Genomic DNA, 56619 nt, shown 5'->3' with positions numbered 1-56619 from the left:
GCGACGGCGACGGCTCACAGGCGGTTCCTCCCCATCAATCCATGAAGCCCTGGAGCTTCAATTCGATGGAGCGCGGGTTCTCGCCCTCGGCAATCGAGAGGATGCCTTCGAGCAGCATTTCGCGATAACGCGACTGGCGCATGGCAATTGACTTGAGCTTGCTGGCCACCGGCAACAGCACCAGGTTGGCACTGGCCACGCCGTAGATGGTCGCCACAAACGCCACGGCAATACCGCTGCCCAGTTGCGAAGGATCAGCCAGGTTACCCATCACGTGGATCAGGCCCATCACCGCGCCGATGATGCCGATGGTCGGCGCGTAGCCGCCCATGCTTTCAAAGACTTTGGCCGCATTGATGTCACGGCTTTCCTGGGTGTAGAAATCCACCTCCAGGATGCTGCGGATCGCTTCCGGCTCAGCGCCGTCCACCAGCAATTGCAGGCCCTTGCGTGCGTAGCTGTCGGGCTCGGCATCGGCCACGCCTTCCAGGCCCAGCAAACCTTCCTTGCGGGCAGTGAGGCTCCAGTTGACCACGCGGTCGATGCCGCCGGGCAGGTCGACTCGTGGCGGGAAAATGATCCACACCAGGATCTGCATGGCCCGCTTGAACGAGCTCAGCGGCGACTGCAACAGCGCCGCGCCCACGGTGCCACCAATCACGATCAGCGCTGCCGGGCCATTGGCCAGGGCGCCGAGGTGGCCGCCTTCGAGGTAGTTGCCGCCGATGATGGCGACAAACGCCATGGTGATCCCGATCAGGCTCAAGACATCCATCAGAGGCAGGCCTCCACCAGATGCTTGCCGATGTCGTCCAGGCTGTAGACCGCGTCAGCCAGGTCAGCCTTGACGATGGCCATGGGCATGCCATAGATCACGCAGCTGGCTTCGTCCTGGGCCCAGATGGCGCTGCCACCTTGCTTGAGCAGGCGTGCGCCTTCACGGCCATCGGCGCCCATGCCGGTGAGCACCACCGCCAGAACTTTGTCACCGTAGGATTTGGCCGCCGAACCGAAGGTGATATCCACACACGGCTTGTAGTTCAAGCGCTCGTCGCCTGGCAGGATTTTGATCGCACCACGGCCGTCCACCATCATCTGCTTGCCACCCGGCGCCAGCAGCGCCAGGCCAGGACGCAGGATGTCGCCATCCTCGGCTTCCTTGACGGTGATCCGGCACAGCTTGTCCAGGCGCTCGGCGAACGCCTTGGTGAACGCCGCGGGCATGTGCTGCACCAGCACAATCGGCGCCGGGAAGTTGGCCGGCAGCTGGGTCAACACCCGCTGCAAGGCCACCGGGCCACCGGTGGAGGTACCGATGGCAACCAGCTTGTAAGCCTTGCGCTTGGGCGCTGGCGAATGGGTGCTCGGTACAGCGGCGGCACGTACCGGCGCCACCGCAGGCCGAGCCACCGGCGCAGGGGCCGGGCGTGCAAACGATGAGGTCGGTGCAGCCGCTACGGGCGCAGGCGCAGGTGCCGGCGCAGGTGCACTGAACAGGCTGCGACGGTTACTGCGGGAAATGCTGTGCACCTTCTCGCACAGCATCTGCTTGACCTTGTCGGGGTTGCGCGAGATGTCTTCGAAATTCTTCGGCAGAAAGTCCACCGCGCCGGCATCCAGCGCGTCGAGGGTCACCCGTGCGCCTTCGTGAGTCAGCGACGAGAACATCAATACCGGGGTGGGGCAGCGCTGCATGATGTGACGCACGGCGGTAATGCCGTCCATCATTGGCATCTCGTAGTCCATGGTGATCACGTCCGGCTTCAACGCGATGGCCTGATCGATCGCCTCTTTACCGTTGGTGGCCGTGCCGACCACCTGGATCGTTGGATCGGCGGAAAGAATTTCCGAGACGCGGCGGCGGAAGAAACCCGAATCGTCCACCACCAGGACCTTGACTGCCATAAACACTCCGTTAGGTGGGGCGGGCATGACCGCCCTGCCCCACCAGAATCAAATACGCCGTGCGGCGTAACGCTTGAGCATGCTTGGAACATCGAGAATCAACGCGATCCGACCGTCACCGGTAATGGTCGCGCCCGACATGCCCGGGGTGCCCTGCAGCATCTTGCCCAAAGGCTTGATCACCACTTCTTCCTGGCCCACCAGTTGATCGACCACAAAGCCGATGCGCTGGGTGCCCACGGACAGAATCACCACATGGCCTTCACGCTGCTCTTCATGCTTGGCCGACGCCACCAGCCAACGCTTGAGGTAGAACAATGGCAATGCCTTGTCGCGCACGATCACCACTTCCTGGCCGTCCACCACGTTGGTGCGCGACAGGTCGAGGTGGAAAATTTCGTTAACGTTGACCAGCGGAAAAGCGAACGCCTGGTTGCCCAGCATCACCATCAGCGTCGGCATGATCGCCAGGGTCAACGGCACCTTGATGACGATCTTGGAGCCCTGGCCCTTGGTCGAGTAGATGTTGATCGAGCCGTTGAGCTGGCTGATCTTGGTTTTCACCACGTCCATGCCGACGCCACGGCCGGATACGTCGGAAATCTCGGTCTTGGTCGAGAAGCCCGGGGCGAAGATCAGGTTGTAGCACTCGGTGTCGGTCAGGCGGTCGGCGGCGTCCTTGTCCATCACGCCGCGCTTGACCGCGATATTGCGCAAGATGGTCGGGTCCATGCCTTTGCCGTCATCGGTGATCGACAGCAGGATGTGGTCGCCCTCTTGCTCTGCGGCCAGGATCACCTTGCCGTTGCGCGACTTGCCGGCAGCTTCGCGTTCTTCCGGGGTTTCCACGCCGTGGTCGACAGCGTTGCGCACCAAGTGGACCAGCGGGTCGGCGAGGGCCTCGACCAGGTTTTTATCCAGGTCGGTTTCTTCGCCCACCAGTTCCAGGTTGATTTCTTTCTTGAGCTGGCGCGCCAGGTCGCGGACCAGGCGCGGGAAGCGGCCAAAGACTTTCTTGATCGGCTGCATCCGCGTTTTCATCACGGCGGTTTGCAAGTCGGCGGTGACCACATCGAGGTTCGACACGGCCTTTTGCATGGCTTCGTCGCCGCTGTTCAGGCCCAGGCGCACCAGGCGGTTACGCACCAGCACCAGTTCGCCGACCATGTTCATGATGTCGTCCAGGCGTGCGGTATCGACGCGCACGGTGGTTTCGGCTTCACTGGCGGGCTTTTCCGCCGCGGCCGGTGCCGCTGCACGGGCAGGTGCCGGCGCGGGTGCTGGCTTGGCGACTGGCGCAGGCGCTTTGGCAGCCGCCGGTGCGGCAGTGGCGACCGCTGCGGCGGCAGCCGGGGCCACTTCGGTGAACTTGCCTTTACCGTGCAGCTCGTCCAGCAGCGCTTCGAACTCGTGATCGGAGATCAGCCCGTCGTCGGCAGGCCCAGCCTTGGTGGCCGGGGCGGCAGCTGTGGCCGCGACTTCCGGCAGGGCTTCGGCCACAAAGGTGCCTTTGCCATGCAGTTGGTCGAGCAGCGCTTCGAACTCATCGTCAGTAATGTCGGTGCTGGCATTGGCATCCGGCACTTGCGGCGGCGCCACAGGGGCCACGGCATCGGCCGCGAACTGGCCCTTGCCATGCAACTGGTCGAGCAAGGATTCGAATTCTGCGTCGGTAATGTCTTCGCTGGTCGGCGTGGTGACAGGCGCAGGCGGTGCTTCTGCCTCGGCCTTGACCGCATTGAGCGAGTCGAGCAGCTGTTCGAACTCGCTGTCGGTCACGTCCGGCTCGGCTTCTACCACCGGCTCAGGCGCCGCTTGCACAACCGGCGCAGCGGCAGCCGGTTCAGCCAGGCGCGCCAGGGCGGCCAGCAGTTCCGGGGTAGCCGCCGTGATCGGCGCACGTTCACGCACCTGGCTGAACATGCCGTTGACCGCATCCAGTGCTTCGAGAATCACGTCCATCAGTTCCGAATCAACGTGACGCTCACCCTTGCGCAGGATGTCGAACACGTTCTCGGCGATGTGGCAGCACTCCACCAGCTCATGGAGCTGGAGGAAGCCGGCGCCCCCTTTTACAGTGTGAAAACCGCGAAAAATTGCATTGAGCAGGTTCGCATCATCCGGTCGGCTTTCCAGCTCGACCAGTTGCTCGGACAGTTGCTCTAGAATTTCGCCGGCCTCTACAAGGAAATCCTGAAGGATTTCTTCATCGGCGCCGAAGCTCATGGGTGTGCTCCTTAGAAGCCTAAACTGGATAACAGGTCATCTACGTCATCCTGACCTGACATAACGTCTTCACGTTTATCGGCATGAATCTGCGGACCTTCACCCTTGGCGAGATGTTTTTGTGGATCTTTTTCCGAGAGGATCGCTTCGCGGTCGTGTTCGATGCCGGCAAAACGGTCGACCTGGCCGGCCATCAGCACCAATTTGAGCAAGTTGCTTTCCACTTCGGTGACCAACTGGGTCACGCGCTTGATCACCTGGCCGGTGAGGTCCTGGTAATCCTGGGCCAGCAGGATGTCGTTGAGGTTGCTGGCCACCGTGCGGTTCTCTTGCTCGCTGCGCGACAGGAAACCGTCGACCCGACGCGCCAACTCACGAAATTCCTCAGCGCCCACTTCACGACGCATGAAGCGGCCCCAGTCAAGGCTCAGGGCCTGGGCTTCGCTGGCCATGCCGTTGACCAGAGGCGTGGCGTTTTCCACCAGGTCCATGGTGCGGTTGGCAGCGGCCTCGGTCAGCCTGACCACATACGACAGGCGTTCAGTGGCGTCGGTGATCTGGGAAATTTCTTCGGCCTGGGGCATGCGCGGGTCAATCTGGAAATTGACGATCGCACTGTGCAGCTCGCGTGTGAGCTTGCCCACTTCCTGGTACAGGCCGCGGTCACGGGTCTGGTTAAGCTCATGGATCAACTGCACCGCATCGGCGAACTGGCCTTTTTCCAGGCTGTCGACCAACTGGTGAGCATGTTTTTTCAGGGTCGACTCAAAGTCGCCCTGTGACGTTTCGTTATGCTCCATAGCTCCCCCGTGGCGACATCAATGACCGATGCGTTCGAAGATTTTTTCAATCTTCTCTTTCAAGGCCAGCGCCGTGAATGGCTTGACCACGTAACCGTTGACCCCGGCTTGGGCGGCTTCGATGATCTGTTCACGCTTGGCTTCGGCGGTCACCATCAGCACAGGCAGGCTGCGCAACTTTTCATCGGCGCGCACGTGGCGCAGCAGGTCGATACCGGTCATACCCGGCATGTTCCAGTCGGTTACCAGAAAGTCGATGCTGCCACTGTTGAGGATCGGAATCGCCGTAATGCCGTCATCCGCCTCGACCGTGTTGGTGAACCCAAGGTCACGCAACAGGTTTTTAATGATCCGCCGCATCGTTGAGAAGTCATCAACGATGAGGATTTTCATGTTCTTGTCCAATTCGACCTCCAAGCAGTCTTAAACGCGCCCAGCACCTGGACGCGCCATTTCAATCAACAGGCGTTACACAAAAAGGACTGCCCAGGGCACCACGGTACTCACCCGCAAAACCCTGCGGTTTCGCGGTAGCGTCTGCAGTGTCCCCACACTGCCTGTCAGCGCGCGCGCCACTCTCCCAATCGCCCCCGCAAGCGGGCTGCGCACTGGCTATGCAATTGGCTGACACGCGACTCGCTGACCCCCAGGACCTCACCGATTTCCTTGAGGTTCAGCTCTTCGTCGTAGTACAGCGCCAGCACCAGGCGCTCACGCTCCGGCAAGTTGGCAATCGCGTCCGCCAACGCTTTCTGGAAACGTTCATCTTCCAGATCGCGCGACGGTTCAAGATGTGCACTCGCGCCGTCCTCGTGCAGCCCTTCGTGTTCGCCGTCCTGTAAAAGGTCGTCGAAACTGAACAGGCGGCTGCCCAAGGTATCGTTCAAAATCCCGTAGTAATCGTCGAGACTCAATTGGAGTTCGGCCGCAACTTCATGATCTTTAGCGTCACGACCGGTTTTTGCTTCAATTGCACGAATTGCATCACTGACCATGCGGGTATTGCGGTGTACCGAACGCGGCGCCCAATCGCCTTTACGCACCTCGTCGAGCATTGCGCCACGAATACGGATACCCGCATACGTCTCGAAACTCGCACCCTTGCTCGCGTCGTATTTGGTCGACACTTCAAGCAGGCCGATCATGCCAGCCTGGATCAAGTCCTCGACCTGCACGCTCGCCGGCAGGCGCGCCAACAGGTGATAGGCAATGCGCTTGACCAGAGGCGCATAGCGCTCGATCAATTCGCCCTGGCTGTCACGTGCCGACTTTTTGTAAAGGTTGTAGCCGCTGGATGTCATAGCACCGGTCCCGCACTCGTCTGATGCACCAAACGCTCGACGAAAAACTCCAGATGCCCACGCGGATTGGCGGGCAACGGCCAGGTATCGACCTTCTGGGCAATGGCCTTGAACGCCAGTGCGCATTTCGAACGAGGGAACGCTTCGTAGACCGCACGCTGCTTTTGCACGGCCTTGCGCACACACTCGTCATAGGGAACTGCGCCGACGTATTGTAAAGCCACATCGAGGAAGCGATCCGTGACCTTGGTCAACTTGGCGAACAGGTTGCGCCCTTCCTGCGGGCTCTGGGCCATGTTGGCCAGCACGCGAAAGCGGTTCATGCCGTAGTCACGGTTAAGCAGTTTGATCAGCGCATAGGCGTCGGTGATGGAAGTAGGTTCGTCGCACACCACCAGCAGCACCTCCTGCGCGGCGCGCACAAAGCTGACCACCGATTCGCCGATCCCGGCGGCGGTGTCGATCACCAGCACATCGAGGTTGTCGCCGATATCACTGAAGGCCTGGATCAGCCCGGCATGTTGCGCGGGGCTCAGGTGCACCATGCTCTGGGTGCCCGAGGCAGCCGGCACGATACGAATGCCACCGGGCCCCTGGAGCAGCACATCGCGCAGCTCACAGCGGCCCTCGATCACATCGGCAAGGGTATGTTTGGGTGTCAGCCCCAGCAGAACGTCCACGTTCGCCAAGCCCAAATCAGCATCCAGCAGCATGACGCGACGGCCAAGCTCTGCCAGGGCCAGGGACAAATTCACTGACACGTTAGTTTTGCCGACGCCACCTTTGCCGCCGGTCACCGCGATCACCTGTACGGGATGCATGCTGCCCATTTTATTTCTTTACCTTGTCTTGCTTAGACGCAGGCTACATGGCTTGGCCGCTTGAAACGCTTGCAGACCATCGATGTAGGTACATTTCACGGTGTTCATCCTGCCTCAACCGACCCGTTTTGCCGGGTGGTGGTAAAGGTCGGCGAACATATCGGCCATCGCTTCCTCGCTAGGCTCTTCTTGCATTTGCACACTGACGGCACGGCTGACCAACTGATGACGGCGCGGCAGATGCAGATCATCCGGGATCCGCGGCCCGTCGGTCAGGTAGGCGACCGGTAATTCATGACTGATGGCCAGGCTCAACACTTCGCCCAGGCTCGCGGTTTCGTCGAGCTTGGTGAGGATGCAGCCGGCCAGACCGCAGCGTTTGTAACTATGGTACGCGGCGGTAAGAACCTGTTTCTGGCTGGTGGTTGCAAGCACCAGGTAGTTTTTCGACTTGATGCCACGCCCGGCCAGGCTTTCGAGCTGCATACGCAGGGCCGGGTCGCTGGCTTGCAGGCCGGCGGTATCGATCAGCACCACGCGCTTGCGCAGCAACGGGTCGAGGGCATTGGCCAGGGACTGGCCCGGATCGACGTGCGTCACCGGCACATTGAGGATGCGGCCCAGGGTCTTGAGCTGCTCCTGGGCGCCGATGCGGTAGCTGTCCATGCTCACCAGGGCGATATTCTGTGCGCCGTACTTGAGTACGTAGCGTGCGGCCAGCTTGGCCAGGGTGGTGGTCTTGCCCATGCCGGCGGGGCCGACCATGGCAATCACACCGCCCTCTTCCAGGGGTTCGATTTCCGGGGTGGCGATCATGCGCGCCAAGTGCGCCAGCAACATGCGCCAGGCCTGACGCGGCTCTTCGACTTCGGCGGTCAAGGCCAGCAGGTCGCGGGACAAAGGGCCGGACAAGCCGATGCGTTGCAGGCGGCGCCACAGGTTGGCTTGCTGGGGCTTGCTGCCTTGCAGTTGCGTCCAGGCCAACGAGCCCAGCTGCACTTCCAGCAGTTCACGCAGGCCATTGAGTTCAAAGCGCATCGAATCGAACACACGCTGGTCGACAGCAGCAGCCGGGGCGGGCGCGGCTGGACGCGGCGGTTCGACAAATGTCGGCTCTACCAGCGGCTCGGCGGCGGTCAACGGCAGGCCGGCGAACAATTGGCGATTGGTGCTGGCATCGCTGTCGCCACGCATACTCAGTTCAGCCTGGGCCGACACAATGCGCGAGGCGGTCTTGCGCAGCTCGTCTTCGAGTTCCATGTTCGGCACGCGCGGGGCCAGCGCCTGGGGGGTGTAATCCAGGGCAGCCGTCAGCTCGACACCGCCGGCAATCCGACGGTTACCGATAATCGCGGCATCGGCGCCCAGCTCATCACGGACCAGTTTCATGGCCTGACGCATATCGGCGGCGAAAAAACGCTTAACTTGCATAACCCACTACCTCAGCCATTGGGCCCAACTGTCGCGACGATAGTCACTTGCTTATTGTCAGGAATTTCCTGGTAAGCCAACACGTGCAAATTCGGTACAGCCAGGCGTCCAAACCGCGACAACATCGCCCGAACCGGGCCGGCCACCAGCAGGATCACCGGGTTGCCTTGCATTTCCTGGCGCTGTGCGGCGTCGATCAACGAACGCTGCAGCTTTTCAGCCATGCTCGGCTCCAGCAAAACGCCCTCTTCCTGGCCTTGCCCTGCCTTCTGAATACTATTGAGCAATATTTGTTCCAACCTGGGTTCCAGGGTGATCACAGGCAGCTCGGACTCAATGCCTACAATGCTTTGCACGATTGCACGGGACAATCCGACGCGCACCGCCGCCACCAGAGCGGCAGTATCTTGACTCTTGGCGGCATTGTTGGCGATGGCCTCGGCAATGCTGCGAATGTCACGTACCGGCACCTGCTCGGCCAACAGCGCTTGCAGCACCTTGAGCAACTGCGACAGTGTCAGGACACCCGGCACCAGCTCTTCGGCCAGTTTCGGTGAGGATTTGGCCAGCAAGCCCATCAATTGCTGGACTTCCTCATGACCGATCAGCTCGTGGGAGTGCTTGTAGAGAATCTGGTTGAGGTGCGTGGCAACTACGGTGCTGGCATCCACCACGGTGTAACCCAGCGATTGAGCCTGACTGCGCTGGCTGACTTCGATCCACACCGCTTCCAGGCCAAAAGCCGGATCTTTGGCGGTAATGCCGTTGAGCGTGCCGAACACCTGCCCGGGGTTGATCGCCAGCTCGCGATCCGGGTAGATCTCGGCTTCGGCCAGGATCACGCCCATCAGGGTCAGGCGGTAGGCACTGGGGGCCAGGTCGAGGTTGTCGCGGATATGCACGGTGGGCATCAAAAAGCCCAGGTCCTGGGACAGCTTCTTGCGCACGCCCTTGATCCGCGCCAGCAATTGCCCGCCCTGGTTGCGGTCCACCAGCGGGATCAGGCGGTAGCCGACCTCCAGGCCGATCATGTCGATCGGGGTCACATCGTCCCAGCCCAGCTCCTTGGTTTCCTGGGCGCGGGCCGGGGATGGCAGCAGATCCTGCTGGCGGGCAATCTCTTGCTGGGCCTGGACCTTGACCGCGTTCTGCTTTTTCCAGAACAGGTAAGCTGCGCCGCCGGCCAGGGCCGCCATGCTCAGGAACGAGAAGTGGGGCATACCCGGCACGATGCCCATGATCGCCATGATGCCCGCCGCCACGGCCAGGGCCTTGGGCGAGGCGAACATCTGGCGGCTGATCTGCTTGCCCATGTCTTCGGAGCCCGAAGCGCGGGTAACCATGATGGCCGCAGCTGTCGATAACAACAGTGATGGCAATTGCGCCACTAAACCGTCACCGATGGTCAGCAAGGCGTACACCTTGCCCGCATCGCCGAAGGTCATGCCGTGCTGGAAGATACCGACGGCCATGCCGCCGATCAGGTTGATAAACAGAATCAGCAGGCCGGCGATGGCGTCACCGCGCACAAATTTGCTGGCACCGTCCATGGAGCCGTAGAACTCGGCTTCCTGGGCGACTTCCGCCCGGCGTGACTTGGCCTGGTTCTGGTCGATCAGGCCGGCGTTTAGGTCGGCGTCGATGGCCATCTGTTTGCCGGGCATGGCGTCGAGGGTAAACCGCGCGCTCACCTCGGAAATCCGCCCGGCGCCCTTGGTCACCACCACGAAGTTGATGATCATCAGGATCGCGAACACGACGATACCGACCACGTAGTTGCCGCCGATCACCACCTCGCCGAACGCCTGGATCACCTTACCGGCAGCGGCATGGCCGTCCTGGCCGTGAAGCATCACCACCCGCGTGGACGCCACGTTCAGCGCCAGGCGCAGCAGGGTCGCCACCAGCAGAATGGTCGGGAATACCGCGAAATCCAGCGGCCGCAGCGCGTACACGCACACCAGCAGCACGACGACAGACAGGGCAATGTTGAAGGTGAAGAACACATCGAGCAGGAACGGCGGCATCGGCAACATCATCATTGCCAGCATCACCAGCAACAACAACGGCACACCCAGATTGCCCCGCGACAGGTCAGTCAGGGTGCCACGGGCCGTGTTGAGCATTTGAGAGCGATCTACCACCGGTATTCCTCGTGTCCTTGAAGCAAAGTTTTGACGCTGGGAGGCGACTTGGAGGCGGGGTTGCAAGAAGCCTTCCAACTTTGCTTTTGGGCCCGGAGAACCTCACAAACACCCCGGGCCACCGGGTGTAAATCAATCCAAATGTGGGAGGGGGCTTGCTCCCGATTGCTGAGTGTCAGGCACTGATGTTTGGCTGATTCACCGCTATCGGGAGCAAGCCCCCTCCCACATTTGATCTGTGTACAGCCGGGGCTATCGAGGAAATTTCTGACAAGGATTTGGGGTTGCCCCTAGGAAACCGGCTCTCTAGTCTCCGTACACCACTGGTGTTGCGCAGTTGATCGAACTGGCGCAATTACTGGCTGATCGCCTGCACCTTGGCGCCACAATGGCGGGCAAAGCAAGCAGCGGATAATACGGACAAGGGTGGGAGCTGGCTTGCCTGCGATTGCGGTGTGTCAGCCACTGGGATATTGGCTGTGAGTCAGCCATCGCAGGCAAGCCAGCTCCCACCTGTGATTCAGTTTCTAAACTGGCCGTATATTCTCAGCCTGTGGGCCTTTTGGACCTTGCGTGATGTCAAACTCTACTTTTTGATTCTCCTCCAGGCTTTTGTACCCAGCCGTCGCAATTGCCGAGTAATGGGCAAACACATCGGACCCTCCATCATCTTGGGTAATAAAACCAAACCCCTTCTCCGCGTTAAACCACTTCACCGTGCCAGTTGCCATTGCCATTCTCCCTACACTTCACTTGAGACCCGGTTCACCTGGGTTGCACAGTTTGACGGGCAACGCATAAATACCCTCGGGTCGATGGACCATTTGGAACTCCATGCGCTTGCCAAACCACAGCGCAGTGCAACGCCAGTCTCTGCCATTGATAAACACATCCTCTCCCCCGCCATCGGGCTTGATCAACCAATCGCCTCTGAGCCAGACGTAATACCTGACCGTACCCGTAACCACCTTCACAACCGCTCTCCCTGCATCTCGTTTACTACATACGCGCAGTGCATGGAGGGTAATAAAACAGCGGGCAACGCCCTTTGGCTACTGTCAAAGTTGACAGGTAGACGCGGGCTTCCAGTGAGTGTAGGCATGGCAATGTTGCGGATCATGCATCCCCTGACTTTTTGCGTTTGCGGGGTTTGCGCTGCTCGGCAGGCGCTTGCGGGGGTTCGGCGCATTTGACATTCGTCGATTGGACGGCAACCGCATTGCCATCGCGATCCCGAGCAATAAAACCAATGCCCTTGACCGCATCGAACCACCTGACCGTGCCCCTATCCATCACCGCCTCCCGAGCCGCGCATGGCTGGGCGCCTCATAGCTGTATCAAACAGTGAAGGCGGCGTAATGGCTACTGTCAAAGTTGACAGGTCAGAGAAGAATCAGGTGTCGCGACGCAAATCCGGTGGTATCGGCAAATCCTTGAGCGGATCAGGCCGCTTGCCCTTGCCGGCGCGGTATTGGCGGATCTGGTAAACGTAGGCCAGTACCTGTGCAACGGCCAGGTACAACCCGGCGGGGATTTCCTGGTCGAGGTCGGTGGAATAGAAAATCGAGCGCGCCAGCGCCGGCGATTCCAGCAGCAGAATGTCGTTGGCCACGGCGATTTCGCGGATTTTCAGGGCGGTGAAGTCGCTGCCCTTGGCCAACAGCATCGGTGCGCCACCCTTCTCCGGGTCGTACTTGAGCGCTACGGCGTAGTGGGTCGGGTTGGTGATGATCACGTCAGCGTCGGGTACCGAAGCCATCATCTTGCGCTGGGACATTTCGCGCTGCAGCTGGCGAATGCGTTGCTTGACCTCGGGCCGGCCTTCCTGGTCCTTGTGTTCGTCACGCACTTCCTGCTTGGTCATCAGCAGTTTCTTGTGGCTTTCCCACAGCTGGATCGGCGCATCCACGGCGGCGATCAGGATCAGCCCGAGGGCCATCCACAGCGCGCTCCAGCCCACCACCTGCACGCTGTGGATGATCGCCGACTCCAGCGGCTCATGGGCGATACGCAACAAGTCGTCGATGTCGGAGGACAACACCGCCAACGCCACGAACAGAATCAGGAAAAACTTGGCCAGGGCCTTGAGCAATTCAATCAGGGCTTTGGCGGAGAACATGCGCTTGAGCCCCGCGCCCGGGTTCATGCGGCTGAACTTGGGCGCCATGCTGCCCGCGGCAAACAACCAGCCGCCGAGGGCAACGGGGCCGATCAGCGCGGCGAGCAGCAAGGTGATCAAGATCGGTTGCACCGCCAATAGGGCGATTTTGCCTGAGTGCAGCAGGTACTGGCCCATGGCGTCGGGGTTGAGCAACACTTCGCGAGGCAAGCTGAAGTTGTGCTTCATCATCTCCAGCAAGTCCAGCGCCAGGCCCCCGCCGTAGATCAGCAAGGCACCGGCACCGGCGATCATGGTGGCAAAGGTGTTGAGCTCTTTGGAGCGTGCAATCTCGCCCTTTTCCCTGGAGTCCTTTTTACGTTTCTCCGTGGGGTCTTCTGTTTTGTCCTGACCACTCTCGCTCTCGGCCATGGCTCAGCGCGCCCGTGCCAGATCACGTAAGAACTGCAGGGCATCGGTGGCCAGCGGTTGATACTGATTGAGAATGTCGGCCAGGCCGACCCAGAAAATCCCCATGCCCAACACCAGGGTCAGCGGGAAACCAATCGAGAAGATGTTCAGTTGCGGCGCCGCACGGGTCATCACGCCAAACGCGATATTGACCACCAGCAGCGCCGTGATCGCCGGCAACACCAGCAACAGCGCCGCGCCGAGTACCCAACCGAGGCGCCCCACCAGTTCCCAGAAGTGGTTGACCACCAAGCCTGCGCCCACCGGCAAGGTGGTGAAACTCTCGGTCAGCACCTCGAACGCCACCAGGTGTCCGTTCATGGCCAGGAACAGCAAGGTCACCAGCATGGTCAGAAATTGCCCGATCACTGCCGCCGACACGCCGTTGGTGGGGTCGACCATGGACGCGAAGCCCATGCCCATCTGGATCGAGATGATTTGCCCGGCCACCACGAAAGCCTGGAAAAACAGGGTCAGGGAAAACCCGAGCATGGCGCCGATCAGGATCTGTTCGGCGATCAACAGCAAGGCGCTGAGGTCCAGCGCGTTGACCGGCGGCATCGGTGGCAGGCCCGGCACAATCACCACGGTGATCGCCACGGCAAAGTACAAACGCACGCGACGCGGAACCAGGGTGGTACCGAACACCGGCATGGCCATCAACATCGCCGTGACGCGGAACAGCGGCAGGATGAACGAGGCCACCCAGGTGCTGATCTGAGTGTCGGTCAACGCCAGCAAGGACTGCATCGGCTCAGCCGATCAACTGCGGAATACTGCCGTACAACTGCAGGATGTATTCCATGAAGGTTTGCACCAGCCAAGGGCCGGCGACGATCAGGGTCACCAGCATCACCAGCAGACGCGGCAGGAAGCTCAGGGTTTGTTCGTTGATCTGGGTGGCCGCCTGGAACATCGCCACCAGCAGGCCGACCAACAGGCTCGGCACCACCAGCACGGCGACCATCAGGGTGGTCAGCCACAGCGCTTCGCGGAACAGGTCGACGGCGACTTCTGGGGTCATGGCCCTATATCCCTCCGAAACTGCCGGCCAGGGTGCCAATAATCAGCGCCCAACCGTCCACCAGCACAAACAGCATGATCTTGAACGGCAACGAGATGATCAACGGCGACAGCATCATCATACCCATGGCCATCAGCACGCTCGCCACCACCAGATCGATGATCAAAAACGGGATAAAGATCATGAAGCCGATCTGGAACGCGGTCTTCAATTCGGAGGTGACGAACGCCGGCACCAGAATGGTCAACGGTGCCTGGTCCGGAGTGGCGATGTCGGTACGCTTGGACAGGCGCATGAACAGTTCAAGGTCGCTGGAGCGGGTTTGCGACAACATGAAGTCCTTGATCGGGCCCTGGGCTTTGTCGATGGCGTCCTGGGCGTTGAGCTTTTCCGCGAGGTAAGGTTGCAGGGCTTGCTGGTTCACCTTGTCGAACACCGGCGCCATGATGAACAGCGTCAGGAACAAGGCCATGCCGGTGAGGATCTGGTTCGACGGTGTCTGCTGCAGGCCCAGGGCCTGGCGCAGGATCGAGAACACGATGATGATCCGCGTGAAGCTGGTCATCAACATCACGAACGCCGGGATAAAACTCAGCGCGGTCATGATCAGCAGGATCTGCAAACTGACCGAATATTCCTGCGCGCCGGCCGCGTTTGTGCCCAGGGTGATCGCCGGGATCGACAACGGGTCGGCGCCCAGGGCCAGCGGCGCGGCCAGCAACAGCATGAGCGTCAGCAAAACGCGCATTACTTCTTATCCTTCTGATCCTTGCCCAGCAACTCCATCAGGCGCTGGGCGAATTCTGGCGTGGCGGTCTCGGTCTTGGCCGCGTCCACCGGAGTCTTGAGTACATGCAGCGGGGTGATGCGTCCGGGGGTGATGCCAAGCAGGATCTGCTCCTCGCCGACTTGCACCAGCACCAGCCGATCACGCGGGCCGAGGGCGCGCGAACCGACCAGCTCGATCATCTGGCCATTGCCCGGGCCGATGCGCTGTACGCGGCGCATCAGCCAGGCCAGCACAAAGATCAAGCCGATCACCAGCAACAGGCCCAGCACCAGCTGCGTCAATTGCCCGCCGACGCTGCCGACCACCGGTGCCGCAGCCGCTTGCGCGACCGGCTCTACCGCCCGGGCGCTCAATGGCAGCGCCAGCAACAGTCCCGCCATCGAGTACTTCATCTCAGCGCAACTTCTTGATGCGTTCGCTCGGGCTGATCACGTCCGTCAGGCGGATGCCGAACTTCTCATTGACCACCACCACTTCGCCGTGGGCGATCAGCGTGCCGTTGACCAGCACGTCCAGTGGCTCACCGGCCAGGCGGTCCAACTCGATCACCGAGCCTTGGTTGAGTTGCAGCAAGTTGCGGATATTGATTTCGGTGCTGCCCACTTCCATGGAAATCGACACGGGGATGTCAAGAATCACATCCAGGTTCGGACCGTCGAGGGTCACCGGCTCGTTGTTCTTCGGCACGCTGCCAAATTCTTCCATCGGCAGGCGCTTGCCGGCAGGCGCAGTGGCTGCGTCGGCGGCCAGCAGTGCGTCGATGTCGTCCTGGCCAACATCGCCGGTTTCTTCCAGGGCCGCGGCCCACTCGTCAGCCAGGGCCTGGTCTTCGGCGGAAGTGTTTTCGTGTTCGGTAGCCATTACATGTCCTCGGCGCAGCAAACAATCATGAATTAGGGTTGAATCAGCGTCGGTTGATCGGCTCAACCACTTGCAACGCCAGGTTGCCTTTGTGGGAACCGAGCTTGACCTTGAACGACGGCACGCCATTGGCGCGCATGATCAGTTCTTCCGGCAGGTCGACAGGGATCACATCCCCGGGCTGCATGTGCAAAATATCGCGCAGGCGCAACTGCCGACGGGCCACGGTGGCGCTCAGGGGCACGTCGACATCCAGCAGGTCTTCGCGCAGGGCCTTGACCCAGCGCTCGTCCTGATCGTCGAGGTCGGACTGGAAACCGGCGTCGAGCATTTCGCGCACCGGCTCGATCATCGAGTACGGCATGGTCACGTGCAGGTCACCGCCACCGCCATCGAGCTCGATGTGGAAGGTCGACACCACAATCGCCTCGCTGGGGCCGACGATGTTGGCCATGGCTGGGTTCACTTCCGAGTTGATGTACTCGAAATTGACTTCCATGATCGCTTGCCACGCTTCCTTCAAGTCGATGAAGGCTTGCTCCAGCACCATGCGCACGACACGCAGTTCGGTGGGGGTGAATTCACGCCCTTCGATCTTGGCGTGACGGCCGTCGCCGCCGAAGAAGTTGTCCACCAGCTTGAACACCAGTTTGGCGTCGAGGATGAACAGCGCGGTGCCGCGCAGCGGCTTGATCTTGACCAGGTTGAGGCTGGTGGGCACGTACAGCGAGTGCACGTATTCACCGAACTTCATCACCTGCACGCCGCCCACCGCCACGTCCGCCGAACGGCGCAGCATGTTGAACATGCTGATACGGGTGTAGCGGGCGAAACGTTCATTGATCATTTCCAGGGTCGGCATACGTCCACGGACGATGCGATCCTGGCTGGTCAGGTCATAACTTTTGACGCTGCCGGGTTCGGCAGCCATTTCGGTCTGTACCAGACCATCGTCCACGCCGTGCAACAGCGCGTCGATTTCATCCTGGGACAGCAGGTCTTGCACGGCCATGTCGTGATCCTACTGCAATACGAAGTTAGTGAAGAGCGCCTGCTCGACCACGACTTTGCCGAGTTCTTTCTGGGCCACTTCCTGCACGCTGGCAGTGACCTTCTGGCGTAGCATTTCCTGGCCGACCGGGGTGGCCAGGCTGTCGAAGGCCTGCCCGGAGAACAGCATCACCAGGTTGTTGCGGATCACCGGCATATGCACCTTGAGGGCATCCAGGTCCGCCTGGTTGCGCGCCAGCAAGGTAATGCTCACTTGCAGGTAGCGCTGGCGACCGTTGACGTTGTAATTGGCAACAAACGCCGGGAGCATCTGCTCGAAGATTGCCGGTTGCTTGACGTTGGTGGCGGCATCGGCGGCGGGTGCCGGCTTGCTTGCACTGCTGTGCATGATGTACCAGGTGCCGCCAATCGAGGCACCGATAGCCAAAAGCAGGCCCAGCACAATCAACAGGATCAGCTTGAGCTTGCCTTTGCCTGCTGCGGGGGGAGTTGCTGCGTCGTCGCTCTTCGCCATGCCAATAATCCGTCACTATTCGGGAATTCATAGATCTACGGGAAGGCAAGAGCAAGTGTTATGCCAGAGTTGTCTGGCGCGAAGGCAACCCAAATCAAATGTGGGAGCTGGCTTGCCTGCGATGGCGGTGGGTCAGTTCACATATGTGTCACTGATACACCGCCATCGCAGGCAAGCCAGCTCCCACACTGACCGGGTTTGGACAGGAAGTCAGGCGTAGTAGTCGACCGCGCTGGAGCCGATCACGCTCTGGCTCACGGGCCCCGCCACTTCGGCCACGTCCACAGGGCCACCAGCGTCGCCGCTGTCAGCACGCCTGCCGCTGCCGCTCACCCCCCCCGCCTGGCCCTGCTGTTGCTGCTGGTCCTGCCCACGGGACTGGTCGGACACATTCACATCCACCTGCCCCATCCCCTGCTGGGCAAACATCTCACGCAAGCGGCCAGACTGGCTTTCCAGCGCTTCACGCACCACCGCATGGCCGCTCATGAAATTGACCTGGGCCTGCTGGTCCGCCGTCATGTTGACCTTGATATCCAGACGTCCCAGCTCAGCCGGCTGCAACTGGATCTCGGCCGACTTGAGGTTGGCGCTGGAGAGGTACATCACGCGGTTGACGACCTCTTCGGTCCAGCCGCTCTGGTGCATGGCCAGCGGTGCATTGGCAACCGGCGGCAAGGCGTTGGCGGTTTTGGGCGTGGCGGCCTGGGTCAGCGCGGCGAGGCGGTTGGCGAAATCGTCCACGCGGGTGTCGCTGCTGGCGTTCTTGAGGTCCTTGAGGCCGTCATCGATCAACGCACCAAACGCCTTGTCGCCACCCTGGTCGGTGCTGTCCTTGGTGGCTTGCTGGTCGACCATCGTGGCCAGGCCAGCGGCAAAGCTCTGCGCGGCGGTCGGTTGATCCGTAGGGGCGGCTGCGCTTTTCTGCGGCGTCTGGCTGCTGGCCGACACATGACCGCCCTGCTCCATCGCCAGGCGTACGGCCGGCATCGCATCCAGGGGATCAGCCTGCGGGTCGAAGGCCTCCTCGACCACAGCGACCACCGGCTGGGCCTTGGCGTCCTCGTCAACCGCCGACACTTGTACAGGCACCGCCACCGGCGTCGCGGCGGCGATTACCGCAGGGTCGACAACAGGGTCTACCGCAGGTGACTGCGCCAGAACTGGATCGCTGGGTTTATCGCCCTCGGTGCCGGCGCTGTCATCGGGCTTGGCCGACGGCTTGGCAGGCAAGGGATTGCCGCTATCGGCAACCGCCGGCTTGCTGGCGGCAGGCTTGTCGCTGCCGGCAGCCGGTTTGGCGCCGGTATCGGAAGGCTTGTCACGCGTGACCTTATTGGGGGTGTCGTCGCCCTTCAGCGTCGGCTTGGCGCCCTGGTTGGCAAACACTTGAGCAAAGCCTGCGCCCTTGTCTCGCGGGGCCGCAACCGCTACCGGCGGGTTAGCGGCAGGCGCTGACGGCTTGGCCGCAGGGGCAGCCTGAAGGAGCGAATTGGGGGCGACTGGCATGGGTAAGGTTCTCCACTGCATGGGGTCGGGGATGCAGTCTGTGGAGATAGAGCAAGAGTCGGGCCAGGTTTAGCGCGATGATTCAGAAACTGAACGTTGGCGCTCCGACTCATACAGCGGCCGGACTAACGCGAACTCATGATCGATCTGGTCAACCAATTCGCCCAGATCCGATGATGGCTTGACGGACTCAGCCTCCAGGCGCTGACACAGCTGCGCCAGCCGCACCGCCCCAAGGTGGCCACTGCTGCCTTTGAAACTGTGCGCAATCCGTCCCAATGCCTTGGCATCGTCGCGCGCGTCGCGCAGCGCTTCGATGCGCTTTTGCGAGTCATCGAGGAAGGTGTCGAGCAGTTTGGGATACTCACCCTCCATGACGTCCTGCAAACCCGACAACACGTCGGGGTCCAGATGAATCTCAGCCACTTGCTCGCTCCTTGATCAAGAATCAGCGGATTATGCCAGAGCTTCCCAGCAAAACTCCACGCAGACACGGCGCCCGCCCTCGGACCAGCGTACAGCGCTGCTCAGTTGACGCACCAGGTTCAGCCCTCGGCCAGACAGACGGTCAACTTCCAAGGGCCGCGCCAGCTCCTGTTCGACATCAAAACCCGGCCCGCTGTCTTCGATGCACAGGGTCATCTTGCCGCCCTTGTCGGTCGGTACCACCTGCACATCCACGCGCACGTAGCCACTGCTCAGCTGCGCCAGACGCTCATTGCGCTGATGATAATACTGCGCAAACCCTTGCGCATCGCGCTTGAGCCGTGAGTCCAGGCCCAGCACACCATGTTCCAGGGCATTGGAATACAACTCCGCCATCACGCTGTACAGCGCGCCGCTCTGCTCGCGCAACCCATGGATCTCCAGCAGCAGTTGCAGCAGGTACGGCAGCGGGTTGTAGCGCTGCAGCGTCTGGGCGCGAAACTCAAAACCCACCGACCAATCCAGCGGGCACGACTGGCCGCTGTCGGCATACATCGGCTCGGCCACTCGCAGCGCCTGGCCGGAGAGCAAAGTGATCTCGACCATGCTGACGTCATCGCGCGCCAGCCCCCGAAACGTAGCCAGGGCGTGCTCGATATCCTCAAACAGGCGGTCAGGCTCGCGGTTGGCAGCGAACACCTGTTGCAACCGCTCGGCGCCGAACAGTTGATCATTGGCGTCAGCCGTATCCAGCACGCCATCGGAGAGCAGAAACACCCGGTCGCCCAAGGCCATGGGCCAGACCTCGGTGCTGTCATCAAAGCTTTCCGCCGACAGCACGCCCAGGGGCAGATGCCGCGACATCAGCGGCGTGCGCTTGCCAGTGGCGACTTCATGCACATAGCCTTCGGGCATACCGCCGTTCCACACCTCGACCGCACGCCGCTGGGCGCTCAGGCACAACAAGGTGGCGCAACAGAACATGTCCACCGGCAGGATGCGCTTGAGCTTGGCGTTCATCTCCCGCAAGGTCTGCGTAAGGCCGTAGCCCTTGGCAGTCATGCCGTAGAACACTTCGGCCAACGGCATGGCGCCAATGGCGGCCGGCAAGCCATGGCCGGTGAAATCGCCGAGCAGCACGTGCATGTCACCGGACGGCGTGTAGGCCGCCAGCAGCAAATCACCGTTGAACAAGGCATAGGGCGATTGCAGGTAGCGGATATTGGGTGCGGCATTGATACAGCCGGAGTGGGCAACCTTGTCGAACACCGCCTTGGCTGCCCGCTGCTCATGCATCAGGTGCTCGTGGTGCCTGGCGATCAGGTCGCGTTGTTGCAAGACCGTGGCCTGCAGGCGGCGCAGGCGATCCATGGCGTTGATCTTCGCCGCCAATATCAGGGGGTTGTAAGGTTTGGGCAAGAAGTCGTCGCCGCCGGCGTCCAGGCATTGGGCCAGCGCTTCGCTTTCGCGCAGGGAGGTGAGGAAGATGATCGGCACCAGCGCCTCCCCCGCCAACTGCTTGATCTGCCGGGCGGCTTCAAAGCCGTCCATCACCGGCATCAGCGCATCCATCAGCACCAGTTGCGGGCGCTCATGACGGAAGATCTCCACCGCCTCGGCACCGTTGCTGGCAGTCAGCACCTGATGGCCCTGGCGGCGGATGATGGTCGACAGCAACAGCCGATCGGCGGCGCTGTCTTCGGCGATCAGGATAGTCAGCGCCTCAAGGACCGGGGCCAAGGCGCTCAACTGATATCGAACAGTTTGTCGAAGTTGGAAATGGCGAGGATCTTGCGCACGTCGGGGTTGCTATTAACCACGCGAATATCGGACGTATCGCCACCCGTGTGGTCACGCAGCAACAAGAGCATGCCCAGGGCCGAACTGTCCATGTAGGTGGTCCTCCTCAAGTCCACCACAACAGTCTCCGGCTTGGGGTAAACATGCTCGTAGACATTGCGAAAGTCTTGGTGGCTGCCGAAATCGAACCGGCCCTTGATTGCGATCGTCAACTTCTTCCCATCCAGGGATACATCGGACTCGATTGACATGTGACTGCTTCCTTGTCATTGGCACTGTGCAACAAGGTTTAGCAGGCGAACCGGATCTGAGCAACACATCTATCCTGCGTCGCTGGTTAGAATTGTTCCTGGCGGGGCAGGCGTTGGGACAATTCATCAAGCAGCTTTTGCTCGCGCTTATCTTCAATCGCCCGCGCTTCGTCGATATAGCGCTGCACCAGCTTGCGCAAACCTTCCACGCGGGCAAACGCCTGCTGCCAGCTTTCCCGGGCTTTATCGAGGTTGTTCTGGTGCCAGGCCAGGCTCTGGCGCTGCTGGCCGACGGCTGTTTCAAGCTGATTGAGAAAGCCCTGATAACCCATCAACCACTGGCCCGACACGCCCTTGCTGCCGCGCTCGATCCACTGTTGTTGGTATTCCAGGCGAAAGCGCTCCAGGTCGCCCAGCTTGCTCTCTGCCAGGCGCACCTGGCCTTGAAAGTAACCCAGGCGTTGCACGGCGGTTTTCTCGGCCTTTTCGGCCATTTCCACCACCGGGGCCAGGCGCGCGGCGCGGCTGTTGGCCATGGCTTAACCGCCTGGCGCGGGGGCGAAGATGGACTGCAGATGCGCTTCGCTTTCGCCCATGCTGATCTTGTCATTGAGGCCCTGGCGCAGGTAGTTCACCAGCTGTGGTTGCAAGGCAATGGCCAGGTCGGTGTCGCGATCGCCGCCGGCCACATAGGCGCCGACGCTGATCAGGTCGCGGCTCTGCTGGTAACGCGACCACAGTTGCTTGAACTGCTGCGCACGGGCCATATGCTCAGGGGTGACCACCGCCGGCATCACCCGGCTGATGGACGCTTCGATGTCGATGGCCGGGTAGTGCCCTTCTTCTGCCAGGCGTCGCGACAGCACAATGTGGCCGTCGAGCACGCCCCGCGCCGAGTCGGCAATCGGATCTTGCTGGTCGTCGCCTTCGGACAACACGGTATAAAACGCAGTGATCGAGCCACCGCCGGCCTCGGCATTACCGGCGCGCTCCACCAGCTTGGGCAGTTTGGCGAACACCGACGGCGGATAGCCTTTGGTGGCCGGTGGCTCACCAATGGCCAAGGCGATTTCCCGCTGGGCCTGGGCGAAACGCGTGAGCGAATCCATCAGCAGCAGCACATTCTTGCCCTTGTCACGGAAATACTCGGCGATGCGTGTGCAGTACATGGCTGCGCGCAGGCGCATCAGTGGCGCATCGTCCGCAGGCGACGCTACCACCACCGAGCGCTTGAGCCCTTCTTCACCGAGACTGTGCTCGATGAACTCCTTGACCTCACGGCCCCGCTCACCGATCAGCCCGACCACGATGATGTCGGCCTCGGTAAAGCGCGTCATCATGCCCAGCAACACCGACTTACCCACGCCGGTACCGGCGAACAGGCCCAGGCGCTGGCCGCGGCCGACCGTCAATAAACCGTTGATGCTGCGAATGCCCACGTCCAGCGGCACGCTGATGGGATTGCGGTTGAGCGGATTGATGGTGGGGCCGTCCATCGGCACCCAGTCTTCGGCCTTCATGCCGCCCTTGCCATCCAGCGCACGCCCGGCGCCGTCGAGTACGCGGCCGAGCATACTCATGCCCATGGGCAGGCGGCCCGTGTCGGCCAGCGGCACCACGCGAGCACCCGGGGCAATACCGGCCAGGCTGCCCACCGGCATCAGGAAAATCTTGTTGCCGGAAAAACCCATCACCTCGGCTTCGACCTGCACCGGGTGGTAGCTGTCGTCATTGATCACCAGGCAGCGGCTGCCCATGGCGGCGCGCAAGCCCTCGGCTTCAAGGGTCAGGCCAACCATGCGCAACAAGCGCCCTTCAAGGATCGGCTGGCCAGGCAATTCGGTTGCCTCGGCGTAGCTGCTCAGGCGCTTGGCAAAGCTGGTGCGATCAAGGCGCATCGGGAGCGTCCAGGTCAACGCTCACGTCAGGCGCTGCCGGATGCAGGGCTTGCTCATGCAGTTGATCCAACAATTTGGCCATGATCTGGCTGATGCGGGTTTCCACCGTGGCATCGATGCGGCTGTGTTCGGTTTCGACACGGCACCCACCGGGTTGCAACGAAGCGTCCTCGACGATGCGCCAGGTTTCTTCATGGCGCTCGCGCAAGGCTTTGACCTGCTCGAAATCCTGGGGGTTGATGTACAGCCGCACATTGCCGACGCCCAGGGGCAGCAACTTGAGAGCTTCACGCATCACGCTTTCGATCTGGCTGGAGTCCAGCACCAGTTCACGCTGGATCACCTGGCGGGCAATGTGCTGCACCAGGTCGACCATGGATTTTTCCAGTTGGGTGTCCTGCTCGGCAATCGGGTCGAACAGGTTGCCCATCAGGCGTTCCAGGCTGGCCAGCTGGGTGCCCAGCGCTGCCTCGGCTTCCTGGCGGACCTTGAGGGTGGTGCTGCGAAAACCGTCTTTCTCACCCGCCGCAAAGCCTTCGTTGTAGGCTTCCTGGCGGATGGCTTCAAGCTCTTCGAGGGTCAGTGGCTGGACTTCATCCAGCGGCACTTCTTCCATTTCCACCGGAAGCTCTTCGACCGGCTCAGGCTCGGGCTCCGGCACATGGGGGTCGAAGCTGGGCAACGACCAGATGTCGAACCCGCCGACATCCCGCGCGCGAATCAGATCGCTGGGCGTCTCATCTTTGTTCGACATGCAAGGCGCCTTAGATCATTTCTTCGCCGCCCTTCCCGCCGAGAACGATTTCTCCGGCTTCGGCCATACGGCGGGCAATGGTGAGGATTTCCTTCTGCGCGGTTTCCACATCGCTGACGCGCACCGGGCCCTTGGCTTCCAGGTCGTCGCGCAACAGTTCGGACGCACGCTTGGACATGTTCTTGAAGATTTTCTCTTTGACGTTTTCGTCCGAGCCCTTGAGGGCCAGCACCAACACGTCGGAGGAGACTTCACGCAACAGCGCCTGGATGCCCCGGTCGTCGACATCGGCCAGGTTGTTGAAGACGAACATCAGGTCTTCGATCTGGCCGGACAGGGTGTCGTCGATCTCGCGGATCGAGTCCATCAACTGGCCTTCGACCGAGCTGTCGAGGAAGTTCATGATGTCGGCCGCGCGCTTGATGCCACCCAGAGTGGTGCGCGAGGCATTCGAGTTGCCGGAGAACTGCTTCTCGAGAATCGTGTTGAGTTCCTTGAGGGCCGCCGGTTGTACGGTGTTGAGCGACGACACGCGCAGGATGATGTCCAGGCGCACTTTGTGGTCGAAGTGGCCAAGCACTTCACCGGCCTGGTCCGGGTCCAGGTAAGCCACCACGATCGCCTGGATCTGCGGGTGTTCGTAGCGGATCACGTCGGCGACCGCACGTGGTTCCATCCACTTGAGGCTGTCCAGGCCGCTGGTGTTGCCGCCCAGCAGGATGCGGTCGATCAGGCCGTTGGCCTTGTCTTCGCCCAGCGCCGAGGTGAGCATCTTGCGAATGTAGCTGTCGGAGCCGACGCCCAGGCTGGTCTGGTCGCCGACGATCTCGACGAACTCGCTCATCACCTGCTCGACTTGCTCGCGGTGCACATTGCGCATCTGCGCCATCGCCACGCCGACACGCTGGACCTCTTTGGGGCCCATGTGGCGCAGCACTTGGGCAGCGTCGGTTTCACCCAGGGACAGCAGCAACACGGCGGCTTTGTCGACCCGAGAGAGCTTGGCCACAGCGGCTCGATCATTCATCAGCGTTAATCCACTCTTTCACGACCTGGGCCACACGACCCGGGTCTTCTGCCACCAGACTCTTGATTGCGTTCAACTGAGCGTCATAGCCTTCGCTCGGGCTTGGCAACAGGATGCTTTGCGGGCCGCCAAGGCTGACGCGGTCGTTGGCCAGTTCGCCATCCAGGCCGCCCATGCCACCCAACTCGACGTCGCCACCTGCGAGCGCAAGCTGTTTCTTGCCGCCGCCGGTGATGTTGTTGAGCACCGGGCGCAGCACGCCGAACACCAGCACCAGGATGAACAACACCCCCAGCACTTGCTTGACGATGTCCCAGAACCACGGCTGGGTGTAGAACGCAGGGTCGCTGATCACTTCAGCGCGCTCGGCGGAGAACGGCATGTTGATCACACTGACGCTGTCGCCACGGCTGGCGTCGAAACCGACGGCGTCCTGTACCAGGCGGGTGAAGCGCGCCAATTCGTCGGCGGTCCAGGGCGCACGGGTCACGGCGCCATCGGCTGGGTTGACCTTGACCTGGTCATCGACCACCACCGACACCGACAGGCGATTGATCTTGCCCTGTTGCTGCTTGGTGTGGCTGATAGAGCGATCGAGTTCGAAGTTCTTGGTGGACTGGTTACGCTTGTCCGCCGGGTACGGTGCGAGCATCGGCTGGCCGGTGGCCGGGTCCATGATCTGCTGGCCGTTGGCATCCAGCAGCGGCTGGCCAGGCTGGATCGCGCCAGCAGTGGCAGCGGCGCCGCCAGTGGTCTGCGGTGCCGAGGCGGCCGACGGTGGCTGGTTGCTCAAGGCCCCCGGCACACCTTGCGGGCCATTGGCGGCGGTGCGCTGCTCGCTGGTGGACTGCTCGCTGCGCAGGGCCGGCTGGTCAGGGTTGAACTGTTCGGAGGTCGATTCGACAGCGCTGAAGTCTACGTCGGCGGACACTTCAGCCTTGTAGCGGTCGTTGCCCAGCACCGGTTGCAGGATGTTGTGCACGCGCTGGGTGAGCATGCTTTCCATGCGGCGGCTGTAGTCGAATTGCTTGCCGGCCTGGGTCAGCGCGGAGTTTTCGGCCATGTCGGAGAGCAGGTTGCCCTTCTGATCGACCACGGTGATTTGCGACTTGCTCAATTCGGGAACGCTGGTGGCCACCAGGTTGACGATCGCCAGCACCTGGCCAGGCTCCAGGGAGCGGCCGGCAAACAGTTCGACCAGTACCGAAGCGCTGGGCTTGCGTTCGTCACGCACGAACACCGAGCTTTTCGGAATCGCCAGGTGCACACGGGCACCCTTGACGTTATTCAGGCTGGAGATGGTGCGCGCCAGTTCGCCTTCCAGGCCACGGCGATAACGGGTGGCTTCCATGAACTGGCTGGTGCCCAGGCCCTGGTCCTTGTCGAGAATCTCGAAACCGATATTGCTGTCGGACGGCGCCACGCCAGCGGCGGCCAGTTTCATCCGTGCACGGGCCACGTCATCAGACTTGACCAGCAAGGCGCCGGAGTTGGGCTCCACGGTGTAAGCGATGTCGGCAGCGGCGAGGGTTTCCATGATCTGCTTGGAATCCATGCCCGACAGGCTGCCGTACAGTGGGCGGTAATCGGGTTGTTGCGACCACAACACCACGGCAAAACCAATCGCCACGCTGGCCGCCAGGCCGACCATCAGGCCCACCTGACGCAGCATGGTCATTTGCGAGAGGTTTTCCAGGAACGACAGGCCAAACAACGGCGGCTTGCCGTCTGCCTTGGCGGGGAGGTTGTCGGAGAGTGCTTCTGCCATGACTTAAATCTCGTCCTTAAACCGGCATCTGCATGATGTCTTGATAAGCCTGAACCAGCTTGTTACGCACTTGAGTCAAGGCCTGGAAGGACACACTGGCCTTTTGCGAGGCGACCATCACATCGGTGAGGTCCACGCCGCTTTTACCGATCTCGAACGCCGTTGCCAACTGGCTGGAGGCCTGTTGGGTATCACTGACTTTATTGATTGCCTGACCGAGCATGTCGGCAAAACTGCTTTGGCCCAATTCCGGCGCTGGCGCGACGGATTTCGGTTGAGCCATGGCATCCATTTGCATGGCGCGCATATCCAACATCAACCGATTGAACTCAATACCCTGGCTCATGACCTTCTCTCTCCGACGACCCGCAATTTTTTGACACTACGCAGCGGTTACTAGGGGTGGTAGCAACAAGGGTGCCAGCTCTGGAGCAACTCGTAAGAAAAGGCGACAAAGCTTGTAGAACTTGTTACCGGTCATGTGGCGAAAAGATAAGCTTCCACATCCATACCAGCATCGCGCATCTGCGCCAGCTTGTAGCGCAAGGTGCGCGGGCTGATGCCGAGGCGCTCGGCCGCTTCTTTGCGGCGGCCACGCTCGGCGCGCAAGGTGTCGATGATCATCTGGAATTCACGGCGGCGCAGGTCATCGCCCAGGGCACCGGCCGATTCTGCCTCGGCAACCACCGGCGCTGGCGCCAGGCTGGGCAACGGCGCAGCACCATTGCCCATGGCCAGGCAAAAATCCTGGGGCTGGATCAACCCGCCCTGCTGCAAAATCAGCGCGCGCTGGATGGCATTGTCCAGCTCGCGCACGTTGCCCGGCCACGGATAGCTGACCAGGCACGCCTGAGCCTGCGGCGATAACCGCGCCTGGGCATGCTTCATTTTTTTGACGTGGTTGTTCAGCAGGCGCTCAGCCAAGGGGATGATATCCGCCGGGCGCTCGCGCAAAGGGCGCCAGGCCAGCGGGAACACCGACAGCCGGTAGAACAGGTCTTCACGGAAGCGCCCCGCTGCCACTTCGCCCGCCAGATCGCGGTTGGTGGTGGCAACCACGCGGATATCCAGCTGGATCGGCTTGCGTGCCCCCACGCGCTCCACTTCACGCTCCTGCAACACACGCAGCAACTTGGCTTGCAGGCCCAGGGGCATTTCCGAGATTTCGTCGAGCAGGATGGTACCGCCGTCGGCCTGTTCGAACTTGCCGGCCTGGGCCGCGATGGCGCCGGTGAACGAGCCCTTTTCATGGCCGAACAACGTCGCTTCGAGCATGTTGTCGGGGATCGCCGCACAGTTGATCGCAATGAACGGTTGCTGGGCACGGCTGGACTGCTGGTGGATGTAGCGTGCCAACACTTCTTTACCGGTGCCGGATTCGCCGGAAATCAGCACAGTGGAATCACTGCGCGCCACCCGCGCTGCCAGTTCCAGCAATTGCGCGCTGGCCGGTTCAAAGGCTATCGGGCCGTCACCCTCGCCCGCCGACATCACACCCAGGGCATGTCGGGCGACCAGCTCGATCAGCGCCTTGGGCTCGAACGGCTTGACCAGGTAATCCGCCGCACCCTGGCGCATGGCGTCCACCGCCCGCTCCACGGCGCCATGGGCAGTCATCAGCAGCACCGGCAGCTGCGGCTGGCGCGCACGCAGCAGGCTGAGCAACTGGTGGCCGTCCATGCCGGGCATGTTCACATCGCTGACCACCAGGCTGAAGGCTTCCTGCTCGACCGCCGCCAAGGCCTCCTCGGCAGAGCCGACCGCACGGTAGTCATGGCCCGCCAACAGCAGCGTGTCAGCCAATGCTTCACGCAGGGCGCGATCGTCTTCCACCAATAAAACCTTGATAGCCATAATCCTTTTACTCCGCGCTCGCCGCGCTGGAAAACAGCGGCAAGGTCATCAATGCACAGGTGCCGCGCCCCAACCGGGAGCGCAACTGCAATTCTCCCTGATGGGCGCGTGCCACTGCCTTGACCACGGTCAGGCCCAGGCCAGTGCCGTTGGTCTTGGTGGTAAAAAACGGCTCGCCCAGGCGTTGCAGCACCTGGGGGTCGATGCCGCTGCCGCTGTCGCTGATACACAGGCGCAGGGTTTGTTCGCGGGCGTAGAGGTGCACTTTGAGACGTGCATCCGGGCCGCTGGCCTGAGTGGCGTTTTCGATCAGGTTGAGCAAGGCGCCGACCAGGGTGTCGCGGTTGCACAGCAACTCGCCTTGGTGGCTATCACATTGCCAACGCAGGTTGGCGCCCTGTACATGGGTCGCCGCCGCTGCTTGCAAGGCCTGCATCAACCCGGCAGGCGTGACACGGTCGGTCAGCGGCAATTCGCCGCGGGCAAACACCAGCATGTCGCGCACCTGGTGCTCCAATTCATGCAAGCGCTCCTTGAGGCGCCCGGCAAATCGTTGCTGAGTGGCTACAGGCAATTGCTCATCAGTCAAATGACTGGCGTAGATCAACGCCGCCGACAAGGGCGTGCGGATCTGATGCGCCAACGAGGCGACCATCCTGCCCAACGACGACAGCCGCTCATGACGGGCCAACTGGTCTTGCAGGTGACGGGTTTGCGTCAGGTCATTGAGCAGCACCAATTGGCCTGGCTCGGCATCCAGGGAGCGAGTGGCGATAGACAGGCGGCGTCCGTCCTTGAGGGAGACTTCGTGACCGTCATCTTCTCGCGGCGCAAAGCAGCGGGTGATGACATGGCGCCACAGCTCGCCTTCCAGCGGCAGGCCCAGCAGGTCGCAGGCCGCCGGGTTGGCTTCGCGCACACGGCCCTGGTCGTCGATGACGATCACGCCACCGGGCAACAGGTCCAGAAGATTTTGCAGACGGTTGGCCAGGCGTTCTTTTTCCGCCAGCTCTTGCATGCGCTGGGCGCTGACCACCGCCAGCTCGCCCTTGAGCTCGGAAACACGAGCCTCAAGCAGGCTGTAGGAGTCGGTCAGTTGGCTCGACATCTGGTTGAACTGCGAGAACGCTTGTTCCAGGCCCTGGCGGGTCGGCGGTTCTACAGGCGAAACCAGCCCCTGGATGGCAGGGGCCGAAGATAGTTGGGCGGCGTGGGGCATGATGCTCTCTCGCTTGGCTGACCGTCAGTTAAACGGAACGTTGCGAGGGCTGTAGCAATACCCGTGCCGAAAAAAATCTACCTATAAATCAGCTAGTTGAAAAACAGGCGTCAATCATCCGCCTGTTCATCACCTTCTTTGCGGCTCATACCGTACTTGCGCATCTTCTCCACCAGGGTGGTGCGGCGGATGCGCAGACGCTCGGCGGCGCGGGCAACGATGCCATGCGCATCGTCCAGGGCCTGCTGGATCAACCCTTGTTCCAGGTTGCCGAGGTAGTCCTTGAGGTCAAGACCTTCGGGCGGCAGCATGGCGGTGGCACCGAAGTCCGGGGTATGACCGTTGATGGCCACGCGCTCTTCCATGTCACTGCGCAGGCTGTCCATCTGCTCGTCTTCATCATCGACGTAGCGGAATTTCTTCGGCAACTCGACCACGCCGATCACCCCGTACGGATGCATGATCGCCATGCGCTCCACCAGGTTGGCCAGCTCACGCACGTTACCCGGCCAGCCGTGGCGGCACAGGGACATGATCGCAGCGGAGTTGAAACGAATGGAGCCGCGTTTTTCGTGCTCCATGCGCGAGATCAGCTCGTTCATCAGCAACGGGATGTCTTCCACGCGCTCGCGCAGCGGGGCCATCTCGATGGGGAATACGTTGAGGCGGTAGTACAGGTCTTCGCGGAAGCTGCCGACCTCGATCATGCTTTCGAGGTTCTTGTGGGTGGCGGCAATGATGCGCACGTCCACGCTCTGGGTCTTGTTGCTGCCCACGCGCTCAAAGGTGCGCTCCTGCAATACGCGCAGCAACTTGACCTGCATCGGCAACGGCATGTCGCCGATTTCATCAAGGAACAGCGTGCCGCCATTGGCCAGCTCGAAACGCCCGGCACGGCTGGTGATCGCCCCGGTAAAGGCGCCCTTCTCGTGGCCGAACAGCTCGCTTTCCAGCAGCTCTGCCGGGATCGCCCCGCAGTTGACCGGCACAAAAGGCCCGTCGCGACGCTTGGAGTGATAGTGCAGGTTGCGCGCGACCACTTCCTTGCCGGTGCCCGACTCGCCGAGGATCAGCACGCTGGCGTCGGTGTCGGCCACTTGCTGCATCATCTGGCGCACGTGCTGGATCGCCCGGCTGGTGCCGACGAGGCTGCGAAACAGGTTGGGTTCACGGTGACGGCCACGTTCGCGGGCCTGGTCGTACATCTCGCGATAGACCTGGGCGCGGTGCAGCGAATCGAGCAATTTGCTGTAGCTGGGCGGCATTTCCAGGGTGGAAAGCACGCGGCGGCGCTGGTCTTCCGGCAGGTCCACAGAAGAAATATCGCCCATCAGCAACACCGGAAGGAACTCATCCCAGGTTGACAGTGTCTTTAACAGGCCCAGAACTGCGCCAGGAGCGTTTACCGTCCCGATCAATACACAGATGACTTCACGGCTCGACGCCAACGAGCTGACCGCCTGCTGCCAATCGTGGCTGCCGCAGGGTAAATTTTCTTCACCAAGAAAATTTAAAATCACCGCTAAATCGCGGCGGCGGACGCTATCGTCATCGATCAGCAGAATTTTGGTTTCACGCCACATGCAATAGCAACTTCCCTAGTAAAACTTCCTGCCCCGGAATGAGGGCAATCAAGACGCCTGTAAGATTTGTTACCTACTAGACGTCTGAAATCTGAAAACAGCACTAGTTAAGTCAAAAATGCTGGCACAGTCAAATATATGACGCACCGTGCGGATTAACTGCGCCCGTTCAACCGAAGAGATGGTAAACCTTTGACGCATTTTTCGCTTGGTTGATCTGCGACATCTCTTCGAAAATCGCCTGGCGCTCGCCGGTCGTGACCTCCAGCAACTGCTGATACACCACCAACAGGCTTTCCAGTTTCTCGCGCAAGGCGCCCTCGTCCACCGGCGCTTCGCTGAGCACCTCATCAATCACCGCGCGGCAACCCAAGTCCAACTCGCCCACGGCTTCCCAATTGCGCTCAGCCAGCGCGCCGAGAAGGGCTTCGCGGGTTTCGTCGATGCGTTGCAGTGCATGGCTCATGATGTGTCCCTCAAGGCGATCGGCCTTATTGTGGAGCGATGGCATCCCAGCCGGTCTTGACGGTGATCAGCAGGCGGGCAACTTCGTCGATTATCTCGGCGTCATTCACCTGGTTGGCCTCGACCAAACGATTGCTCATATAGCCATACAAGGCGTCCAACTGGTGCACTGCCGCCGGATCTTCGGCCTTTTCTGGCTCCAGGCCATCACGCAGGCCAGAGATAATTTCAATCGCCTTGCCCAGCATCAGCCCTTTCTGGGCAATATCCCCACGGTTCAATGCGCCCTTGGCCTGCGCCATGCGATCAAGGCCTCCTTCCATCAGCATCTGCACCAGGCGGTGCGGGCTGGCTTCGGAGACCTGGGCATGGGAACTGACCTTCTGGTATTGGCGAAGGGCTCTCATCGGGTTCATGTTGCTACCTCGTTACTGGCGACAATCGAATAGGTTTGCTTAACCAGTTTTTCGACCGTGGCGACGAAAACTTTAATTCCCAACCATACGCCAAGGCCCTGAATCAGGGCCTGAAAGCGCGCCGCCCATCAGTTCGATTTCGGATTGTTCAGCGAGTTGAGGGTGGTCAGGATGCTGGAGCTGCTGGCGTTGATCTGCGCGATCATGGTGTCCATGGCCGTGTACTTGGCGGTCAGGGATTTTTGCAAGGCGTCCATACGTCGTGTCAGGTCGGCCGTCTCTTTGGTCAAGTCGGTCAACTTGTTGTTGAGATCCGTCGCCCGGGTTGCCAGGGTGCCGGTGGTGCCCACGTAGCTCTTCGTCGCCTTGTTCATGCGCGTGATCAAACCAGTGTCGCCGGTGAACAGCTTGGCAATATCGCCAGCGCCTTTGACTACCGCCTTGTCCCACGTCTTGTCATCCAGGCTCAGCAGGCCGGTTTTCTGATCGGTGGTGATACCCATCTGGGCCAGGCTGGTCATGGTGCCCGCGCCGGAGCCGCTGACCAGTTCGGAGCGCAGGCTGTTCACCAATTGACGCATTGATGCATCGCCGGTCAACGCACCGGCAGTGGTAGTCGACGCGTCACCGGTTGCAGTAACTTTGGTCTGGGTATTGATGGCGGTCATCAGCGTGTTGTACGCACTGACGAAGGACTGTACCGAGGTTTTCAACGTGTCAGTGTTACTGGCCACGGTAATGGTCGTCGGTTTTTTCACATCAATGGTGTCCAACAGCTCCAACGTGACGCCACTGATCGCCGACGTGATTTTGTTGCTGCTGGATGACATTGCAATGCCGTCGATGGAGTACTTGGCGTTGGTCGGCGGCGTGCCTTTGTCATACCCGCTGGCCAGTTGCGAATCACCGCTGAGGGTGATGTCGGTGCCTTCGCCCATATTGGTCGAGGTCAGTACCAGTCGCGCACCATTGGAGTCGCTCAATACGTTGGCACTGATACCCTGCGACGAGAGCTGGGTATTGATTGACTCTCGCACCTGTTGCAGGGTCGCGCCACCTGGAATCACCACATCGAAGCTTTTACCCGACTGGTTGATGGTCAGCGTCTGGTCTTCGTCTGTAGTGTTGGCCTTGCCCGAGGCACCCTCAGCATTCACCGCAGTGGTAACTTTTGAAGCGGTTGCCAGGTTATCGACTTGCAACACGTACTTGCCACTGGATGCTCCGTCACCCAACGTCACCTTGGCGTTTTTCTCTTCCGAAGAACTTGCCGCCAGCCCATTGAACGCGGAGGGGTTATTCAACTTGGTGATCGCCGCCTGATAGGCCTCCAACGCCGTCTTGATCGAACCAACTGCCGACAACTGGACGGTGGCAGTTTTCTGCTCGTTGGTGATCTGCTGTTGTTTAGGCGCCTGTTCAGCCCCCACCAACGCCTTGACGATAGCTTGCGTGTCGTAGCCCGAACCAGGGCCGGAAATCGTTGAACTAGCCATTTTTCATTCTCCTTGTCCTGCGGCGGCCGTTTTTTTGGCGCTTAAACGCCTAGACCGCAATCAGAAACATGTTTCGTGCCAACTCAAGCCTTGCTATCAAACAACAGGCTGCCGGCATCGCTCAGGTTCTGCGCCAGTTTCAGCGCGGTCTCCGATGGAATCTGTCGAATCACTTCACCACTGTCGGTGGCGATCACCTTGACCACTACCTTGCCGGTAGAGTCATCGATGGAAAAATCCAGGTTGCGCTGTGAAGCCTGCACAAACTCACGCATATCGGTAACAGCCTTCTCCAGCGCCACGCGCTGAGGCTCTTCACTCTTGATCGGCTCATTGCTGGCCACAGGCTTGGCCTGGGTCACCACTGCGCCAAGGTTGGCCGGGGCCGTGCCTGCGGGGTAAGACGAGGTCAGCTTGATGCTCATGTCCATGTCACCACCTCCAAACTGAAAAAACGGAAGGGCACGTCGTCAAACGCACCCTCCCGTTATTTAACCGCTAGCGCTATTACTGAAGCAGCTTCAGTACAGCGGATGGCAGTTGGTTGGCCTGGGACAGGATCGCAGTGGAAGCCTGTTGCAGGGTTTGTTGCTTGGTCAGCTCAGCGGCTTCAGAAGCGAAGTCAGCGTCTTCTACGCGGCCTTTGGCAGCGGAGGAGTTCTGCGAAATGCTCTGCAGGTTGGCCACGGTGCTGGTGAAGCGGTTTTGTACGGCACCCAGCTGCGAACGCTGGCTGTCGATCTGCTGCATGGCATCGTCCAGAGCCTGGGTAGCTTGTTGCGAAGCAGCGGCAGTCAGGATGTTCAGGTCAGAAACGCTGGTTTCCATGGTGACGGCGGTTTTGGTGCCGGCCGCTGCAACAGCGGTCAGACCCAGTGCAGCCAGGCCAGTACCGGCGCTACCATCCTTGATGGTGATGTCTTTGTCAGCGAACAGGTTCAGGGTGCCGTCAGCGTTTTTGCTGGCTTGAACACCGGTGCTGGCGCTGTTGATCGAAGAAACGATCGCGTCAGCGGTGTCACCTTTCTTGAACTTGACTTCAACGCCGTTCACATCGATGGAGGTGTCAGCGGTCAACTTGGCTTGAGTAGTACCAGCCGACAGACCCAACTGCGTCAGAGAACCACTGGAGGTGTTGGACAGTTTAATGTCTGCGCCATTACCCGAAGTCAGCTTGACACGGCCGTCAGTAAAAGTGGCCGAAGCACCAGCAGCTGCGCCGCCTGCCGCGTTTTCTAGCTTGGTCAGCACAGCTGCCATGGTGTCGTTAGCAGCCCAAGTCACGGCAGTGCCATTAACCGAGACAGCACCGGCAGACTTGAGGTTGTTGTTCGAAGGAACGGTGCCCGCTGCACCCAGATTGAGCTTGGCCAGGCCGTCTGTTGCACCACCGGTTGCCGAGGCACCCAGAACGATGGCATTTTTCGAGGTCAGGCTTACGACGCCCGCAGCATCGGCAGTAGCAGTAACGCCAGTGGTTGCGGTTTGAGCGTTGATGGCGTTCAGTGCAGCGGTAGCTGCTGGAACACCGGCAGCGGCAACACCGAGGGCAATTTCAGTGCCGTTGATGGTGAATGCGTCGGTAGCAACAGTCGCCCCTGCAGCGGCTGTACCAGTTCTTTGGGCGCTATTGCCCAATACGGAACCGGTAGCAGTAGCAGCCAGGCCAGTCATCGCAGCACCGTCGACAGCAGCTTCTTTGTAGTTACCCTTCAGCGCAGTCGAGCTGATGTCGGTCATACCGAACGAGATAGTCTCGTTGGCGTTGGCGCCGATCTGGAAGGCTACGTTGCTGAACGAGCCGTCGAGCAGGTTACGACCACCGAAGGTGGTGGTGCTGGCGATACGGTTCAGCTCGCCCACTTTAGCGGTGAATTCTTGCTGCAGGGAAACACGGTCAGCGTCGCTTTTGTCACCGTTGGACGCTTGCAGGGCGAGTTCACGCAGACGCTGCAGGGTGTTGGTGGATTCTTGCATCGCGCCTTCAGCGGTCTGGGCAATCGACACGCCGTTGTTGGCGTTGGCGATGGCAACGTTCAGGCCTTTGACCTGGTTGTTCAGACGGTTGGCGATCTGCATGCCGGCAGCGTCGTCTTTGGCGCTGTTGATTTTCAGGCCGGAGGACAGACGGTTCATCGACTGGCTCAGGGCGTCGGAAGCTTTGTTCAGGTTCTTCTGGACACCCAGGGAGGTGATGTTGGTGTTTACTGATAATGCCATGACGAAATCCTCGTGGTTTGGATACTGCGGCTTCCGGCCCTGGCGACCGCCGGGTGTGGCCTAGAGAACCTACGTAATAGTTATCGTCGTGGTAGCCGGTTGCTTGAGGATTTTTTTGATTTTTTTTAGTAGCCCTGTGCCAGCCCTTGCATTTCAAAGGCTTACACCGGCACAAAACCCCGGTTTCATTGGCTTTTCTGGCGCCAATAAAAAAACGCCGATGATCGAAGGATCATCGGCGTTTTTTATGCAGCGGCTAAAACATCACGGGCGATAGAGAATCGCCGAGCCCCACGACAGGCCCACACCAAACCCGCTGATTGCCACGCGCTTCCAGGTAGCGTCCATCACGTGCTTTTCCAGCAGCAACGGGATGCTCGACGACACGGTGTTGCCGGTCTCGACCATGTCCTTGATGAACTTGTCCACCGGCGCCTCTTCAAAGCGACGCGCCACGGCATCGACGATGGCCGCACTGCCCTGGTGGATGCAGAACGCATCGATGTCATCGGCCTTGAGGTCCGACTCTGCGAGCAACTCGTGCAAGTGCGCCGGCACTTTCAGCAGCGCGAAGTTGAACACCTGGCGGCCGTTCATGAAGAACACGCCGTCGCTGACTTTGAGGTGCGGCGCGCCGGAACCGTCGGTGCCGAACTTGGATTTGCCCAGCAACCACGGCGCATCTTCGCCCATCCAGGTGGCGGTGGCGGCATCGCCGAACAGCATGGTGGTGTTGCGGTCTTCCGGGTCGACGATCTTCGAATACGGGTCTGCAGTGATCAGCAGGCCGTTTTTCAGGCCGGCGGCTTCCATGAAGCCCTTCATCGCGTAGATGCCGTAGACGTAGCCGGAGCAGCCCAGGGAAATATCGAAGGCGGCAACGTGGGTAGGCAGGCCCAGTTTGTCCTGAACGATGGCGGCGGTATGAGGCAGGCCCTCTTCATCGCCGTTCTGGGTGACGACGATCAGCGCGTCGATGGACTCACGCTTCAATTCGGGGTTGTTGGCAAACAAGGCGTTGACTGCTTCGACGCACAGATCGGAAGTCTCCTGTGCAGCTTCCTTGCGCGGCAGGAACGCCGAGCCGATCTTGCCAATGATGAATTCTTCATCCTTGGCGAACTTGGCACCCTGGGCGTAGTTATCGATCCCGTCCGCCGGCACGTAACTGGCGATGCTTTTTATGCCAATCATTGTGGCTTCCCAATACTAAATAGCTGGAGAACACCCCTCGGGCTATGCCGGAAGTGCTGACAATAAAGGGGATAACCCCATAAAAATCCCGGTGAAAGCCGCCCGATGAAGGCCCTGTGACGACTTATCCTTTTCACACGATACAGTGAAGATGCGCTTTATGACTCACAGGTCACTCAATTTTGCGTGGTTTATGCAAAACGTTTCAACAATTGCGCCACGGAAACGACGACGGCCCAGCCTGTTTCCAGGCTGGGCCGTCGTGCACAGCGCCGATCACATCTTGTTGAACAGGCTCAACTGCGAGATTTTCACAAAGGCCAACTGCGAAGCCTGCAACATGGTCTGCTGCAAGCTCAGGTTGATGGCGGCCTCGGCGAAGTCGACATTGCCCAGGGCATTCATGGTGGTGGTATTGGCCAGGTCCAGGCTGACGTTTTCCTTGGACTGAATATCCAGGCCATTGAGGCGCGCACCCAGGGAACCGCGCGCCTGGTCGATCTGACTGTAGGCATTGGTCAGGTTGCCAATGGACTTGGCCACCACATCCTTGAGCTCCTTCTGCGCCGCCGGGTTGCCGTCTGACGGCGTTTCCAGGATTTTGCGCAAATGGCTCAAGGTGTCGAGGACATTCTCGTTCTTGTTGCTGGTGGCACTGATCGAAAACTGGTCGCCGGCTGCCGGCGCCGGTGCGGTGGTGACATCGAAGGTCACGCCCGCCGCCGTGATTGACGTTGCACCAGCTGCCAGGGTGCCACTGGCAATGGATTTACTGTCTGCGGTATACGGCTGCGCATACAGATCATAGGCACCGGCCGCGCCAAACTTGACGACGACACCCGAGTTGGGAAAGGTGCTGGCGTATGCCGCCGGATCGCTCACCGTGCCGCCGCTCAGTTGCGCAGTGGACGGATTGCTCGGGGTGCGTGAAACACTGAAGGTGTCCGGCTTGACCGACAAGCTGAACTCGCGATCCTTGACGATGGCGTCCGATGGCGCGCCGGGCAGTATGTCTTTGCCCAGTGCGTCCTTGCCCAGGTTCAAGCCGATGTCAAACTTGACCCCGCGCAGATTGATACTCGAACCGCCTTCCTTGGTGGCATCGAAAGTGCCGTTGCCCGGAATCTCCGAGGTGATGTCCTTGCCGGCATTGTCCGTTACGACATATTGGGTGCTGCTGGTGAAGGTCAGCTTGTACGGCTGGCCGTCGGAAAAACTGCTGTTATAGCTGGTGTTGGCCGCGATCAGCCCGGCAGACACGGTGACCTTGCCATCATCGACCGCTGGCGGCACGAGGATCGGTGCTGTTTGCGTACGGCCCGTATTCGCCGAGCTTTCCAGCATGCTCTTGGCGGTATTGCCCATGGCGACCGACAGGTTCTCCGCCACCTTCAGGCTCAGCGGCGTGTCATCGCCCTGGTAGCTGTAGGTGCCGTCATTGTTGCGGGTGTAGGGAGGCGTGTCGGTCTTGCTCCCGGAGAACAGGTAATTACCGCTGGCGTCCTTGGTATTGAGCAGGCCCAGCACCTGATCTTCAATGGCGCCGATCTCGGCGGCAGTCGATTTGCGGTCAGCGTCGCTGATACCAACGTTACCCGCCTTCAACGCCAGCTCACTGGCCCGCTGAATCGCGATATTGATGTTTTCCAGCACGCCGTCCTGGGTGGTCAGCGAGTTCTTCAACGTGTCGATATTGCCGTTGAATTGCGCCAGCATATCTTTCTGCTGTTGCAGCATCAGCAACCGCGCCGCCGCTACCGGATCATCCGCGGCGGTTTGCACACGGACACCGGTGCTGGCCTGGTCCTGGGCCTTGACCACGCTGGAATAGTTGCTCTGGTACTTGGCAGAGCTGGTCTCGAAATACTGCTGTGTAGAAATACGCATCGTCCCAGCCTCCCTTAAAGAGCATTCATCAGTGTGGTGAAGGTTTCCTGCGCAGCCTTGATGATCTGCGACGACGCGGTGTAGTACTGCTGGAACTTGATCATGTCGCCGGCTTCGTCATCCAGGTTGACCCCGGACACCGAGTTGCGCGCATCTTTATTGGCGCTCAGCAACGCACCGGTGGCGGCGCTGTCGACCCCGGCCTGGCTGGCCTTGGCGCCGACAGTGGAGACCAGCTTGCTATTGGCCCCCACCAGGCTGGTGCCCCCGTTGCCCTCGCCCATGCCAACGGTGGCCTTGGTTTGCAGGTTCAGCAGTTCCTGGGCGTTTCGGCCATCGGATTTGCCGCCGCTGTTGAAGGCGAAGGTAGTGCTGTCGCCGTCTGCCGGGGAGCCATTGACGGTGGTGTCGAACTTGAAGCTCTTGCCGGGGATGGCTGCACCGCTGGCGTCGCGCATCGGTACGTCGACGGTGATCTTGTTGCCCTGCCCCGGGATGATTGAGCCAGTGCCAATCGGGTTTCCCTTGGAATCGCTGATCGTATACGACTGCGTGCCGTCAGCGGCGGGCTTGCCAAACACCATCTTCACCGGCATCGAGTTTTCAATACCGGCGCGCAACTGTGCGGTGTCGGTGCCGCCATGGATGTCCACCGGCACCGTCAACGACGGCTGGGTAAATGTGCCTGTGCCGCTGTTGGTCTTGCTGCTGGTACCCGCCAGCGGGCCGGCAAACGCCAGCTTGTTGGCATCGGTGAGCGCTACACCCATACCGCTTGCGCCGGTGGCGGTCGGGCTGACTTTGAAGCTGTCGCCAAACGCCATGGCGCCCTTGCCGTCCAGCGCCAGGGTAAAGCCATCCATGGTCGGCGGCGGTGTGGAGCCCATGTCAAAGGTGCCCATTGCCTTGCCGTCCGAACGCAGTACCGTGACCTTGTTGGGGTCGGTCTTGTCGCTGAAGGTCACGGTGTAGTCAAACGTGGACAACTTACTGCTGTCCTTGATCGTCACATTCAGGTTGCCGGCCCCAGCACTGTTGCCCGAGGCGCCCTGGCTGCGCGAAGCAATGGCGGCGGCACTGTTGATGTCTTTGAACAGCGAAACGCCAAAGTCACCATTGAGGTCCAGGCCTTGGCCCAGTTGGTTATTGATGGTGTCTGCGGTTGCGATGGCGATACGGCCCAGGTCGTTGATAGCCGGCATCAAGGCATCACTGCGATAACGCAACAGGCCGCCGATGCTGCCGCCACTGATGACGCCGCCCAGGTCCATGGTGGTGCCGTTCATGTCCAACTGAATGGTGTACTGGCTGTTATCGGTTTTGCTCGGCACTGCGGAAATCGTATTGGAGATCCCGCCCTCCACCAGGGACTGGCCGCTGCCGGTGGTCACGCTGAACTGGCCGTTCTTCTCGGTGGCCGTTACGCCGATCAGCTCATTGAGCGAGCGTACCGCCTCGTTACGCGAGTCCAGCAGGTTGGCCGGTGCATTGCCCGACGCGCCTTGCACTTGGGAGATCTGCTTGTTGAGCGAGGCAATCGAGGCGGTCAATTGATTGACCTGCTCACTCATGCTGCTCAGTTGGTTGTTGATAGTCTCTTTCTGCTGGGTCAACTGCGTCGAGATCGCGTTGAAACGGCTGCTCAGGGTCTGGGCGTTGGTCACCAGCAGTTGGCGAGCCGACAGGTCGCTGGGGTTGGACGCTGCAGTTTGCAGGGTAGCGAAGAACGAGCTGAGCACCGATGACAGACCGGTGGTCTTGTCCGACAGCACTTTGTCGACGGCGCCGACCTGATCCAGATACGCCTTGGCATCGTTGTTCAGGGCCGTGCTGTTCTGGTAGGCAGTGTCCAGGTATTCGTTGTACACCCGGCGCACGTCGGCCAGGGTGGTACCAGTGCCGATGAACACACCGCCGAACGGGTTCGACGCGTTGGTATTCTGCGTGGTCTGCTGACGCGAATACCCCGGGGTGTTCACGTTGGCGATGTTGTTACTCAAGACCGACAACGATCCTTGAGCGGCGTTGAGCCCTGACATCCCGATACTGAGCAAACTCATGGTTCAGACCTTATAAATGTGTGGTTGCGCCAGCGGCAGCGTAGTTCTGGTAACTGTTCATGGTTTTTGCGATCTGCGAAATCTTGCTGGCGTAATCCGGGTCGGTTGCATAACCGGCTTTTTGCAACTCGCGTACAAACTGTTCCGGGTTGTCGGCTGATTTCACAACTTCTTTATAGCGATCATGGCTTTGCAGCAGGGTCACGAGGTCGTGGAAGCTGTCCTGGTAGGAGCTGTAGGAACGGAACTGCGCCGTTTCCTTGACCATCGCCCCATCGCGAAACTCGCTGGTGATCGCACGGGCCTGGCCGCCCTGCCAACTCTGGCCGGCCTTGATGCCGAACAGGTTGTGGCTGCTGCTGCCGTCTTCGGCACGCATGACCGATTTGCCCCAACCGGTTTCCAGCGCTGCCTGGGCCACTAGGTACTTGGGATCGATGCCAATCCGTGCGGCGGCGGCCTTGGCCATCGGCAGCATGGTGGCAACGAATTCGTCCTGGGAGCTGAAGGCTTTCTTCGCCGGTGCCAGCGGTGGCTGGGCAATGGCGCGGCCATACACCTGCATGCGCCCGCTCGGTATGGCAAAGGTGCGCGCACTGCTGTTGATGACGTTGTCATCGGCGGCACTGTTGCGCAGCGGCGCGGCCTTGGCCTCGACCTGGGTACTGGGCACGATGCCGGCAAGCAAACGGTCAGTCAGCTTGCTGGGCAAGGCGATACGGCGCTGGTTCATCAGCTCCATGTCGTTGCTGTGAGACGCAACGGCCCCGGCCTGCGGCTCGGCCACGCGATAGGCCCACAATGGACGCTGCCCATTGGAGCGCCCCAACGGGCCCTCAGCCTGGGTACCGGCAGCAATCTCGGTCGGCACATCGACTTTCCTCACCGGCCCATCCGCTGCCGGGCCTTGCAAGGTGGCGGCCTGGGCCTCCACCGGTTTGTTCTTTTGCATCTGGCGCATCAGCACGTCGGCCAGGCCGATACCACCGCCCTCGCGGGACATCGACACCGCCAGTTGCTGGTCGTACATTTCCTGGTACTGCTTGGCCGCCGGCGTGTTCAACGGGTTGTCCTTGCCCAGGGCATCGGTGGCCGAGCGCATGGACTTGAGCATCTCGTTCAAGAACAGCGATTCGAATTCCTGCGCCACCTTGCGCATGTTGCCTTCGCTGTTCTTGTCATCACCGACCTTCAGCTGGTTAAGCCGATTCAGGTCGGAGTAAGACCCCGAGTCCGCCGTGCTGCTGATGCCGCTCTTGCGCATATCCATGGCCATGGCCTCAGATCACGATCAGGTCGGCTTGCAAGGCGCCGGCCTGTTTCAAAGCTTCGAGGATGGCCATCAAGTCGCCGGGCGCTGCGCCCACCTGGTTCACCGCACGGACAATCTCGTCCAGGGTGGTGCCGGGGCCGAACTTGAACATCGGCTTGGCTTCTTGCTGGGCATTGACCCGCGAGCGCGGGACCACGGCGGTCTGGCCGTTGGACAGCGGGCCCGGCTGGCTGACGATCGGGTCTTCGGTGATGGTCACCGTCAGGCTGCCGTGGGTCACCGCTGCCGGCGAGACCTTGACGTTCTGACCGATCACGATAGTGCCGGTACGCGAGTTGATGATGACTTTTGCCACCGCCTGGCCAGGGTCGACCTCCAGGTTTTCCAGGATCGACAGGTAGTCCACACGCTGGCTGGGGTCCAGTGGTGCGGTGACGCGAATCGAACCGCCGTCGATGGCCTGGGCCACACCTGGGCCGAGCATGTCGTTGATCTTGTCGACCACGCGCTTGGCAGTGGTGAAGTCGGAGCGATTGAGGTTCAGGGTCAGGCTGTTGCCCTGGTTGAAACCGCTCGGCACGGTGCGTTCAACCGTCGCGCCACCGGGAATGCGCCCGGCCGACGGTACGTTGACAGTGATCTTCGAACCATCGCGGCCTTCAGCATCAAACCCGCCGACCACCAGGTTGCCCTGAGCAATGGCGTAGACGTTGCCGTCGATACCTTTGAGCGGCGTCATCAGCAAGGTGCCGCCACGCAGGCTTTTGGAGTTGCCCATGGACGAAACGGTAATGTCCACCACCTGGCCCGGCTTGGCGAATGGCGGCAAATCGGCACTGATCGACACCGCGGCAACGTTCTTCAATTGCACGTTGCCCGAGCCTGGCGGCACCTTGATACCGAACTGGGACAGCATGTTGTTGAAGGTCTGCAGGGTGAACGGCGTCTGGGTGGTCTGGTCACCCGTGCCATTGAGCCCCACCACCAGGCCATAGCCGATCAACTGGTTGGAGCGCACGCCGGAAATACTGGCGATATCTTTGAGCCGCTCGGCCTGGGCCACAGTGCTCAAGGCCAGCAAGAGCGCCGTCGCCATCAGCTGTTTGAAATTCAAAATGGCCACCTAGAAAGGGAACAGCGGGCTAAGGAAGAAACGATCGAACCAGCCCGGCTGGCTTGCATCAGCAAACGAACCCGTCCCCGAGTAGGTGATGCGCGCATCGGCAATGCGCGTCGACGGCACGGTATTGTCGGTGGAAATATCATCGGCACGGACCATCCCGGCAATGCGCACCAGCTCGTCGCCGGTGTTGAGGGTCATCCACTTTTCACCGCGTATGGCGATGATGCCGTTGGGCAATACGTCGGCCACGGTCACGGTGATCGAACCGGTCAGGCTGTTGCCCTGCCCCGCCGCACTCTTGCCGTTGGTGGCACGGTCGCCGCTGTAGCCGGCGTCCAGGCTCAGGTCACCACCGCCCAGCGGGTTGTTGGTGTTCAGGCCACCGCCGAACAGCGACGTCAGGCCGATGCTGGTCTTGCTGTTCTTGCCGATCTGCGAGTTGGCGTTCTTGCTGGCCTGGGTCTTCTCGTTGAGGGTGATGGTGATGATGTCACCGACCCGGAAGGCCTTGCGGTCGCTGTACAGGTTCTGTTCGAAACCAGCCTGGTAGATCGAGCCGTTATTGGCCGCCGCCGGCAGCGGTGTGCGTGGCAACACCGGCGCGTAGTACGGGTCATTGGGCTTTGGCGTTGGGGCAACACAGCCCGCGAGCACGGCGATCCCACTCAATGCCAAAACGGAAACATAGCGATTCATGACCCTTACCTCATGGTGTTGCAGGCGCCGTCAAGAGCGCCCCATAGACGTGATTACAGATTTTGCGTGACGAACGAGAGCATCTGGTCGGCGGTGGAAATCACCTTGGAGTTCATCTCGTAGGCGCGCTGGGTGGTGATCATGTTGACCATCTCCTCAACGGTGCTGACGTTGGAGGTTTCCAGGGTGCTTTGCAGCGTGGTGCCAAACCCGTTCAGGCCCGGGGTGCCGATTTGCGGCGCGCCGCTGGAGGCAGTTTCCAGGAACAGGTTATTGCCCATCGCTTGCAAGCCGGCCGGGTTGATGAAGTCGGCGGTTTGCAGGTTGCCGATCACTTGCGACGCCGGGTTGCCGGCCACAGTGATAGACACGGTGCCGTCGTTGCCCACGGTAAAGGTCTTGGCATCCGCCGGAACCACCACGGCCGGTTCCAGGGCGAAACCGTTGGCGGTGACGATCTGGCCGTTGGAGTCCAGGTGGAAAGTACCGTCGCGGGTGTAGGAGGTAGTCCCATCCGGTTGCAGGATCTGGAAGAAGCCACGGCCATTGATGGCCATGTCCAGCGGCTGGCCGGTTTGCTGCAGGTTACCGGCGCTGAAGTTTTTCTGGGTGCCGACGATCTGCACACCAGTACCCAATTGCAGGCCCGACGGCAATTCGCTGTCCTGGGTCGATTGGGCACCTGGCTGCTTCTTGATCTGATAGAGCAGGTCCTGGAACTCGGCGCGATCACGTTTGAAGCCCGTGGTCGACACGTTCGCCAGGTTGTTGGAAATGGTCGTCAGGTTGGTGTCCTGGGCGGACAGGCCTGTCTTGGCAACCCATAGAGCCGGAAGCATGCTGTTCTCCTTCGTGCGCCGGGTGGTGGGCGCTACGTTGCAAATTAGTTAATGGGCTTGAATCAGCTCATCTGCATGACGCGCGTCATGGCCTGGTCGTCTTCTTTAGCGCTGTTCATCATCTTGATGTGCAGCTCGAACTGCTTGGAAAGCGCCAGCACCGCGGTCATTTCTTCCACGGCATTGACGTTGCTCGCCTGCAGGAAGCCCGAAGTCAGCTTGACGTTCGCATCGGCCTGGGCTGGCTGGCCATCCTTGGTGTGGATGGTGCCGTCCAGGCCCTTGGTCATGTTCTTGAGGTCGGGCTGGACCATCTTGATCCGGTCCACTTCCGCCATCACCCGCGGGCCTTCGCCCATGGCGCGGATGCTGATGGTGCCGTCGGCACCGACTTCGATTTTCTGCTGGGGCGGCACGGCAATCGGGCCACCGTTACCCATGATCGGCATACCATTGCCGGCACGCAGCACCCCCAGCGCATCCACGTTCATGCTCGCGCTGCGTACGTAGGCTTCGCCGCCATCGGGGGTTTGCACGGCCATCCAGCCGTCGCCGCTGACGGCCACATCCAGGTCGCGACCGGTTTCGATCATCGCGCCCGGGGAGAAGTCAGTGGCCGGCCGCTCGGTCATGGCAAATGCCCGCGCCGGAAAGCTGTCACCGAACACCGGCATCGAACGCGCCTGCTCCAGGTCGCGCTGGAAACCGTTGGTGGAAATGTTCGCCAGGTTGTTGGCATGGGCCTTCTGCGCCAGTGCATTCTGGCTGGCGCCGGTCATTGCCACATAAAGGTACTTGTCCACGCTCTTTCCTCTTTCTGACGGACGCTTGCCGCCCACCGCTGTACTGAGGAGGCTTAAGCAATTTGCGAACCAACTTTAAAAAAAACGAAGGAGCCCCCTGAATACGGGGGGGTTGAGGGCTGGAGCGTCGAGCAGACCCACTCTCAAGAGTCGAAAAAACGGCGGACTTATGCCGCTTGCGGCAAGACCTGACGCCCGAAGCCCTCCCCATGCCTGAATTACGCCGGTGCGTCGCCATTTCAGCTTCCTGGGCCGCTCTTATCGAGGGAAATGTTGCGATGGGTTATTAATACACACGCGGTGACTACCAGACTTATTATTTCAAATTCACGTACAGCGAGTGAAACCCATCTTTATCAGGCGCTTGAGCATTTAGTTAATACATGTTTTTACGCTTGCTTTCTCGGACATCTCACAACACTTACACCAAATTAAAACGTCTCGACACACGCTTACAATTACTAAACAACGACAACTTGAACACACCCTACTGCCTGCGTAAATTCTGTCCATCGCAACATCACCACCCCGAGTATTTAAAGTTGCGTGTTTGCGACACACCTATCACTAACTACAGGATCAGTATCATGTCCACTATTTCACAAGTACCCACCCTGCCTTTCAGTGTTCCTTACTTTCCTACAAGAGCGGGTGGCAGACCGGACCATGATGTATACCGACCTAACTACCCATCGGCCGCGCCCCATTATCACGCGTGCACCCACGAGCACAGGGCCGATGTTTCAGACTATCGTCCTGACCGATACTTTCCAGAGATGCACCGTGCCAGGGACTATTACCCCGACCGACGCATCTCGGACATGCAACCAGACTGGGACTATCGCCCTGGCCGGGATTTGCCGCAAATGCGTCGCGACTGGGACTACCTTCCCGAGCGGCGCGTACCAGACATGCGCCGTGACTGGAACTACCCTACTGACAGGTATGCTGATCAGCGGCCAAGTTATCTTGTCTCTCCAAGGCTCGCAGACGAATTCGCACCAATAAATCAACATTGGAACCCGGCCGTAAAGGCGCTGGATAAACTTATCGACACACTGCCACAGGCCATGATCCGTATGGACATGGATATCACCACCAAGGATCTGCTTGGCGGCAAATATGGGCCACTCTCCCCCAGTATTACCAAGGAACTGGGGAAACTGGATGAACATAGGGACTACCGGATGGTGACTCAGTTTAACGGATACGCATTGACCTACCTCTGGGCACCCGTCGACGGTGGCAGGCCTGTATTTATTGAACAGCCAGAAAACGGCTATATGACGCCAACGAGCGGTACGGTTTTATTAAAGCTGTTGAATTCGAATTCCGAAGCCCAACAATTCAAGGATTACGGCGTAACTGCCAAGGACCTGAAAAACGGCAAGTACGGAAAACTCTCTCCCGAGATTCAAAAAAGTTTGAGCAACTTGGAACATGACAAGAACTACAGCCTGATTGAGCTCTTTAAAATTGACAACGAAAACACAACGCTGGCCTGGAGGGACAAAAGTACAGGCAAGATTGAAGAAATAGGCCAGTACAACATTGTCTACGGCTGACACACTGGACAGTTGTCAGATCGGACACTGCGTTCACAAGACGCAGTGTCCAGCATCGCGATACCCTTACTTGATCACCTTATAGTCGCGCAACTTATTCGCAATGGTGGTGTGCGATACACCCAAGCGCTTACCCAGTTGCCGGCTGCTTGGGTGCTCGGCGTAAAGGCTTTCCAACACGGCCTTTTCGAACCGCCCCACGATATCCTCCAAACCGCCTTCCAACGAAAAATCCCCAAGCGGCTGACGCACGCCGTAATCCGGCAGACGAATATGCTCGACCTTGACCGTGCCGCCCTCACACAACGATACCGCCTGAAACAACACGTTTTCCAACTGCCGCACATTGCCTGGCCAGTGGTAGTGGCTAAGACGCTCCATGGCAGCGGGCGCCAACTTGGGCAGCGGGCAACCGATCTGCCGACTGGCTTGGTCAAGAAAATGCTCGACCAAGGGCGCCAGGCCGTCCAGGCATTCACGCAAGGGTGGAATGTGCAGCGACAGCACGTTCAGTCGGTGATAGAGATCCTGGCGAAACTCACCCCGGGCGCAGAGTTCCGACAAGTCCACCTGGGTCGCACAGATCACCCGCACATCCAGATACACCTCTTCATCACTGCCGACCCGACGGAAACACCCATCCTGCAAGAAGCGCAGCAACTTCACCTGCAATCTCGCGCTCATTTCACCAACGCCATCAAGAAACAAGGTACCGCCCGCCGTCAACTCCAGCAGCCCGAGCTTGCCCTCCGCTCGCGCCCCCTCAAAAGCACCGGGGCCGTAGCCGAATAGTTCAGTCTCAGCCATCGACTCGGGCAACCCCGCACAATTGAGGGCCATCAAAGGCGACTGCCCTCGCGGGCTGGCCAGGTGACACGCACGGGCCAGCAGTTCTTTGCCGGTGCCGGTTTCGCCTTCTATTAATAGCGGCGCATCCAGCGGTGCCATGCGCCGTGCTTCTCGGACCACAGCAGCCATCACTTTGGAGCTTTGAAAGATGCTGTCAAAGCCGCGCAGCTCTTGCTTGCGCACGTTGTAGATGCGCTCACCCACACGGTCAGCGCGATGCAAGGTCAGCACGGCACCGGCCATGGCCTCACTGTCGTCATGCTCACTGGATTGCAGTGGGGCGATATCCGCCAAAAACACGTCACCTTTGACCTTGACCCGCAAGCCGTTGATCCGCGATTTGCTGGCACGCACCAGTTCCGGCAAATCGAAGTCCTCGGCATAGCGCGACAGTGGAATACCCGGCACCTCATCCACCCGCACACCGAGTAACTGTGCCGCTGCACGATTGGCAGCGACGATAGAACCGCCCATGTCGATGGACAGCACCGGAAATTCCAGGGCGCCAAGCAGCGCATTGAGTTCCATATGCCGCCGCTCGCTCGGCATCAGCCCCACCCTTTTGACGCCGAATACGCCGGCAATCGCCTCGAACTGCGGGCGCAATGCCTGGAATTGCATGTTCACCAGGTTCGGGCAAAACAGGTAGATGGCATTGCCATGCTCACCGCCGACCTCGCCCTTGGCGACGTTGACGCCGTACTCTACCAACAGGTTGAGGATGTCCCGCAGGATGCCGATGCGGTTCTGGCAGTGCACTTTGATACGCATGGAAAGGCTCGAAAAGTAGGGAGGCACCGCGTCTTTTTGCCGCTGGGCGCAGATAGTCGTCAAGATTATGTGACAGCGCGTCACCTTTTCACAGCCCAAGACACAGATAAGGCCTACACCCGTAACGAATACTTTACGAAAACGGGTAGTTTTTCCTACGCACCCAGGCAAGACCGCGATGGAATCCGGCGCTGTTCGGGTTATCAATAGGTGCATCGCAGGACATAACAAGAACGAATGCCTAGCAGGAGAGCCGTATGAAGCAGACGCACTACGTGGCCCGCGAGCCCGATGCGCAAGGTTTTATCCATTATCCGCCAGAAGAACACGCGGTATGGAACACGCTGATCACTCGCCAACTCAAAGTGATCGAAGGCCGTGCCTGCCAGGAATACCTGGACGGCATCGACAAGCTCGGCCTGCCCTTGGATCGCATCCCCCAGTTGGGCGAAATCAACAAGGTGCTGGCCGAAACCACCGGCTGGCAAGTCGCGCGTGTACCCGCACTGATTCCCTTCCAGACCTTTTTTGAATTGCTCGCCAGCAAGCAATTTCCGGTGGCGACCTTTATTCGTACCCGTGAAGAGCTGGACTACCTGCAAGAACCGGATATTTTCCACGAGATATTTGGCCACTGCCCGCTGCTGACCAACCCGTGGTTCGCCGAATTCACCCACACCTACGGCAAGCTCGGCCTGGCGGCCACCAAGGAGCAACGGGTGTACCTGGCGCGCCTGTACTGGATGACCATCGAGTTCGGCCTGGTGGACACGCCCCAAGGGCGCCGCATCTACGGTGGCGGCATTCTGTCTTCGCCTAAAGAAAGCGTGTATTGCCTGTCGGATGAGCCCGAGCACCAAGCCTTCGATCCGCTGGAAGCGATGCGCACCCCTTATCGTATCGACATCCTGCAACCGCTGTACTTCGTATTGCCCGAACTCAAGCGCCTGTTCGACGTGGCGCAGGAAGACATCATGGGCATGGTCGAGCGCGGTATGGAATTGGGCTTGCACGCACCGAAATTCCCGCCAAAGCCCAAGGCTGCTTGAGCTGTGCCTTTTTAAGCCAGGTGAGTCTGTTCCCTGGCCGCGCGTTGCTTTAGGGTAACGCCACTGACCTTCAAACATTCGAATTCAGGACACCTCCCATGACCACCTTGAACCAAGCCCACTGCGAAGCCTGCCGCGCCGATGCCCCGCAAGTCAGCGATGAAGAACTGCCGGTGCTGCTCAAGCAGATCCCTGACTGGAACATCGAAGTGCGCGACGGCGTCATGCAGCTGGAAAAGGTCTTCCTGTTCAAGAACTTCAAGTTCGCCCTGGCCTTCACCAACGCCATGGGTGAAATCTCCGAAGCAGAAGGCCATCACCCTGGCCTGCTCACCGAATGGGGCAAAGTCACCGTGACTTGGTGGAGCCACTCCATCAAGGGCCTGCACCGCAACGACTTCATCATGGCTGCGCGCACCGACGAAGTGGCCAAGACTGCCGAGGGCCGCAAGTAATGCACTTCGATGCGATTGGCCGCGTGCCCGGTGACCCGATCCTCGGGCTGATGGACCTGTATGCCCAGGATGCCAACCCGAACAAGTTCGACCTGGGCGTGGGCGTGTATAAGGACGACCAGGGCCTGACGCCGATTCCCCACTCGGTGAAGCTGGCGGAACAGCGCCTGGTTGATACCCAGGTGACCAAGACCTACATCGGTGGCCATGGTGACGCGGCTTTCGGCACCCTGATCAGCGAACTGGTGCTCGGTGCCGATTCGGCCTTGTTGCGCGAACGCCGCGCCGGCGCCACCCAGACCCCAGGCGGTACCGGCGCCCTGCGCCTGAGCGCTGACTTTATCGCCCAGAGCCTGCCTGGCCGTGGCGTGTGGTTGAGCAACCCGACCTGGCCAATCCACGAAACCATCTTCGCCAAGGCTGGGCTTAAGGTCAGTCACTACCCTTACGTAGGCAGCGACAATCGCCTGGATGTGGCGGCGATGCTTGCGACCCTGTCCACGGTACCCAAGGGTGACGTGGTGCTGCTGCATGCCTGCTGCCATAACCCGACCGGCTTCGACCTGACCCAGGATGACTGGCGCCAGGTGTTGCAGATCGTGCGGGAACGCCAGTTGCTGCCGCTGATTGACTTTGCTTACCAGGGCTTTGGTGATGGCCTGGAGCAGGACGCGTGGGCGGTGCGCCTGTTTGCAGCCGAGTTGCCGGAAGTGCTGGTCACCAGTTCCTGCTCGAAGAACTTTGGTCTGTATCGCGACCGGGTCGGCGCACTGATCGTGTGTGCTGCGGATGCCGAAAAGCTCACCGATGTGCGCAGCCAACTGGCGAACATCGCCCGCAACCTGTGGTCGACGCCGCCGGATCATGGCGCTGCCGTGGTGGCGACCATCCTCGGTGATACCGAGCTGAAAAAACTGTGGAGCGAGGAAGTCGAGGCCATGCGCTCGCGTATCGCGCACTTGCGCTCCGGGTTGGTGGAAGCCTTGAAGCCCCATGGCTTGGCCGAGAAGTTTGCCCATATCGGCGCGCAGCGCGGGATGTTTTCCTATACCGGTTTGAGTGCCGAGCAGGTCAAGCAACTGCGCGAGGAGCACAGCGTGTATATGGTCAGTTCAGGCCGGGCCAACGTGGCCGGGGTGGATGCGACACGTTTGACGCTGCTGGCCCAAGCTATCGCCGACGTTTCCAACTGAAAACTGCGGGATCAAAAATGTGGGAGGGGGCACGCCCCCTCCCACATTTTTACCGAGGCGAGGCTTTTAGCCAGCGACCATTTCAGCCTTGAGCTGCGCCTCCCTGGCCTGGACGTCCGCCAACCGATACAACTCGATATGCCCATCCCAGTGCTCGATCAGCGCGGTGCACGATTCCACCCAATCCCCGCAATTGAGGTAATCCACCTCGCCCACTTTGCGAATCTCGGCATGGTGGATATGCCCGCACACCACCCCATGCAGTTCGCGCCTGGTGACTTCGTGGGCAATCGCTTCTTCGAAATCGCTGATAAAGCTCACGGCGGTTTTCACCTTGTGCTTCAGGTACGCCGACAGCGACCAGTAGCCATAACCGTAGCGCGCGCGCCAATGGTTGAGCCAGCGGTTAAGCGTGAGGGTGAATTCGTAGGCCGAGTCGCCGAGGAACGCCAGCCAACGGTGATAACGGGTGATCACATCGAACTGGTCGCCATGGATCACCAATAGATGCCGACCGTCGGCGGTCACATGCACTGCCTCATCGACCAACTGGATATTGCCCAGGATCAGCTTGGAATAGCGTCGTAAAAATTCATCATGGTTGCCAGTGACGTAGATCACCTCGGTGCCGCGCTTGGCCATGGTCAGCAGGCGGCGGATCACGTTGGTGTGGGCCTGGGGCCAATACATGCCGCCGCGCATTTTCCAACCATCGATAATATCGCCCACCAGGTAGACCTTGTCGGCGTGGTAGCCCTTGAGAAACTGTGACAAGTGCTCGGCCTGGCAATCCCGGGTGCCTAGATGCACGTCGGAAATCCACAGGGTTCGCACCCGTTGTTTGCGGCTGGGCTTGGTGAACTCGGCATGGGTCATGGGCATCCCTCGACGCTGTTTTCGCGAGCTTGCGCCTTGGCGATTAATAGCCCATGACAGCTGTGCGTCAGTCTGATGACAGCGCTAAATGCCCGCAAAGCGTTGTAGACTGGCGCCTTGCCGCCCTGGAGATTGCGATGAGCCCGAGCCTCACGCTACGCCACTACCTCGAAGCCCCCATCGCTCACAGCCATGATCATGCGCAGTTGGTGTTCGGCCTGTCCGGGCACCTGGAGCTGGAAGTCGATGGCCGTGGCAGCCAAGTGCGCGAGAGCAGTGTGATGGTGCTGCCCTTCTCCACTCACCATGCCTGTGGCAGCCGCGATGGCAGCCGCTGCCTGGTGCTGGATGTGCCGACCGAGCATTGGGTGGTGCAATCCCTGGGCGAGCATGCCGATGCCAGTCGCCGCTTGCTGGGGCAACCGGCGCGACTGACGCTGGATCCGCGGCAAAGCCAACTGGTGCAGTGGCTGGCGCACAGCCCGGTGGACGACCCGCTGATCGTCCAGCAAGGTGCGGTGCTGTTACTGGCCAGCCTCAATCATCCCCAGGCTAAATCGCAGCCTGGCCGGCGCCTGCCTTATGCAGCGTTCAATGCCCATATCCAGCGCCATGCTGCGCGCCCGTTGCAGGTGGCCGACCTGGCGCGCATCGCCGGGCTTTCCGTGGCGCGCCTGCATGCACGCTTCATGGCCGAATGCGGGCAAACGCCGATGGATTATCTTCGCAGTCGTCGCTTGCACATGGCGCTGGGGCTTTTGCGCGGCACACCGCTTGCCATTGGTGAGGTAGCCGAGCGCGTCGGCTACGCCTCGCAAAGCGCATTCAGTGCCGCCATGTTGCGCGAGTTTGGCGCCACGCCCAGCGCCCTGCGTCGGGCCGACTGACAAGAGCCCCACGCTAAAAATCGCGAGGCCGGCGACAGACGCCCGCAAACCATGCCTCTAGACTGCGAGGCTGTTACCCCCGTTGCTTCAAGGATCGCAATGACTCCCCGTTCAGCCCTCGGCGCCCTGCATATCGGCGCATTGATGTTTGGCCTCACCGGCGTATTCGGCAAGCTGGCGGCGGCCTCCCCTGCCATCATCGTGTTTGGTCGCGCCGCGTTTGCTGTGCTCGCCCTGGCGGTGTTTGCCCGCTTTGCCAGCAACGCGCCCTGGAAGACACTGGAGATGCGCGACTGGCGCCGCCTGCTGGTCAGCGGTGTGTTGCTGGCCGCGCATTGGGTGACGTTCTTTATTGCCGTCAAAGTCGCCGGCGTGGCCGTGGCGACCCTGGGGTTTACCGCCTTTCCGGCCTTTACCGTGATCCTTGAAGGGTTGATCTTCCGCGAGCGCATTCGCGCCAATGAAGTGCTGCTAGTGGCCCTGGTCACCGTTGGCCTGGTGCTGGTGACCCCGGATTTCAACCTCGCCAGCGAGGCCACCAGCGGCCTACTGTGGGGGATCGCCTCGGGGCTGTTGTTCTCGTTGTTATCGCTGAACAATCGCGCCAGCTCCGGGCGCATTCCTGCTGTACAGGCCGCGCTGTGCCAGAACGTGGTGGTCGCGGCCTGCCTGCTGCCGGTGGCCGCACCAGGGCTGGCGGATGTACGTGGGATTGACTGGCTATGGATCGGGTTGCTGGGAGTGTTTTGTACGGGTCTTGCCCATAGCCTGTTTGTCGCCAGCCTTGCCGTGATCAAGGCGCGCACTGCCTCGGTGGTGTTTGCCATGGAACCTGTCTACGGCATCACCGTGGCCTGGCTGTTGTTTGCCGAAACCCCGACCTTACGCATGTTGCTGGGCGGCGCCTTGATCATCCTCGCCATCGTGCTTTCCGGCCTGATGGGCAGCGCCAGCCAGGCCAAACAACCGGCAACCACAGCCTGATCTATACTTTAAACGTCCGCAACAGTCTGTAGTCGTTCAACGGATAAAGACTCCTCGACGACAGCCATGGTGCTTTCTGAAGTTGCTGCAAGCGAGTGGTCACCCCTCAATGCGATGCAGGAGTTTCATCATGGAAATGCTCATCAGCTTGCTGGTCCAGATCATCAGCGGTGCCGTCGGTGGCAACATCGCCGGCATGACCAAACAGAGCCTGGGGACAGGGCTCAATACCTTTCTCGGCGGAGTCGGCGGCTTGGTGCTGGGCCAGATTGTCGCCGCACTCACGGGCACCACCAGCGGCGAAGCGCTGGATGTTGCCGCGATCGGCAGCAATATTGTCGGCGGTGGCGTCGGTGGGTTGGTATTGACGTGGGCCGTCGGTTTTATCAAACAAAAGCTCGCTGCCAAGTAGCGGTAGGGTCACCGCCCCTCTGTGGCGGTGACTTTCATTGCGTACGATCGTTATGGCCCAGATCGCGCTGCGGGTCGATCTGGTCGCGTACCCGCTGTTTTAGTACCTTGGCCTCGGGAAAGCCGCCGTCGGCTTTGCGTTCCCAGATCTGCACGCCATCACAGGTGATGCGAAAGGCGCCACCGGTGGCCGGCTCCAGCGCCACGCGCCCCAGGTCATCGGCAAATGTACTGAGCAACTCCTGGGCCAGCCACGCGGCGCGCAGCAACCACTGGCACTGGGTGCAATAAGTGATAACGATCTCGGGTTTGCTTGCAGACATAATTTAAGCGGCTCCTGACATGACGGGCCCAGCGAATCGAGTGGCTATAATAGCGGCCTTTATCGCCCAGCCTCGAGATTGATGATGCGCCGCCTGCTGTCTTGCCTGTTCCTGTGCCTAGTCCCCCTGCTTGCCGAAGCCTTGGAAGCACCCCGCCCTAAAATCGGCCTGGTGTTGTCCGGTGGTGCCGCCCGTGGCCTGGCGCATATCGGTGTGCTCAAAGCCCTTGAGGAACAGGGCATCCATATTGATGCGATTGCCGGCACCAGCATGGGTGCGGTAATTGGCGGGCTGTACGCATCGGGCTACAAAATCGACGAACTGGAGAAGCTGGCGCTGGGCATCGACTGGCAACAGGCCCTGTCGGACGCCCCACCACGCGAAGACGTACCGTTTCGGCGCAAACAGGACGACCGGGATTTCCTGGTCAAGCAGAAACTCAGTTTCCGCGACGACGGCAGCCTCGGCCTGCCACTGGGTGTGATCCAGGGCCAGAACCTGGCGCTGCTGCTGGAAAGCATGTTTGCCCACAGCAGCAACACGCGTAACTTCGACAAGCTGCCGATCCCGTTCCGCGCAGTGGCCACCGACATTACCACCGGCGAAAAAGTCGTGTTCAGCAAGGGCCACCTGCCCCAGGTGATACGCGCCAGCATGTCGATCCCCGCCGTGTTCGCCCCGGTGGAACTGGACGGCCGCCTGCTGGTGGACGGCGGTATGACCGACAACATCCCGTTGGATGTGGCGCGGGAGATGGGCGTCGATATTGCCATCGTGGTCGACATCGGCACCCCGCTGCGCTCGCGCAAGCAATTGGCGACCGTGGTGGACGTGCTCAACCAGTCCATCACCCTGATGACCCGGCGCAATTCCGAGGAGCAACTCAAGGCTCTGAACCCCAAGGATGTGCTGATCCAACCGCCTCTGGCCGCCTATGGCGTGACCGACTTCGGCCGCGCCAAAGACATGATCGACGCCGGTTACCGCGCCACCCGCGCTCTCGATGTGCGCCTGGCGAACCTGCGTCCGGTCGAGCCCATCGACGCGCAACTGGTGGCTGCACGCACGCCGGGCGAGCGCACCCCGGTGATCACCGCTATCAAGGTGGAGAACGACTCCAAAGTCAGCGACGACGTGATCCGCTATTACATCCGTCAGGGGCTGGGAGAACCGCTGAACCTGGGGCGCCTGCAATCGGACATGGGCACACTGTACGGCCTGGATTACTTCGAGCAGGTGCAATACCGCGTGGTCAAAAAGGGCCAGGACAACACCCTGGTGATCAGCGCGCGGGGCAA

The 56619-nt window shown here is 60.5% G+C and carries 57 protein-coding genes (2 of these 57 only partly in view); 8 read left to right on the top strand and 49 right to left on the bottom strand.

Annotated elements, in window-relative coordinates; all coding sequences use genetic code 11:
- From motD to TK42_RS04425, 46 genes are all read right to left on the bottom strand, one after another.
- Window positions 1-18 carry the start of a flagellar motor protein MotD gene (gene motD / locus TK42_RS04650; protein WP_032880074.1) on the bottom strand. The gene continues 870 nt to the left of window position 1, outside the view, so the window shows 18 of its 888 coding nt (coding positions 1-18); its start codon is at window positions 16-18; the stop codon falls past the left edge of the window.
- A gap of 16 nt (window positions 19-34) precedes the next feature.
- The gene (locus tag TK42_RS04645; protein WP_005790033.1) at window positions 35-775 is read right to left on the bottom strand and encodes a flagellar motor protein; all 741 of its coding nucleotides are present in this window, start codon (window positions 773-775) and stop codon (window positions 35-37) included.
- A complete protein-coding gene (locus TK42_RS04640; RefSeq protein WP_103733691.1) occupies window positions 775-1905 on the bottom strand; it encodes a chemotaxis response regulator protein-glutamate methylesterase in 1131 nt (376 codons plus the stop codon). The genes TK42_RS04645 and TK42_RS04640 overlap by 1 nt, the downstream gene beginning before the upstream one ends.
- Before the next feature lie 48 nt (window positions 1906-1953).
- The gene (locus TK42_RS04635) at window positions 1954-4131 is read right to left on the bottom strand and encodes a chemotaxis protein CheA (protein WP_103733690.1); all 2178 of its coding nucleotides are present in this window, start codon (window positions 4129-4131) and stop codon (window positions 1954-1956) included.
- 11 nt (window positions 4132-4142) lie between these two features.
- Complete coding sequence (locus TK42_RS04630; RefSeq protein WP_032880071.1) at window positions 4143-4931, bottom strand: protein phosphatase CheZ; 789 nt, start codon at window positions 4929-4931, stop codon at window positions 4143-4145.
- An 18-nt stretch (window positions 4932-4949) separates the two neighbouring features.
- Window positions 4950-5324, bottom strand: coding sequence for a chemotaxis response regulator CheY (locus tag TK42_RS04625; protein ID WP_005790040.1), 375 nt, complete (start codon window positions 5322-5324; stop codon window positions 4950-4952).
- 167 nt (window positions 5325-5491) lie between these two features.
- Window positions 5492-6232, bottom strand: a complete 741-nt coding sequence (gene fliA, locus TK42_RS04620; RefSeq protein WP_005790042.1) for an RNA polymerase sigma factor FliA — start codon at window positions 6230-6232, stop codon at window positions 5492-5494.
- The gene (gene fleN, locus TK42_RS04615; protein ID WP_003192912.1) at window positions 6229-7062 is read right to left on the bottom strand and encodes a flagellar synthesis regulator FleN; all 834 of its coding nucleotides are present in this window, start codon (window positions 7060-7062) and stop codon (window positions 6229-6231) included. Before fleN ends, fliA begins: the two co-directional genes overlap by 4 nt.
- Before the next feature lie 105 nt (window positions 7063-7167).
- Window positions 7168-8484, bottom strand: coding sequence for a flagellar biosynthesis protein FlhF (gene flhF, locus TK42_RS04610; RefSeq protein ID WP_005790047.1), 1317 nt, complete (start codon window positions 8482-8484; stop codon window positions 7168-7170).
- 11 nt (window positions 8485-8495) lie between these two features.
- On the bottom strand, window positions 8496-10610 hold the full coding sequence (gene flhA, locus TK42_RS04605) for a flagellar biosynthesis protein FlhA (protein ID WP_032880069.1): 2115 nt from the start codon (window positions 10608-10610) through the stop codon (window positions 8496-8498).
- A 545-nt stretch (window positions 10611-11155) separates the two neighbouring features.
- Window positions 11156-11359, bottom strand: coding sequence for a cold-shock protein (locus TK42_RS04600; protein ID WP_103733689.1), 204 nt, complete (start codon window positions 11357-11359; stop codon window positions 11156-11158).
- 18 nt (window positions 11360-11377) lie between these two features.
- The gene (locus TK42_RS04595; RefSeq protein WP_032880067.1) at window positions 11378-11602 is read right to left on the bottom strand and encodes a hypothetical protein; all 225 of its coding nucleotides are present in this window, start codon (window positions 11600-11602) and stop codon (window positions 11378-11380) included.
- Window positions 11603-12021: 419 nt separating this feature from the next.
- A complete protein-coding gene (flhB, locus tag TK42_RS04590) occupies window positions 12022-13158 on the bottom strand; it encodes a flagellar biosynthesis protein FlhB (RefSeq protein ID WP_005790061.1) in 1137 nt (378 codons plus the stop codon).
- 3 nt (window positions 13159-13161) lie between these two features.
- Window positions 13162-13947 carry a flagellar biosynthetic protein FliR gene (gene fliR / locus TK42_RS04585; RefSeq protein WP_005790062.1) on the bottom strand — a complete coding sequence of 262 codons (786 nt, stop codon included), beginning with the start codon at window positions 13945-13947 and terminating at the stop codon, window positions 13162-13164.
- 4 nt (window positions 13948-13951) lie between these two features.
- Entirely contained in the window at window positions 13952-14221 is a 270-nt protein-coding gene (gene fliQ / locus TK42_RS04580; RefSeq protein WP_003192936.1) for a flagellar biosynthesis protein FliQ, read from the bottom strand.
- Window positions 14222-14225: 4 nt separating this feature from the next.
- Window positions 14226-14969: a flagellar type III secretion system pore protein FliP gene (gene fliP / locus TK42_RS04575; protein WP_103733688.1), complete on the bottom strand. Its 744-nt coding sequence runs from the start codon at window positions 14967-14969 to the stop codon at window positions 14226-14228.
- Entirely contained in the window at window positions 14969-15403 is a 435-nt protein-coding gene (gene fliO, locus TK42_RS04570; protein WP_103733687.1) for a flagellar biosynthetic protein FliO, read from the bottom strand. The genes fliP and fliO overlap by 1 nt, the downstream gene beginning before the upstream one ends.
- A gap of 1 nt (window position 15404) precedes the next feature.
- Window positions 15405-15872, bottom strand: a complete 468-nt coding sequence (gene fliN / locus TK42_RS04565; RefSeq protein WP_005790067.1) for a flagellar motor switch protein FliN — start codon at window positions 15870-15872, stop codon at window positions 15405-15407.
- A gap of 43 nt (window positions 15873-15915) precedes the next feature.
- The gene (gene fliM / locus TK42_RS04560; RefSeq protein WP_005790068.1) at window positions 15916-16884 is read right to left on the bottom strand and encodes a flagellar motor switch protein FliM; all 969 of its coding nucleotides are present in this window, start codon (window positions 16882-16884) and stop codon (window positions 15916-15918) included.
- Window positions 16885-16893: 9 nt separating this feature from the next.
- Window positions 16894-17397, bottom strand: coding sequence for a flagellar basal body-associated protein FliL (fliL, locus tag TK42_RS04555; RefSeq protein WP_005790069.1), 504 nt, complete (start codon window positions 17395-17397; stop codon window positions 16894-16896).
- A 210-nt stretch (window positions 17398-17607) separates the two neighbouring features.
- Window positions 17608-18906, bottom strand: coding sequence for a flagellar hook-length control protein FliK (locus TK42_RS04550; RefSeq protein WP_103733686.1), 1299 nt, complete (start codon window positions 18904-18906; stop codon window positions 17608-17610).
- Window positions 18907-18975: 69 nt separating this feature from the next.
- Window positions 18976-19332 (bottom strand): Hpt domain-containing protein, encoded by a 357-nt coding sequence (locus TK42_RS04545; protein ID WP_103733685.1) that lies wholly within the window; start codon window positions 19330-19332, stop codon window positions 18976-18978.
- Window positions 19333-19362: 30 nt separating this feature from the next.
- On the bottom strand, window positions 19363-21081 hold the full coding sequence (locus tag TK42_RS04540) for a fused response regulator/phosphatase (protein ID WP_032880064.1): 1719 nt from the start codon (window positions 21079-21081) through the stop codon (window positions 19363-19365).
- A complete protein-coding gene (locus TK42_RS04535; protein WP_103733684.1) occupies window positions 21078-21383 on the bottom strand; it encodes an STAS domain-containing protein in 306 nt (101 codons plus the stop codon). The genes TK42_RS04540 and TK42_RS04535 overlap by 4 nt, the downstream gene beginning before the upstream one ends.
- 86 nt (window positions 21384-21469) lie before the next feature.
- Window positions 21470-21919, bottom strand: coding sequence for a flagellar export protein FliJ (fliJ, locus tag TK42_RS04530; protein ID WP_005790077.1), 450 nt, complete (start codon window positions 21917-21919; stop codon window positions 21470-21472).
- 3 nt (window positions 21920-21922) lie between these two features.
- Window positions 21923-23281: a flagellar protein export ATPase FliI gene (gene fliI, locus TK42_RS04525; RefSeq protein WP_005790078.1), complete on the bottom strand. Its 1359-nt coding sequence runs from the start codon at window positions 23279-23281 to the stop codon at window positions 21923-21925.
- The gene (fliH, locus tag TK42_RS04520; RefSeq protein WP_032880062.1) at window positions 23271-24035 is read right to left on the bottom strand and encodes a flagellar assembly protein FliH; all 765 of its coding nucleotides are present in this window, start codon (window positions 24033-24035) and stop codon (window positions 23271-23273) included. Before fliH ends, fliI begins: the two co-directional genes overlap by 11 nt.
- Window positions 24036-24045: 10 nt before the next feature.
- Window positions 24046-25062 carry a flagellar motor switch protein FliG gene (fliG, locus tag TK42_RS04515; protein WP_003192957.1) on the bottom strand — a complete coding sequence of 339 codons (1017 nt, stop codon included), beginning with the start codon at window positions 25060-25062 and terminating at the stop codon, window positions 24046-24048.
- Entirely contained in the window at window positions 25055-26830 is a 1776-nt protein-coding gene (fliF, locus tag TK42_RS04510; protein WP_032880061.1) for a flagellar basal-body MS-ring/collar protein FliF, read from the bottom strand. Before fliF ends, fliG begins: the two co-directional genes overlap by 8 nt.
- Before the next feature lie 16 nt (window positions 26831-26846).
- Window positions 26847-27176, bottom strand: a complete 330-nt coding sequence (gene fliE / locus TK42_RS04505; protein WP_005790083.1) for a flagellar hook-basal body complex protein FliE — start codon at window positions 27174-27176, stop codon at window positions 26847-26849.
- A gap of 131 nt (window positions 27177-27307) precedes the next feature.
- Window positions 27308-28684: a sigma-54 dependent transcriptional regulator gene (locus TK42_RS04500; protein WP_103733683.1), complete on the bottom strand. Its 1377-nt coding sequence runs from the start codon at window positions 28682-28684 to the stop codon at window positions 27308-27310.
- A gap of 7 nt (window positions 28685-28691) precedes the next feature.
- The gene (locus tag TK42_RS04495; RefSeq protein WP_005790086.1) at window positions 28692-29903 is read right to left on the bottom strand and encodes a PAS domain-containing sensor histidine kinase; all 1212 of its coding nucleotides are present in this window, start codon (window positions 29901-29903) and stop codon (window positions 28692-28694) included.
- Between the two features lie 110 nt (window positions 29904-30013).
- Complete coding sequence (locus TK42_RS04490; RefSeq protein WP_032880059.1) at window positions 30014-31486, bottom strand: sigma-54 dependent transcriptional regulator; 1473 nt, start codon at window positions 31484-31486, stop codon at window positions 30014-30016.
- A gap of 169 nt (window positions 31487-31655) precedes the next feature.
- Entirely contained in the window at window positions 31656-31952 is a 297-nt protein-coding gene (locus tag TK42_RS04485) for a hypothetical protein (protein ID WP_014719354.1), read from the bottom strand.
- 25 nt (window positions 31953-31977) lie between these two features.
- A complete protein-coding gene (fliS, locus tag TK42_RS04480; RefSeq protein ID WP_005790090.1) occupies window positions 31978-32367 on the bottom strand; it encodes a flagellar export chaperone FliS in 390 nt (129 codons plus the stop codon).
- A 128-nt stretch (window positions 32368-32495) separates the two neighbouring features.
- Window positions 32496-33863, bottom strand: coding sequence for a flagellar filament capping protein FliD (gene fliD / locus TK42_RS04475; RefSeq protein ID WP_005790092.1), 1368 nt, complete (start codon window positions 33861-33863; stop codon window positions 32496-32498).
- 83 nt (window positions 33864-33946) lie between these two features.
- Entirely contained in the window at window positions 33947-34294 is a 348-nt protein-coding gene (locus TK42_RS04470) for a flagellar protein FlaG (protein WP_032880057.1), read from the bottom strand.
- Window positions 34295-34370: 76 nt separating this feature from the next.
- Entirely contained in the window at window positions 34371-36083 is a 1713-nt protein-coding gene (locus TK42_RS04465; protein ID WP_103733682.1) for a flagellin, read from the bottom strand.
- Window positions 36084-36347: 264 nt separating this feature from the next.
- Window positions 36348-37277 (bottom strand): ketoacyl-ACP synthase III, encoded by a 930-nt coding sequence (locus tag TK42_RS04460; protein WP_005790096.1) that lies wholly within the window; start codon window positions 37275-37277, stop codon window positions 36348-36350.
- A 276-nt stretch (window positions 37278-37553) separates the two neighbouring features.
- Window positions 37554-39164 (bottom strand): flagellar hook-associated protein 3, encoded by a 1611-nt coding sequence (locus TK42_RS04455; RefSeq protein WP_032880055.1) that lies wholly within the window; start codon window positions 39162-39164, stop codon window positions 37554-37556.
- A gap of 14 nt (window positions 39165-39178) precedes the next feature.
- Entirely contained in the window at window positions 39179-41224 is a 2046-nt protein-coding gene (gene flgK / locus TK42_RS04450; protein WP_103733681.1) for a flagellar hook-associated protein FlgK, read from the bottom strand.
- Between the two features lie 10 nt (window positions 41225-41234).
- The gene (gene flgJ / locus TK42_RS04445) at window positions 41235-42500 is read right to left on the bottom strand and encodes a flagellar assembly peptidoglycan hydrolase FlgJ (RefSeq protein ID WP_103733680.1); all 1266 of its coding nucleotides are present in this window, start codon (window positions 42498-42500) and stop codon (window positions 41235-41237) included.
- Window positions 42501-42504: 4 nt separating this feature from the next.
- Entirely contained in the window at window positions 42505-43614 is a 1110-nt protein-coding gene (locus TK42_RS04440) for a flagellar basal body P-ring protein FlgI (RefSeq protein ID WP_371920236.1), read from the bottom strand.
- A 6-nt stretch (window positions 43615-43620) separates the two neighbouring features.
- Entirely contained in the window at window positions 43621-44316 is a 696-nt protein-coding gene (flgH, locus tag TK42_RS04435) for a flagellar basal body L-ring protein FlgH (RefSeq protein WP_005790104.1), read from the bottom strand.
- A 53-nt stretch (window positions 44317-44369) separates the two neighbouring features.
- Window positions 44370-45155 carry a flagellar basal-body rod protein FlgG gene (flgG, locus tag TK42_RS04430; RefSeq protein WP_005790105.1) on the bottom strand — a complete coding sequence of 262 codons (786 nt, stop codon included), beginning with the start codon at window positions 45153-45155 and terminating at the stop codon, window positions 44370-44372.
- A gap of 62 nt (window positions 45156-45217) precedes the next feature.
- The gene (locus TK42_RS04425) at window positions 45218-45958 is read right to left on the bottom strand and encodes a flagellar basal body rod protein FlgF (protein WP_032880052.1); all 741 of its coding nucleotides are present in this window, start codon (window positions 45956-45958) and stop codon (window positions 45218-45220) included.
- A 587-nt stretch (window positions 45959-46545) separates the two neighbouring features.
- Here TK42_RS04425 and TK42_RS04420 point away from each other — a divergent pair.
- Window positions 46546-47523 (top strand): hypothetical protein, encoded by a 978-nt coding sequence (locus TK42_RS04420; protein WP_146097864.1) that lies wholly within the window; start codon window positions 46546-46548, stop codon window positions 47521-47523.
- Window positions 47524-47589: 66 nt separating this feature from the next.
- Here TK42_RS04420 and TK42_RS04415 read toward each other — a convergent pair whose 3' ends face one another.
- A complete protein-coding gene (locus TK42_RS04415) occupies window positions 47590-49143 on the bottom strand; it encodes a sigma-54-dependent phenylalanine hydroxylase transcriptional regulator PhhR (protein ID WP_005790109.1) in 1554 nt (517 codons plus the stop codon).
- A 257-nt stretch (window positions 49144-49400) separates the two neighbouring features.
- Here TK42_RS04415 and phhA point away from each other — a divergent pair, with 257 nt between their 5' ends.
- The 3 genes from phhA to TK42_RS04400 all read left to right on the top strand — a co-directional run bounded on the left by phhA (window position 49401) and on the right by TK42_RS04400 (window position 51840).
- Window positions 49401-50192, top strand: coding sequence for a phenylalanine 4-monooxygenase (gene phhA, locus TK42_RS04410; protein WP_043049667.1), 792 nt, complete (start codon window positions 49401-49403; stop codon window positions 50190-50192).
- 98 nt (window positions 50193-50290) lie between these two features.
- Window positions 50291-50647 carry a 4a-hydroxytetrahydrobiopterin dehydratase gene (locus TK42_RS04405; protein WP_005790113.1) on the top strand — a complete coding sequence of 119 codons (357 nt, stop codon included), beginning with the start codon at window positions 50291-50293 and terminating at the stop codon, window positions 50645-50647.
- Entirely contained in the window at window positions 50647-51840 is a 1194-nt protein-coding gene (locus TK42_RS04400; RefSeq protein WP_078821979.1) for an amino acid aminotransferase, read from the top strand. Before TK42_RS04405 ends, TK42_RS04400 begins: the two co-directional genes overlap by 1 nt.
- A gap of 66 nt (window positions 51841-51906) precedes the next feature.
- On the opposite strand, the gene TK42_RS04395 is transcribed toward TK42_RS04400, so the two are convergent.
- Window positions 51907-52716: a UDP-2,3-diacylglucosamine diphosphatase gene (locus tag TK42_RS04395; protein ID WP_032880048.1), complete on the bottom strand. Its 810-nt coding sequence runs from the start codon at window positions 52714-52716 to the stop codon at window positions 51907-51909.
- A gap of 137 nt (window positions 52717-52853) precedes the next feature.
- Here TK42_RS04395 and TK42_RS04390 point away from each other — a divergent pair, with 137 nt between their 5' ends.
- The 3 genes from TK42_RS04390 to TK42_RS04380 all read left to right on the top strand — a co-directional run bounded on the left by TK42_RS04390 (window position 52854) and on the right by TK42_RS04380 (window position 54999).
- Window positions 52854-53603: an AraC family transcriptional regulator gene (locus TK42_RS04390; RefSeq protein WP_032880047.1), complete on the top strand. Its 750-nt coding sequence runs from the start codon at window positions 52854-52856 to the stop codon at window positions 53601-53603.
- 99 nt (window positions 53604-53702) lie between these two features.
- Window positions 53703-54587: a DMT family transporter gene (locus tag TK42_RS04385; RefSeq protein ID WP_032880046.1), complete on the top strand. Its 885-nt coding sequence runs from the start codon at window positions 53703-53705 to the stop codon at window positions 54585-54587.
- A gap of 130 nt (window positions 54588-54717) precedes the next feature.
- Complete coding sequence (locus tag TK42_RS04380) at window positions 54718-54999, top strand: hypothetical protein (protein ID WP_003193002.1); 282 nt, start codon at window positions 54718-54720, stop codon at window positions 54997-54999.
- 34 nt (window positions 55000-55033) lie between these two features.
- Here TK42_RS04380 and TK42_RS04375 read toward each other — a convergent pair whose 3' ends face one another.
- Window positions 55034-55321: a SelT/SelW/SelH family protein gene (locus TK42_RS04375; protein WP_043049661.1), complete on the bottom strand. Its 288-nt coding sequence runs from the start codon at window positions 55319-55321 to the stop codon at window positions 55034-55036.
- A gap of 84 nt (window positions 55322-55405) precedes the next feature.
- Here TK42_RS04375 and TK42_RS04370 point away from each other — a divergent pair, with 84 nt between their 5' ends.
- Window positions 55406-56619, top strand: partial view of a patatin-like phospholipase family protein gene (locus tag TK42_RS04370; RefSeq protein ID WP_005790125.1) — the 5' portion only. 976 nt of this gene lie beyond the right edge of the window; the window shows 1214 of its 2190 coding nt (coding positions 1-1214); its start codon is at window positions 55406-55408; its stop codon lies off the right edge, out of view.

Source organism: Pseudomonas sp. GZJR-8 (assembly GCF_002916705.1).
In the GTDB taxonomy this organism is placed as follows: Bacteria; Pseudomonadota; Gammaproteobacteria; order Pseudomonadales; family Pseudomonadaceae; genus Aquipseudomonas; species Aquipseudomonas synxantha_A.
This window is presented reverse-complemented; position numbering and strand designations above follow the sequence as displayed.

What these genes read in the sequence shown, in the direction of transcription:
- TK42_RS04645 (WP_005790033.1), bottom strand. Translation starts at nt 775, where the DNA reads ATGGATGTCTTGAGCCTGATCGGGATCACCATGGCGTTTGTCGCCATC.
- TK42_RS04640 (WP_103733691.1), bottom strand. Translation starts at nt 1,905, where the DNA reads ATGGCAGTCAAGGTCCTGGTGGTGGACGATTCGGGTTTCTTCCGCCGC.
- TK42_RS04635 (WP_103733690.1), bottom strand. Translation starts at nt 4,131, where the DNA reads ATGAGCTTCGGCGCCGATGAAGAAATCCTTCAGGATTTCCTTGTAGAG.
- TK42_RS04630 (WP_032880071.1), bottom strand. Translation starts at nt 4,931, where the DNA reads ATGGAGCATAACGAAACGTCACAGGGCGACTTTGAGTCGACCCTGAAA.
- TK42_RS04625 (WP_005790040.1), bottom strand. Translation starts at nt 5,324, where the DNA reads ATGAAAATCCTCATCGTTGATGACTTCTCAACGATGCGGCGGATCATT.
- fliA (WP_005790042.1), bottom strand. Translation starts at nt 6,232, where the DNA reads ATGACATCCAGCGGCTACAACCTTTACAAAAAGTCGGCACGTGACAGC.
- fleN (WP_003192912.1), bottom strand. Translation starts at nt 7,062, where the DNA reads ATGGGCAGCATGCATCCCGTACAGGTGATCGCGGTGACCGGCGGCAAA.
- flhF (WP_005790047.1), bottom strand. Translation starts at nt 8,484, where the DNA reads ATGCAAGTTAAGCGTTTTTTCGCCGCCGATATGCGTCAGGCCATGAAA.
- flhA (WP_032880069.1), bottom strand. Translation starts at nt 10,610, where the DNA reads ATGCTCAACACGGCCCGTGGCACCCTGACTGACCTGTCGCGGGGCAAT.
- TK42_RS04600 (WP_103733689.1), bottom strand. Translation starts at nt 11,359, where the DNA reads ATGGCAACTGGCACGGTGAAGTGGTTTAACGCGGAGAAGGGGTTTGGT.
- flhB (WP_005790061.1), bottom strand. Translation starts at nt 13,158, where the DNA reads ATGGCCGAGAGCGAGAGTGGTCAGGACAAAACAGAAGACCCCACGGAG.
- fliR (WP_005790062.1), bottom strand. Translation starts at nt 13,947, where the DNA reads ATGCAGTCCTTGCTGGCGTTGACCGACACTCAGATCAGCACCTGGGTG.
- fliQ (WP_003192936.1), bottom strand. Translation starts at nt 14,221, where the DNA reads ATGACCCCAGAAGTCGCCGTCGACCTGTTCCGCGAAGCGCTGTGGCTG.
- fliP (WP_103733688.1), bottom strand. Translation starts at nt 14,969, where the DNA reads ATGCGCGTTTTGCTGACGCTCATGCTGTTGCTGGCCGCGCCGCTGGCC.
- fliO (WP_103733687.1), bottom strand. Translation starts at nt 15,403, where the DNA reads ATGAAGTACTCGATGGCGGGACTGTTGCTGGCGCTGCCATTGAGCGCC.
- fliN (WP_005790067.1), bottom strand. Translation starts at nt 15,872, where the DNA reads ATGGCTACCGAACACGAAAACACTTCCGCCGAAGACCAGGCCCTGGCT.
- fliM (WP_005790068.1), bottom strand. Translation starts at nt 16,884, where the DNA reads ATGGCCGTGCAAGACCTGCTGTCCCAGGATGAAATCGACGCGCTGTTG.
- fliL (WP_005790069.1), bottom strand. Translation starts at nt 17,397, where the DNA reads ATGGCGAAGAGCGACGACGCAGCAACTCCCCCCGCAGCAGGCAAAGGC.
- TK42_RS04550 (WP_103733686.1), bottom strand. Translation starts at nt 18,906, where the DNA reads ATGCCAGTCGCCCCCAATTCGCTCCTTCAGGCTGCCCCTGCGGCCAAG.
- TK42_RS04535 (WP_103733684.1), bottom strand. Translation starts at nt 21,383, where the DNA reads ATGTCAATCGAGTCCGATGTATCCCTGGATGGGAAGAAGTTGACGATC.
- fliJ (WP_005790077.1), bottom strand. Translation starts at nt 21,919, where the DNA reads ATGGCCAACAGCCGCGCCGCGCGCCTGGCCCCGGTGGTGGAAATGGCC.
- fliI (WP_005790078.1), bottom strand. Translation starts at nt 23,281, where the DNA reads ATGCGCCTTGATCGCACCAGCTTTGCCAAGCGCCTGAGCAGCTACGCC.
- fliH (WP_032880062.1), bottom strand. Translation starts at nt 24,035, where the DNA reads ATGTCGAACAAAGATGAGACGCCCAGCGATCTGATTCGCGCGCGGGAT.
- fliG (WP_003192957.1), bottom strand. Translation starts at nt 25,062, where the DNA reads ATGAATGATCGAGCCGCTGTGGCCAAGCTCTCTCGGGTCGACAAAGCC.
- fliF (WP_032880061.1), bottom strand. Translation starts at nt 26,830, where the DNA reads ATGGCAGAAGCACTCTCCGACAACCTCCCCGCCAAGGCAGACGGCAAG.
- fliE (WP_005790083.1), bottom strand. Translation starts at nt 27,176, where the DNA reads ATGAGCCAGGGTATTGAGTTCAATCGGTTGATGTTGGATATGCGCGCC.
- TK42_RS04500 (WP_103733683.1), bottom strand. Translation starts at nt 28,684, where the DNA reads ATGGCTATCAAGGTTTTATTGGTGGAAGACGATCGCGCCCTGCGTGAA.
- TK42_RS04495 (WP_005790086.1), bottom strand. Translation starts at nt 29,903, where the DNA reads ATGCCCCACGCCGCCCAACTATCTTCGGCCCCTGCCATCCAGGGGCTG.
- TK42_RS04490 (WP_032880059.1), bottom strand. Translation starts at nt 31,486, where the DNA reads ATGTGGCGTGAAACCAAAATTCTGCTGATCGATGACGATAGCGTCCGC.
- TK42_RS04485 (WP_014719354.1), bottom strand. Translation starts at nt 31,952, where the DNA reads ATGAGCCATGCACTGCAACGCATCGACGAAACCCGCGAAGCCCTTCTC.
- fliS (WP_005790090.1), bottom strand. Translation starts at nt 32,367, where the DNA reads ATGAACCCGATGAGAGCCCTTCGCCAATACCAGAAGGTCAGTTCCCAT.
- fliD (WP_005790092.1), bottom strand. Translation starts at nt 33,863, where the DNA reads ATGGCTAGTTCAACGATTTCCGGCCCTGGTTCGGGCTACGACACGCAA.
- TK42_RS04470 (WP_032880057.1), bottom strand. Translation starts at nt 34,294, where the DNA reads ATGGACATGAGCATCAAGCTGACCTCGTCTTACCCCGCAGGCACGGCC.
- TK42_RS04465 (WP_103733682.1), bottom strand. Translation starts at nt 36,083, where the DNA reads ATGGCATTATCAGTAAACACCAACATCACCTCCCTGGGTGTCCAGAAG.
- TK42_RS04460 (WP_005790096.1), bottom strand. Translation starts at nt 37,277, where the DNA reads ATGATTGGCATAAAAAGCATCGCCAGTTACGTGCCGGCGGACGGGATC.
- TK42_RS04455 (WP_032880055.1), bottom strand. Translation starts at nt 39,164, where the DNA reads ATGCGTATTTCTACACAGCAGTATTTCGAGACCAGCTCTGCCAAGTAC.
- flgK (WP_103733681.1), bottom strand. Translation starts at nt 41,224, where the DNA reads ATGAGTTTGCTCAGTATCGGGATGTCAGGGCTCAACGCCGCTCAAGGA.
- flgJ (WP_103733680.1), bottom strand. Translation starts at nt 42,500, where the DNA reads ATGGCCATGGATATGCGCAAGAGCGGCATCAGCAGCACGGCGGACTCG.
- flgH (WP_005790104.1), bottom strand. Translation starts at nt 44,316, where the DNA reads ATGAATCGCTATGTTTCCGTTTTGGCATTGAGTGGGATCGCCGTGCTC.
- flgG (WP_005790105.1), bottom strand. Translation starts at nt 45,155, where the DNA reads ATGCTTCCGGCTCTATGGGTTGCCAAGACAGGCCTGTCCGCCCAGGAC.
- TK42_RS04420 (WP_146097864.1), top strand. Translation starts at nt 46,546, where the DNA reads ATGTCCACTATTTCACAAGTACCCACCCTGCCTTTCAGTGTTCCTTAC.
- TK42_RS04415 (WP_005790109.1), bottom strand. Translation starts at nt 49,143, where the DNA reads ATGCGTATCAAAGTGCACTGCCAGAACCGCATCGGCATCCTGCGGGAC.
- phhA (WP_043049667.1), top strand. Translation starts at nt 49,401, where the DNA reads ATGAAGCAGACGCACTACGTGGCCCGCGAGCCCGATGCGCAAGGTTTT.
- TK42_RS04405 (WP_005790113.1), top strand. Translation starts at nt 50,291, where the DNA reads ATGACCACCTTGAACCAAGCCCACTGCGAAGCCTGCCGCGCCGATGCC.
- TK42_RS04400 (WP_078821979.1), top strand. Translation starts at nt 50,647, where the DNA reads ATGCACTTCGATGCGATTGGCCGCGTGCCCGGTGACCCGATCCTCGGG.
- TK42_RS04395 (WP_032880048.1), bottom strand. Translation starts at nt 52,716, where the DNA reads ATGACCCATGCCGAGTTCACCAAGCCCAGCCGCAAACAACGGGTGCGA.
- TK42_RS04390 (WP_032880047.1), top strand. Translation starts at nt 52,854, where the DNA reads ATGAGCCCGAGCCTCACGCTACGCCACTACCTCGAAGCCCCCATCGCT.
- TK42_RS04385 (WP_032880046.1), top strand. Translation starts at nt 53,703, where the DNA reads ATGACTCCCCGTTCAGCCCTCGGCGCCCTGCATATCGGCGCATTGATG.
- TK42_RS04380 (WP_003193002.1), top strand. Translation starts at nt 54,718, where the DNA reads ATGGAAATGCTCATCAGCTTGCTGGTCCAGATCATCAGCGGTGCCGTC.
- TK42_RS04375 (WP_043049661.1), bottom strand. Translation starts at nt 55,321, where the DNA reads ATGTCTGCAAGCAAACCCGAGATCGTTATCACTTATTGCACCCAGTGC.